This window comes from Thermoplasmata archaeon (genome assembly GCA_015063285.1).
Classification (GTDB): Archaea; Thermoplasmatota; Thermoplasmata; order Methanomassiliicoccales; family Methanomethylophilaceae; genus Methanoprimaticola.
In genome coordinates, this window is the sequence record SUST01000005.1 from 56,953 (window position 1) to 104,127 (window position 47,175).

At 53.2% G+C, this 47,175-nt stretch carries 59 protein-coding genes, 2 tRNA genes and 1 pseudogene (1 of these 62 only partly in view); 47 read left to right on the forward strand and 15 right to left on the reverse strand.

Going from position 1 to position 47,175, the window contains the following annotated elements; genetic code table 11:
- The 26 genes and pseudogenes from E7Z62_04565 to E7Z62_04690 all read left to right on the forward strand — a co-directional run.
- A protein-coding gene (locus tag E7Z62_04565) for a 50S ribosomal protein L2 (protein ID MBE6522384.1) crosses the window boundary here: on the forward strand, positions 1-644 show its 3' portion. 52 nt of this gene lie to the left of the window's left edge; the window shows 644 of its 696 coding nt (coding positions 53-696); the start codon falls outside the window, past its left edge; the stop codon is at positions 642-644.
- Positions 645-649: 5 nt separating this feature from the next.
- Positions 650-1,111, forward strand: coding sequence for a 30S ribosomal protein S19 (locus E7Z62_04570; GenBank protein ID MBE6522385.1), 462 nt, complete (start codon positions 650-652; stop codon positions 1,109-1,111).
- Between the two features lie 10 nt (positions 1,112-1,121).
- Positions 1,122-1,574, forward strand: a complete 453-nt coding sequence (locus E7Z62_04575) for a 50S ribosomal protein L22 (protein MBE6522386.1) — start codon at positions 1,122-1,124, stop codon at positions 1,572-1,574.
- Between the two features lies 1 nt (position 1,575).
- Positions 1,576-2,259 (forward strand): 30S ribosomal protein S3, encoded by a 684-nt coding sequence (locus E7Z62_04580; protein MBE6522387.1) that lies wholly within the window; start codon positions 1,576-1,578, stop codon positions 2,257-2,259.
- Between the two features lies 1 nt (position 2,260).
- Positions 2,261-2,464 (forward strand): 50S ribosomal protein L29, encoded by a 204-nt coding sequence (rpmC, locus tag E7Z62_04585; protein ID MBE6522388.1) that lies wholly within the window; start codon positions 2,261-2,263, stop codon positions 2,462-2,464.
- On the forward strand, positions 2,464-2,763 hold the full coding sequence (yciH, locus tag E7Z62_04590; GenBank protein MBE6522389.1) for a stress response translation initiation inhibitor YciH: 300 nt from the start codon (positions 2,464-2,466) through the stop codon (positions 2,761-2,763). Before rpmC ends, yciH begins: the two co-directional genes overlap by 1 nt.
- Positions 2,760-3,014, forward strand: a complete 255-nt coding sequence (locus E7Z62_04595) for a ribonuclease P protein subunit (GenBank protein ID MBE6522390.1) — start codon at positions 2,760-2,762, stop codon at positions 3,012-3,014. The genes yciH and E7Z62_04595 overlap by 4 nt, the downstream gene beginning before the upstream one ends.
- A 5-nt stretch (positions 3,015-3,019) precedes the next feature.
- On the forward strand, positions 3,020-3,352 hold the full coding sequence (locus E7Z62_04600) for a 30S ribosomal protein S17 (GenBank protein ID MBE6522391.1): 333 nt from the start codon (positions 3,020-3,022) through the stop codon (positions 3,350-3,352).
- Positions 3,353-3,357: 5 nt separating this feature from the next.
- On the forward strand, positions 3,358-3,756 hold the full coding sequence (locus E7Z62_04605; protein MBE6522392.1) for a 50S ribosomal protein L14: 399 nt from the start codon (positions 3,358-3,360) through the stop codon (positions 3,754-3,756).
- Between the two features lie 10 nt (positions 3,757-3,766).
- The gene (locus E7Z62_04610; protein MBE6522393.1) at positions 3,767-4,138 is read left to right on the forward strand and encodes a 50S ribosomal protein L24; all 372 of its coding nucleotides are present in this window, start codon (positions 3,767-3,769) and stop codon (positions 4,136-4,138) included.
- Entirely contained in the window at positions 4,135-4,839 is a 705-nt protein-coding gene (locus E7Z62_04615) for a 30S ribosomal protein S4e (GenBank protein ID MBE6522394.1), read from the forward strand. Before E7Z62_04610 ends, E7Z62_04615 begins: the two co-directional genes overlap by 4 nt.
- Positions 4,836-5,345, forward strand: a complete 510-nt coding sequence (locus E7Z62_04620; protein ID MBE6522395.1) for a 50S ribosomal protein L5 — start codon at positions 4,836-4,838, stop codon at positions 5,343-5,345. The genes E7Z62_04615 and E7Z62_04620 overlap by 4 nt, the downstream gene beginning before the upstream one ends.
- Positions 5,342-5,503, forward strand: coding sequence for a 30S ribosomal protein S14 (locus tag E7Z62_04625; GenBank protein ID MBE6522396.1), 162 nt, complete (start codon positions 5,342-5,344; stop codon positions 5,501-5,503). Before E7Z62_04620 ends, E7Z62_04625 begins: the two co-directional genes overlap by 4 nt.
- A gap of 10 nt (positions 5,504-5,513) precedes the next feature.
- Positions 5,514-5,903 carry a 30S ribosomal protein S8 gene (locus E7Z62_04630; protein ID MBE6522397.1) on the forward strand — a complete coding sequence of 130 codons (390 nt, stop codon included), beginning with the start codon at positions 5,514-5,516 and terminating at the stop codon, positions 5,901-5,903.
- A gap of 9 nt (positions 5,904-5,912) precedes the next feature.
- A complete protein-coding gene (locus E7Z62_04635) occupies positions 5,913-6,464 on the forward strand; it encodes a 50S ribosomal protein L6 (GenBank protein MBE6522398.1) in 552 nt (183 codons plus the stop codon).
- Positions 6,461-7,171 (forward strand): 50S ribosomal protein L32e, encoded by a 711-nt coding sequence (locus E7Z62_04640; protein MBE6522399.1) that lies wholly within the window; start codon positions 6,461-6,463, stop codon positions 7,169-7,171. Before E7Z62_04635 ends, E7Z62_04640 begins: the two co-directional genes overlap by 4 nt.
- Positions 7,172-7,173: 2 nt before the next feature.
- Positions 7,174-7,632: a 50S ribosomal protein L19e gene (locus tag E7Z62_04645; GenBank protein ID MBE6522400.1), complete on the forward strand. Its 459-nt coding sequence runs from the start codon at positions 7,174-7,176 to the stop codon at positions 7,630-7,632.
- Positions 7,632-8,132 carry a 50S ribosomal protein L18 gene (locus tag E7Z62_04650; protein ID MBE6522401.1) on the forward strand — a complete coding sequence of 167 codons (501 nt, stop codon included), beginning with the start codon at positions 7,632-7,634 and terminating at the stop codon, positions 8,130-8,132. Before E7Z62_04645 ends, E7Z62_04650 begins: the two co-directional genes overlap by 1 nt.
- 1 nt (position 8,133) lies before the next feature.
- On the forward strand, positions 8,134-8,814 hold the full coding sequence (locus E7Z62_04655) for a 30S ribosomal protein S5 (GenBank protein MBE6522402.1): 681 nt from the start codon (positions 8,134-8,136) through the stop codon (positions 8,812-8,814).
- Positions 8,811-9,281 (forward strand): 50S ribosomal protein L30, encoded by a 471-nt coding sequence (locus E7Z62_04660; protein MBE6522403.1) that lies wholly within the window; start codon positions 8,811-8,813, stop codon positions 9,279-9,281. The genes E7Z62_04655 and E7Z62_04660 overlap by 4 nt, the downstream gene beginning before the upstream one ends.
- Before the next feature lie 10 nt (positions 9,282-9,291).
- On the forward strand, positions 9,292-9,714 hold the full coding sequence (locus tag E7Z62_04665; GenBank protein MBE6522404.1) for a 50S ribosomal protein L15: 423 nt from the start codon (positions 9,292-9,294) through the stop codon (positions 9,712-9,714).
- Positions 9,715-9,737: 23 nt separating this feature from the next.
- Positions 9,738-11,264 carry a preprotein translocase subunit SecY gene (gene secY / locus E7Z62_04670; GenBank protein ID MBE6522405.1) on the forward strand — a complete coding sequence of 509 codons (1,527 nt, stop codon included), beginning with the start codon at positions 9,738-9,740 and terminating at the stop codon, positions 11,262-11,264.
- A 4-nt stretch (positions 11,265-11,268) separates the two neighbouring features.
- Positions 11,269-12,009, forward strand: coding sequence for a DUF106 domain-containing protein (locus E7Z62_04675; GenBank protein MBE6522406.1), 741 nt, complete (start codon positions 11,269-11,271; stop codon positions 12,007-12,009).
- Positions 12,006-13,534 (forward strand): annotated as a pseudogene (locus E7Z62_04680) (RNA-guided pseudouridylation complex pseudouridine synthase subunit Cbf5). Before E7Z62_04675 ends, E7Z62_04680 begins: the two are co-directional and overlap by 4 nt.
- 75 nt (positions 13,535-13,609) lie before the next feature.
- On the forward strand, positions 13,610-13,948 hold the full coding sequence (locus E7Z62_04685; protein ID MBE6522407.1) for a hypothetical protein: 339 nt from the start codon (positions 13,610-13,612) through the stop codon (positions 13,946-13,948).
- Positions 13,945-15,042 (forward strand): hypothetical protein, encoded by a 1,098-nt coding sequence (locus E7Z62_04690; protein ID MBE6522408.1) that lies wholly within the window; start codon positions 13,945-13,947, stop codon positions 15,040-15,042. The genes E7Z62_04685 and E7Z62_04690 overlap by 4 nt, the downstream gene beginning before the upstream one ends.
- Here E7Z62_04690 and E7Z62_04695 read toward each other — a convergent pair.
- Both E7Z62_04695 and E7Z62_04700 read right to left on the reverse strand, forming a co-directional pair.
- Entirely contained in the window at positions 15,023-15,466 is a 444-nt protein-coding gene (locus E7Z62_04695; GenBank protein MBE6522409.1) for a hypothetical protein, read from the reverse strand. The two genes, E7Z62_04690 and E7Z62_04695, sit on opposite strands and share 20 nt — an antisense overlap.
- Positions 15,467-15,496: 30 nt before the next feature.
- Complete coding sequence (locus E7Z62_04700; GenBank protein ID MBE6522410.1) at positions 15,497-16,021, reverse strand: hypothetical protein; 525 nt, start codon at positions 16,019-16,021, stop codon at positions 15,497-15,499.
- A 43-nt stretch (positions 16,022-16,064) separates the two neighbouring features.
- On the opposite strand from E7Z62_04700, the gene E7Z62_04705 reads away from it, so the two are divergent.
- The 3 genes from E7Z62_04705 to E7Z62_04715 all read left to right on the forward strand — a co-directional run bounded on the left by E7Z62_04705 (position 16,065) and on the right by E7Z62_04715 (position 19,709).
- Positions 16,065-16,934, forward strand: a complete 870-nt coding sequence (locus tag E7Z62_04705) for a hypothetical protein (protein MBE6522411.1) — start codon at positions 16,065-16,067, stop codon at positions 16,932-16,934.
- 128 nt (positions 16,935-17,062) lie between these two features.
- Positions 17,063-18,184 carry a tryptophan--tRNA ligase gene (locus E7Z62_04710; protein ID MBE6522412.1) on the forward strand — a complete coding sequence of 374 codons (1,122 nt, stop codon included), beginning with the start codon at positions 17,063-17,065 and terminating at the stop codon, positions 18,182-18,184.
- A 4-nt stretch (positions 18,185-18,188) separates the two neighbouring features.
- Entirely contained in the window at positions 18,189-19,709 is a 1,521-nt protein-coding gene (locus E7Z62_04715; GenBank protein ID MBE6522413.1) for a phenylalanine--tRNA ligase subunit alpha, read from the forward strand.
- Here E7Z62_04715 and E7Z62_04720 read toward each other — a convergent pair.
- Positions 19,671-20,897 (reverse strand): hypothetical protein, encoded by a 1,227-nt coding sequence (locus E7Z62_04720; GenBank protein ID MBE6522414.1) that lies wholly within the window; start codon positions 20,895-20,897, stop codon positions 19,671-19,673. The two genes, E7Z62_04715 and E7Z62_04720, sit on opposite strands and share 39 nt — an antisense overlap.
- Positions 20,898-21,505: 608 nt before the next feature.
- Between E7Z62_04720 and E7Z62_04725 the strand changes: the two genes are divergently transcribed.
- On the forward strand, positions 21,506-22,210 hold the full coding sequence (locus E7Z62_04725) for a hypothetical protein (GenBank protein MBE6522415.1): 705 nt from the start codon (positions 21,506-21,508) through the stop codon (positions 22,208-22,210).
- Here the strand turns inward: E7Z62_04725 and pyrH are convergent.
- Positions 22,197-22,892, reverse strand: coding sequence for a UMP kinase (gene pyrH / locus E7Z62_04730; protein MBE6522416.1), 696 nt, complete (start codon positions 22,890-22,892; stop codon positions 22,197-22,199). The genes E7Z62_04725 and pyrH overlap by 14 nt on opposite strands.
- A 120-nt stretch (positions 22,893-23,012) precedes the next feature.
- On the opposite strand from pyrH, the gene prf1 reads away from it, so the two are divergent.
- Genes prf1 through E7Z62_04745 form a run of 3 tightly spaced genes read left to right on the forward strand, consistent with a single transcriptional unit; the run spans position 23,013 to position 26,517 of the window.
- On the forward strand, positions 23,013-24,251 hold the full coding sequence (prf1, locus tag E7Z62_04735; protein MBE6522417.1) for a peptide chain release factor 1: 1,239 nt from the start codon (positions 23,013-23,015) through the stop codon (positions 24,249-24,251).
- Between the two features lie 5 nt (positions 24,252-24,256).
- Positions 24,257-26,017 (forward strand): arginine--tRNA ligase, encoded by a 1,761-nt coding sequence (locus E7Z62_04740; protein MBE6522418.1) that lies wholly within the window; start codon positions 24,257-24,259, stop codon positions 26,015-26,017.
- 17 nt (positions 26,018-26,034) lie between these two features.
- Positions 26,035-26,517: a GNAT family N-acetyltransferase gene (locus E7Z62_04745; protein ID MBE6522419.1), complete on the forward strand. Its 483-nt coding sequence runs from the start codon at positions 26,035-26,037 to the stop codon at positions 26,515-26,517.
- Between the two features lie 29 nt (positions 26,518-26,546).
- Here E7Z62_04745 and E7Z62_04750 read toward each other — a convergent pair whose 3' ends face one another.
- The 5 genes from E7Z62_04750 to E7Z62_04770 form a co-directional block, all read right to left on the reverse strand.
- Positions 26,547-27,158, reverse strand: a complete 612-nt coding sequence (locus E7Z62_04750; protein MBE6522420.1) for a hypothetical protein — start codon at positions 27,156-27,158, stop codon at positions 26,547-26,549.
- On the reverse strand, positions 27,155-28,312 hold the full coding sequence (locus tag E7Z62_04755) for a formate--phosphoribosylaminoimidazolecarboxamide ligase family protein (GenBank protein ID MBE6522421.1): 1,158 nt from the start codon (positions 28,310-28,312) through the stop codon (positions 27,155-27,157). The genes E7Z62_04750 and E7Z62_04755 overlap by 4 nt, the downstream gene beginning before the upstream one ends.
- A 109-nt stretch (positions 28,313-28,421) precedes the next feature.
- A tRNA-Gln gene (locus E7Z62_04760) sits at positions 28,422-28,494 on the reverse strand.
- Positions 28,495-28,532: 38 nt separating this feature from the next.
- A complete protein-coding gene (locus tag E7Z62_04765) occupies positions 28,533-28,805 on the reverse strand; it encodes a hypothetical protein (GenBank protein MBE6522422.1) in 273 nt (90 codons plus the stop codon).
- Positions 28,806-28,914: 109 nt separating this feature from the next.
- Positions 28,915-29,541, reverse strand: a complete 627-nt coding sequence (locus tag E7Z62_04770; protein ID MBE6522423.1) for an adenylate kinase — start codon at positions 29,539-29,541, stop codon at positions 28,915-28,917.
- Between the two features lie 134 nt (positions 29,542-29,675).
- On the opposite strand from E7Z62_04770, the gene E7Z62_04775 reads away from it, so the two are divergent.
- From E7Z62_04775 to E7Z62_04785, 3 genes are all read left to right on the forward strand, one after another.
- A complete protein-coding gene (locus E7Z62_04775; GenBank protein MBE6522424.1) occupies positions 29,676-30,836 on the forward strand; it encodes a hypothetical protein in 1,161 nt (386 codons plus the stop codon).
- A complete protein-coding gene (locus tag E7Z62_04780; protein ID MBE6522425.1) occupies positions 30,799-31,728 on the forward strand; it encodes a hypothetical protein in 930 nt (309 codons plus the stop codon). Before E7Z62_04775 ends, E7Z62_04780 begins: the two co-directional genes overlap by 38 nt.
- Before the next feature lie 75 nt (positions 31,729-31,803).
- Complete coding sequence (locus E7Z62_04785) at positions 31,804-33,234, forward strand: FAD-binding protein (protein ID MBE6522426.1); 1,431 nt, start codon at positions 31,804-31,806, stop codon at positions 33,232-33,234.
- Positions 33,235-33,297: 63 nt separating this feature from the next.
- Here the strand turns inward: E7Z62_04785 and E7Z62_04790 are convergent, their stop codons facing one another.
- Entirely contained in the window at positions 33,298-33,861 is a 564-nt protein-coding gene (locus tag E7Z62_04790) for a site-2 protease family protein (GenBank protein ID MBE6522427.1), read from the reverse strand.
- A 150-nt stretch (positions 33,862-34,011) separates the two neighbouring features.
- On the opposite strand from E7Z62_04790, the gene E7Z62_04795 reads away from it, so the two are divergent.
- The 3 genes from E7Z62_04795 to E7Z62_04805 are packed head-to-tail and all read left to right on the forward strand — an operon-like array spanning position 34,012 to position 37,568.
- Positions 34,012-34,785: an HAD family hydrolase gene (locus E7Z62_04795; GenBank protein ID MBE6522428.1), complete on the forward strand. Its 774-nt coding sequence runs from the start codon at positions 34,012-34,014 to the stop codon at positions 34,783-34,785.
- A 59-nt stretch (positions 34,786-34,844) separates the two neighbouring features.
- Positions 34,845-36,791 (forward strand): reductase, encoded by a 1,947-nt coding sequence (locus tag E7Z62_04800; protein MBE6522429.1) that lies wholly within the window; start codon positions 34,845-34,847, stop codon positions 36,789-36,791.
- Positions 36,792-36,824: 33 nt separating this feature from the next.
- Entirely contained in the window at positions 36,825-37,568 is a 744-nt protein-coding gene (locus E7Z62_04805; protein ID MBE6522430.1) for a hypothetical protein, read from the forward strand.
- Here E7Z62_04805 and E7Z62_04810 read toward each other — a convergent pair whose 3' ends face one another.
- The 3 genes from E7Z62_04810 to E7Z62_04820 form a co-directional block, all read right to left on the reverse strand.
- The gene (locus E7Z62_04810; protein ID MBE6522431.1) at positions 37,569-37,838 is read right to left on the reverse strand and encodes a hypothetical protein; all 270 of its coding nucleotides are present in this window, start codon (positions 37,836-37,838) and stop codon (positions 37,569-37,571) included.
- A gap of 184 nt (positions 37,839-38,022) precedes the next feature.
- Positions 38,023-38,496: a pyruvoyl-dependent arginine decarboxylase gene (locus E7Z62_04815; protein ID MBE6522432.1), complete on the reverse strand. Its 474-nt coding sequence runs from the start codon at positions 38,494-38,496 to the stop codon at positions 38,023-38,025.
- A 47-nt stretch (positions 38,497-38,543) separates the two neighbouring features.
- On the reverse strand, positions 38,544-39,302 hold the full coding sequence (locus E7Z62_04820; GenBank protein MBE6522433.1) for a proteasome assembly chaperone family protein: 759 nt from the start codon (positions 39,300-39,302) through the stop codon (positions 38,544-38,546).
- A gap of 8 nt (positions 39,303-39,310) precedes the next feature.
- Between E7Z62_04820 and E7Z62_04825 the strand changes: the two genes are divergently transcribed.
- Positions 39,311-40,585 (forward strand): insulinase family protein, encoded by a 1,275-nt coding sequence (locus E7Z62_04825; protein MBE6522434.1) that lies wholly within the window; start codon positions 39,311-39,313, stop codon positions 40,583-40,585.
- On the opposite strand, the gene E7Z62_04830 is transcribed toward E7Z62_04825, so the two are convergent.
- On the reverse strand, positions 40,551-41,060 hold the full coding sequence (locus E7Z62_04830; protein ID MBE6522435.1) for a hydrogenase maturation protease: 510 nt from the start codon (positions 41,058-41,060) through the stop codon (positions 40,551-40,553). The two genes, E7Z62_04825 and E7Z62_04830, sit on opposite strands and share 35 nt — an antisense overlap.
- 90 nt (positions 41,061-41,150) lie before the next feature.
- Here E7Z62_04830 and E7Z62_04835 point away from each other — a divergent pair, with 90 nt between their 5' ends.
- From E7Z62_04835 to E7Z62_04850, 4 genes are all read left to right on the forward strand, one after another.
- A complete protein-coding gene (locus E7Z62_04835; protein MBE6522436.1) occupies positions 41,151-41,954 on the forward strand; it encodes a LysR family transcriptional regulator in 804 nt (267 codons plus the stop codon).
- A gap of 83 nt (positions 41,955-42,037) precedes the next feature.
- Positions 42,038-42,523 (forward strand): CoB--CoM heterodisulfide reductase subunit C, encoded by a 486-nt coding sequence (gene hdrC / locus E7Z62_04840; GenBank protein MBE6522437.1) that lies wholly within the window; start codon positions 42,038-42,040, stop codon positions 42,521-42,523.
- A gap of 5 nt (positions 42,524-42,528) precedes the next feature.
- Positions 42,529-43,374, forward strand: coding sequence for a CoB--CoM heterodisulfide reductase subunit B (gene hdrB, locus E7Z62_04845; protein MBE6522438.1), 846 nt, complete (start codon positions 42,529-42,531; stop codon positions 43,372-43,374).
- 185 nt (positions 43,375-43,559) lie between these two features.
- Positions 43,560-44,282, forward strand: a complete 723-nt coding sequence (locus E7Z62_04850; GenBank protein ID MBE6522439.1) for a 30S ribosomal protein S3ae — start codon at positions 43,560-43,562, stop codon at positions 44,280-44,282.
- A 178-nt stretch (positions 44,283-44,460) separates the two neighbouring features.
- Here E7Z62_04850 and E7Z62_04855 read toward each other — a convergent pair whose 3' ends face one another.
- Entirely contained in the window at positions 44,461-44,793 is a 333-nt protein-coding gene (locus E7Z62_04855) for a hypothetical protein (protein ID MBE6522440.1), read from the reverse strand.
- Between the two features lie 185 nt (positions 44,794-44,978).
- On the opposite strand from E7Z62_04855, the gene E7Z62_04860 reads away from it, so the two are divergent.
- The 3 genes from E7Z62_04860 to E7Z62_04870 form a co-directional block, all read left to right on the forward strand.
- Positions 44,979-45,087 (forward strand) — tRNA-Met (locus E7Z62_04860).
- Between the two features lie 81 nt (positions 45,088-45,168).
- Positions 45,169-46,029, forward strand: a complete 861-nt coding sequence (locus tag E7Z62_04865; protein MBE6522441.1) for an EamA family transporter — start codon at positions 45,169-45,171, stop codon at positions 46,027-46,029.
- 187 nt (positions 46,030-46,216) lie between these two features.
- The coding region (locus E7Z62_04870) for a transposase (protein ID MBE6522442.1) at positions 46,217-47,175 on the forward strand (959 nt) is incomplete at its 3' end.

The window sequence follows — 47,175 nt, forward strand, 5'->3', positions numbered from 1 at the left end:
GCTCACCCAGCCACAGGCACGTTGACGACGTCAGGCTCCCCGCATTCAGCGAGGGAACCGCGGTCATCAAGGACCTGATTCAGGCACCCGGAAGGACATGCCCTCTCGCTGTCCTCGATGTGAACGGAAAGACTGACTACCAGCTGGCGGTCGAGGGAACCAAGGTCGGACAGACAATCGTCATCGGCGGAACCCAGGTCGCAGCAGGAAACATCACAGCACTCGCGAACATCCCTGAGGGAACCCCCGTGCACAACGTCGAGGCAAGGCCCGGCGACGGTGGAAAGTTCGTGAAGACCGCCGGATCCTCCGGAACAGTCGTTTCGAGGGGAGACAAGGTCATGGTCCTCATGCCCTCTGGAGCCATCAAAGAGTTCAGCCCCAACTGCCGTGCCGCAATCGGTATCGTAGCTGGTGGCGGAAGGGGAGACAAGCCCCTTGCGAAAGCAGGTAAGAACGTTCTGACACTCAGGTCCAGGTCCAAGGCACCCTTCAAGACGAAGGGAGTCGCAATGAACCCTGTCGACCACCCCCACGGAGGAGGTAGCCACGCCCACGTCGGAGGACCCAACTGTCAGAAGAGAACAGCATCGCCTGGTCAGAAGGTAGGATTCCTGCCTCCTAAGAAGAAAATAAGGATGTGATTGCAATGGGAAAGAAGATTATTGCAGGATCGGCAAAAGCCTCGAGGAGGAAGTCCAGGAAGAAGGCATCGGCAATCCAGGCACGCAGGAAGAAGGAGTTCCTGTTCCGCGGATTCACGATGGAAGAGCTTCTCGCAATGCCTTTCGATGAGGTTCTCGGACTTCTGCCCGCTAGGGCCAGAAGGACATACCTCCGCGGCCTCAACTACGAGCAGCAGCTTCTGTTCGACAACCTGAAGGATGCAACCGCACCCGTCAGGACACACCGCAGGGATTTGCCTATCATACCCCAGTTCGTGGGAAAGACCGTCAGTGTATACAACGGTCGTGAGTTCAAAGACGTAGAGATCAAGCCCGAGATGATCGGTTGTTTCATCGGAGAGTTCGTCCAGACAAGGAAACTTCCAGTGCACTCCGGACCCGGAGTCGGTGCAACCAGGTCGTCCAAGTTCATGCCGTTGAAGTGAGGTGTCAGATATGGTAAATTCAGGATATACTGCAGTAGCTGACCCCGACACGACCGCAAAGGCACTCGGAAGGGAGATGCCCGTCTCCCCCAAGTTCGCCCGCGAGGTCGCCGGAATGATACGCGGAATGAAGGTCGAGACCGCACAGCAGGCTCTCGAGGAAGTGATCGAGAAGAAGAGGCCCGTTCCCCTTAAGAGATACAATAAGAGAGTATCTCACAAGGCAGGAGTCGGACCCGGAAGATACCCCGTGAAGGCGGCAAAGGCAATCCTCGGAGTGCTCGACAGCGCAGCAGCGAACGCCGAGTACAAGGGATTGGACGTCTCCAACATGGCCATCGCGACGATATCCGTCTCCAGAGGACGCGTCATCCCCGGACACATGCCCAGGGCACACGGACGTGCAACCGAGTGGAACCAGGATACCATCAACGTGGAAGTCATCATCCAGGAGGTTGAGTGAAATGGCAGCAGAGAGAAAGATCGTTGCCGAGCACGTACGCAGGGTCCTGCTCAAGGAGTACCTCATGAAAGAGGTAAGCCGCGCAGGATTCGGAGGACTCGACGTCCAGAGGACACCCATGGGAACCCGTGTAATCCTCACGACAGAGAGGCCCGGGCTCGTCATCGGAAGGCGCGGTCAGACCATCAAGAATCTGACCCAGGTAATTGAGGAGCAGTTCGGCTTCGACAACCCTCAGATCGAGGTCCAGGAAGTCGAGAACGCAAGCCTCAACGCACAGATAATGGCTGAGAAGCTGGCCTTCTCCCTTGAGAGGGGATGGCACTTCCGCAGAGCAGGACACTCCACGGTCCGCAGGATCATGGATGCCGGAGCTCGCGGATGCTACATCATCGTGGCAGGAAAGCTCTCCGGTCAGAGGCACAGAACCGAGAAGTTCAAAGAGGGTAACATCAAGTTCTGCGGAGACACCAAGGCCCAGTTCATCGAGCACGGCTATGCCGTTGCAAAGCTGAAGATGGGAGTCATCGGAGTCACCGTCGAGATCATGGTGAAGGACGCGAAGATGCCCGCTGACATCACAGTCTTGAACAAGACTGAGGCAGCAGCGGTCCTTCCCGACCTCTTCGCCGCACCCAAGGTCGAGGCCCCTGTCGAGGCCGAGACGACCGAGGAGGTGCAGTGATATGGCAGCCCTTAAAACAGCAGACATCAGGAACATGTCCGTCGAGGAGCGCAACCAGAAACTGAAGGAGCTCCGCGACGAACTGATGCACGAGAGGGGAGTCTCCGCTATGGGAGGTGCACCCTCGAGTCCAGGAGCCATCAAGGCTCTCAGGCTCAACATCGCTCGCATCCTGACCGTCCAGAAGGAGGAGGAAAAGATCTGATGGCTGAGATTTGCTCAGTATGTGGATTGCCTAAGGAGCTGTGCATGTGCGAGGAGATCGCACGTGAGCAGCAGACTGTAAGGATCTCGGTCGACAGCCGCAGGTACGGAAAGATGGTCACAGTCATCGACGGGATCGATGAGAATGACATCGACATCGCGGACCTGGCAAAACAGCTGAAGAACAAATGCGCCGCCGGCGGAACATACAAGGACGGACGCATCGAACTCCAGGGGGATCACAAGAAAAGGGTGAAAGCCGTCCTGGAGGAAATGGGATTCCGCACAGAGGTAAGATGAGAGATAATATCTTCATGAGGACTGAATTCATCGGTCTGGACGTGGAAGTGCTGTCTACACCATACTCGGGAATAACCGGTAAGGTGGTCGACGAGACCAAAAACACGTTTACCATCGATTCGGCCGGAACTGAGAGAATGGTACCCAAGCCAGGCAATGAGTTCAGATTCACGTATGAAGGCAAAACAATCGACATCATCGGATCAAGGATAGTTTACCGACCAGAGGACAGAATCAAAAAGGTTAGGTGAATAATATGACAGCAAAAATCAAGGACATCGGAATCGACGTCGTCCCTCCAACTTCGGAGTGCAATGACCCCAACTGCCCCTTCCATGGGACACTTTCGGTCAGGGGACAGACGATCGACGGAGTAGTTGCCACGGTCAGGATGAACAAGACCGTAGTCGTAGAGCGCAACTACATGAGATACATGCACAAGTACGAGAGATACGAGAAGAAGTCCAGCAGGTACGTTGCACACGCAGCACCCTGCCTCGGACTGAAGGTCGGCGACAGGGTCACCATCGCGGAATGCAGGCCCCTGGCGAAGACAGTGTCTTTCGCAGTCATCGAGAAGAAGGAGTGATTCAAATGAAGGGAATTGCCGGAAACCAGACAAGAGGACTTCAGAACGGATCCCAGCTCGATGTCATCGACAACACGGGAGCAAAGGTAATCGAGATCATCACGGTCCCCGGTTACCACGGAACAGCAAGGAGGGTCCCCAGCGCAGGCGTCGGGGATCTCGTAATCGCATCGGTTAAGAAGGGAACACCTGCCATGAGGAGACAGATCGTATTCGCGGTCATCGTCCGTCAGAGGCGCCCCATCAGGAGACCCGATGGAACCATGGTCTTCTTCGAGGACAACGCGGCCGTCATCACGACCGACACCGGAGAAGTCAAGGGAACAGACATCAAAGGCCCTGTAGCGAGAGAGGCAGCCGAGAGGTGGCCCCGTGTGTCCGCTACCGCGAGCACTATCATCTGAGGTGTGAGAAATGGTAAGCAGCAAAGCAAGGACACAGAGGAAAGCACAGGCCAACGCGACCGCACACGTCAAGAGGAAGATGCTCTCCGCACACCTCAGCGACGACCTCCGTGAGAAATACGGAAGGCGCGCAGCAAGGGTTTGCAAGGGAGACACCGTCGTCGTCGTTCGCGGAAACGAGGATATCAGGAACATCGAGGGTAAGGTCGTCAACGTCTACACCAAGACCGGACGCGTCGCAATCGAAGGCGTCACGATCAAGCAGGCAGACGGAACCGAGACCGAGCGCCCCATCCACGCATCCAACCTGGTGATCACAAAGCTGAACACCGAGGACGCATGGAGGATGGATTCACTGTCTAAGAAGGAGGCTAAAGAATGAGCGACCACATGAAGAGATTGGCAGCGCCCAGGTCATGGCCCCTGAAGAGGAAGGCAAGCGTCTTCATCACGAAGCAGAACGCAGGAGCACACTCCGTCGAGGACTCCATGGCAGCTGTCGTCGTACTCAGGGACATGATCGAAGCATGTGACACCGCCAGAGAAGCTAAGAGGATCATCGGAAACCGCGAGTTGTTCGTGAACGGCAAGGCCGTCAAGGACCCCAAGGCACCGATCGGATTCATGGACGCGGTTTCCATCCCCAAGATGGACCTTTACTACCGCATGTTCATCACCAACAAGGGAAAGCTCACACTCGTCCCCATCTCCAAGGATGAGGCAGCGTGGGGTCTCTACAAGATCCAGGACAAGACCGTCGTCAAGGACGGAAAATTCCAGCTTAACCTCAGCGGTGGAAGGAACATCGTATTGGATAAGAACGACTACAAGTGCAACGACACCCTGAAGGTGGAGTACGAGGGACAGAAGGTCCTCGAGTGCTACCCCTTCGCAGCTGGAAGCACCGTCCTGATCAAGGAAGGAGCACAGTCCGGTAAGATCAAGACCGTCAAAGAGGTCCAGATCATCCGCGGATCCGCACCCAACGTCGTTGTATTCTCCGACGACACCCAGACAATCCTGGACAACTGCTTCATCATCGGAGCAGACAAGCCCGCGATCACACTGGAGGCATCCGAATGAGCACAATGAGAGATCTCCACGTGGAGAAAGTTGTTGTGAACATCGGAGTCGGAGAGGCAGGAGAGAGGCTCGCAAAGGCAGAGAAGGTCCTCGAGATGGTGACCAAGCAGAAGCCCGTCGAGACACTCTCCAAGACCGTCAACAGGGACCTCGGAATCCGTGAGGGAATGCCTCTCGGATGCAAGGTCACCCTCAGGGGCGACGCAGCCGTTGACTTCGTCAAGCAGGCTCTCTCCATCAGAGAGATGCGTGTACCCGAGTACTCCTTCGACAAGGAGGGCAACATGTCCTTCGGTATCTCCGATTACACTGACTTCGAGGGTATGAAATACGACCCCGAGATCGGAATCTTCGGAATGGATATCAGCGTCGTCCTCAGGAGACCCGGAAACAGGATCACCCAGAGGGCCCTCCTCAAGAGGAGGATCCCCAAGTCCCACCGCGTTGGACGCGATGAGGCGATCCAGTACATGAAAGACAACTTCCAGATTGAGGTGGTCCAGTGAAAGAGAACACACAGAAACCCAAGAAACAGTTCGGAAGATCCATTGGATGCACCCGCTGCGGACGCCGCAGAGGAATCATCAGGAGATACGGAATGCATCTGTGCCGCCAGTGCTTCAGGGACATGGCCCCAGAGCTTGGTTTCAAGAAGTATTCGTGAGGTGTCATAAATGCAGAGCGATCCACTTAATGACGCAATGTGCGTAATAAAGAACGCATCCGTCAACGGAAAGTCTGACTGTACAATCGAGCCGTCCTCCAAGCTCATCGGCCGTGTGCTGAAGGTTATGCAGGACGCAGGTTACATCAGTCAGTTCGAATACGTTGAGGATGGAAAGGCAGGCAAATTCCACGTCATGCTCGATGGAGCGATCAATGACTGTGGTGTAATCAAACCCAGGTACTCCGTCAAGGTCACCGATGTCGAGAAGGTCGAGGCAAGGTTCTTGCCCGCCCAGGACTTCGGACTCCTGATCATGACGACCACCGCAGGTGTGATCACCCAGGAGCGCGCTAAAGAGCTCGGAATCGGCGGAAAACTGTTAGCCTATGTGTATTGAGGAATATAGATGACAATAGCAGGGAAAATCGAAAGCACCATCGCTATCCCCGGTGGGGTATCCGTCACATACGACGCAGGTACCATGAAGGTCAAAGGACCTAAGGGAGAATTAAGCAGAAACTTCGCGTACCCTAACATAAGTATTGCCGTCGGAGAGGGAGAAGTCAGCGTCAGCTGCGAGTATCCGAGAGTCAAGGACAAGGCCATGGTTGGAACCTTTGTCGCTCACATCAAGAACATGATTGTGGGTGTCACAGAGGGATTCAAGTATGACCTCAAGATCGTTTTCTCTCACTTCCCGATGAAAGTTGCAGTGAAAGGCGACCGCGTTGAGATCAACAACTACATGGGAGGCCACGCACCCCGTTACGCAAACATCGTAAAGGGATGCACCGTCAAGATCTCCGGCCAGGATGTCACCGTAGAGGGAATCGACATCGAGGCCTGCGGTCAGACTGCAGCCAACATGGAGAAGGCAACACAGAGGAGAGGCTTCGATAAGAGGGTCTTCGAGGACGGTATCTACATCGTCGGCAAATCACACAAGGTGAGACAATGACCGTGAAAGATTTCAAGGATCTCCGTGGAATGACGGACGGCAACATCGAGGAGCTCAAGACCATCGGAATCAACACCGTGGACGAGCTCAAGGCAGCGGTCAACGACGATGTGAAGGTCAAGGAGGTCATCAAGACCCTGTCCGGAGTCGGACCCAAGACCGTCGCAAACTGGAAGGCAGCATTCGATGGAGAGGCTCCCGCAAAGGCAGAGCCCGCCAAGAAGGAACCCGCCAAGAAGGAACCCGTCAAGGAAGAGGAGCCCGAGACAGCAGTCGTCGAGGCAACCGAGACCGAGTACGTGGTCAAGAAGAAGGCCGAGATCGATGACGAGACCGCAGATGCACTCGCAAAGAGGGCACTGATCTCCGGAAGGAGGCCCGCATTCAAGAGGCAGGAATGGTTCAGATACGCAAAGTTCAAGGACTCGACCTGGAGGAAGCCCAAGGGAATCCACTCCAAGATGAAGAGGAGGCTCAAGAGGCGCGGACCCATCGTGGACATCGGTTTCCGTGGACCCGCATCCGTCAGGGGACTTCACCCGACTGGATTCGAAGAGGTTCTCGTCTACAACGTAGACAACCTTGACAAGATCGATCCCAAGAAGCAGGCGATCCGTATCGGCGGAACCGTCGGAACGAAGAAGAGAATGGCAATCGAGGACAGGGCCGACGAGCTCGGAATCAGGATCCTCAACAGGATGGTGTGAGCATGTCCGATCTGAAGAACCAGAGAAGAATGGCCGCAGAAATCCTGAAGTGCGGTGAGAACAGGGTCTGGATGAACCCGGACAAACTCGAGGAGATCGAGGACTGCATCACCCGCGCAGACGTCCGCACAGCTATCGCATCCGGTCTGATCAAGGCCAAGCCCAAGAATGGAACATCCAAGGGAAGGATAAGATACGTGCAGGGACAGAAGGCCAGCGGAAAGAGGAAGGGACCCGGATCCAGGAAGGGAACGGCGAACGCCCGTGTCCGCGACAAGGAGCGCTGGATGGCGACCATCAGGCCCATCCGTGACGAGCTGAAGACCCTCAGGGCTGACGGCAAGATCACACCCTCCGTGTACAGGCTCTACTACAGGAAGGCCAAGGGAGGAATGTTCAAGTCCCGCAGGCACCTTAAGCAGCACATGATTGCTGCTGGACACCTCAAGGAGGAGATCTGATGGCAACAGGACCTAGATACAAAGTTGCGTTCCGCAGAAGAAGGGAACTCCGTACCGACTACTACACCCGTAAGAAGCTCCTCACAGCGAGAGAGACCAGGGCCGTCGTAAGGAGGTCCAACAAGAACATCACCATCCAGTTCGCGGATTTCGCGATGGAGGGTGACAAGATCATCGCTTCCGCATCCACAAAGGAGCTGAAGGCAATGGGATGGGAGTACTCCTGTTCATCCATTCCTGCAGCATACCTCGTCGGATACCTCGCAGGTAAGAGAGCGGTGAAAGAAGGCATCGAGTACGCAGTGCTCGACATAGGCATGCAGCACGTCCAGCACGGCGGAGTCCTCTTCGCCACAGTTGCCGGAATGACCGATGCCGGACTCGAAGTACCCCACAGCGACGACGTTCTCCCCGAGGAGGACAGGCTGAAGGGAAAGCACATTGATGACGGAATCGAGGCTGCAATCGACAGCATCAAACAGAAGATGGAGGCTGATTAAAATGACTGACTGGGTTCCTAAAACAAGACTCGGACAGATGGTTCTCAACGGCGAGATCACCACAATGAGCGACGCCCTGGCGACCAAACTGCCTCTCCGTGAGCCCGAGATCGTGGACATTCTGCTCCCCGACCTGCAGGACGAAGTCATCGACCTGAACATGGTTCAGAGGATGACCGACTCCGGTAGGAGGGTCAGGTTCGCCGTTACCTGTATCGTCGGTAACGGTGACGGTTTCATCGGCTACGGAAGGGCCAAGGGAAAAGAGGTCGGACCTTCCATCAAGAAGGCTATCGACAATGCTAAGCTGAACATAATCGAGATCAAGAGGGGCTGCGGTTCCTGGCAGTGCGGTTGCGGAAACCCCCACAGCCTGCCTTTCGAGGTCACTGGATCCACCGGATCCGTCACCGTGACCCTGAAGCCCGCACCCCGCGGAGTGTCTCTCGCAGTAGGAGACGTCGCGAAGAGTCTGCTGACCCTCGCCGGTGTCCACGATGCATGGGGATTCGCCAGAGGCAACACGAAGACAAAGGTCAACTACGCGATGGCGACCTTTGAGGCTCTCAAGATGACATCCCGCATGAGGGTCACCGACGAGCAGGCGAAGTCGCTGAACATCGTTTCCGGACCTACTGGAATCAAGTTCGCCGAGACCGATATCGACGCAGAGGAGGAATGAAGATGACATACTGTGTTATCCGTGTCCGCGGTCAGCCCGATGTCAACTACAACATCGAGTACACCATGGGCCTCCTCGGCCTGAACAAGGTCAACAACTGTGCCGTCATCCCCGAGAACCCCTCCACAAAGGGAATGCTGCAGGTAATCAAGGATTACTGCACATGGGGAGAGATCGACGAGTCCACACTCGCCGCACTTATCCGTGCACGCGGAAAGGTCGTAGGCGACGAAGCCATCACCGACGAGTACCTCAAAGAGCACTCCGAGTTCGCTTCAGTCTACGAGTTCGCCAAGGCGATCATTGAGAACAACTACAAGATGAGGGATGTTGAGGGCGTCAAGCCCATCTTCCGTCTCCACCCTCCCGTCAAGGGATACGAGGGCAACAAGCGCTCGTTCAAGAACGGTGGAGCCCTTGGATACAGGGGAGAGAAGATCAACGAGCTCGTCAACAGGATGATCTGAGGTGTGAGAAATGCCAAGCAGAACCAAGAAATTCAGGGGATACAGGACACACGGACGTGGAAAGAAGTCCGGACGTGGAGCAGGTATCATCGGTGGACACGGTATGGCCGGATACGGCAAGACCGGGAAGATCGGTATGCTGAAGGAGGACAGGAACTACTTCGGGCGCCACGGTTTCAAGAGACCTCAGTGCACTGTCGAGGCGAACCGCACGATCAACGTCGGCGAACTGTCGGAGAAGATCGAGACCTTCGTCAGCATGGGATTCGCTTCCAAGGAGGGAGACGCCTACAAGCTCGACCTCACGGAAGCCGGCATCGATAAGCTGCTCGGAAACGGAAACATCGATTTCGCAGTCAATGTGACCGTAGATTCCGTATCCGAGAAGGCCCGCGAGAAGATCGAGGCAGCAGGCGGATCGATCGCTGAGTGAGGATATCGGGAAGGTAGAAAGAGATGGAAGAGACACAAAGTCTGCTCTATAAGATAAAACCGATTTCGGACAGGCTGCCCTCCGTCAAGAGGCCTGAAGGCCACGTGCACTTCAGGACGAAGATGATGTGGGTAGTGGTGATACTGGTCATCTACTTCGTAATGACCAACGTTTACCTATACGGGCTGGACCGCGAGTCCATGCTCGACATGTTCGCACAGTACAGGACTATCATGGCAGGAGCTTCCGGATCGCTACTGCAGCTCGGTATCGGACCGATCGTCACAGCTTCGATCATCATGCAGCTGTTCGTCGGTGCAAAAATCATCAAACTGGACCTCACGAAGCGCGATGACAAGGCTTGTTATCAGTCTGTCCTCAAGCTGCTGGTAATCGTGATGATCATCTTCGAGGCCATCCCGCAGGTCGCGGGATACCTCTCCCCCTCTGACGGACTCACGTCCGCCATTGGAGGACTCGGAGGAAGGCTCATCCTGATTCTCCAGCTGTTCGTGGGTTCGTATATCATCTTCATGATGGATGAGGTGGTGTCCAAGTGGGGTATCGGAAGCGGTATTTCGCTGTTCATCGCCGCAGGAGTCGCACAGCAGTTGTTCACAGGTACATTCAACTGGGAGACTGTCTCCATGGGAACAATGGATGTTCCCGCAGGAACCATCCCCAGAGCGTTGTATTATGCGTTCACGCTGTCCCCGGACGAGATGTCCTCATGGGGTTACGAGAGCCTCTTCTTGGGTGCTCCGAACCCGGTCATCGCGTTGGTAGGAACATTGCTGATCTTCTTCGTGGTCGCGTATCTCGAGTCCACACGTATCGAGTTGCCGTTATCGCACGGTAACGCGAGAGGTGCCCGCGGACGCTATCCGATCAAGCTGCTCTACGCAAGCAACATTCCCGTCATTCTGATGTCGGCATTGCTCGCTATCGTGAGCATGGTTGCATTGCTGCTCTATAGCAACAGCTTCCTCAGCGGAATCCCGTTCCTAGGACACAACGGAGCGATCGGTTACTTCGAGGATGGTTCGACCACTGCCGCGGCAGGATTGGCATGGTATCTGTCAGCACCGACAGGTCTGTCAAGTTGGCTGATGCCTATTGTTGATCCTTCGACTTATGGAGACGGTATACACGGACCGTTGCAGCACATAGCCCACGTTCTGGTGTACTTCACCGTGATGGTCATGGGTTCAATCCTGTTCGCTAAGTTCTGGGTGGAGACGACAAACCTCGGTCCCGAGGCAGTCGCGAAGCAGATCCAGAAGAGCGGTATGCAGATGCCCGGATTCCGTCGCGACCCGCGTGTACTGAAGCGTGTGCTCGAGAGGTATATCCCGACCATCACGATAATGTCCGGAGCAATAGTCGGGGCCCTTGCAGCCTTCGCCGATATGATCGGAACTACAGGAAATGCAAGCGGAACCGGAGTGCTTCTGACTGTCGGTATCATCATCCACTTCTACGAGGCCATGGGCCGCGAGCAGATGATGGAGATGAACCCCATGATGAGGGGATTCTTCGGCGGAGAGTGATTGAATGGCTAACCCAGGCAGTCCCGGAAACGTACAGCCACCTGCGATGAACAACTCATCAATGTCGAGGATGCTCATCACAATGCTGGTAGTCATGGCAGTGTCCATGATCACCGTGCAGTTCAGGATGGAAATCGGGGGCGCACTGGATTATGTGTTCAGGATTCTGGCGTTCACAGACAGCACGGGTACTCCCCAGTACCCGATGATCTCTATCATGCTTGTCTGTACGATCGCCATCCTGATCACCACCGTCATAAGGAGCCTCATGCAGGACCCTCTTGAGATGGCTAGGAACCAGCAGGTCCAGAGCGATTTCAACAGGGAACTCCGTCAGGCCAGGATAGAGAACAATCTCTTCAAGATGAAGAAGCTCGAAGAGATGCAGCCTCAGATGATGGAAGCATCGATGAAGCAGAGCACCGACATGATGAAGGTGCTCCCTGTCACCATGGTGATCTTCATCCCGATTATCGCTTGGGCATGGTACTTCGTCAACACCGGAACGGTCGACGACCCCGGTGCGTACTTCAGTCCCACGAACAGGCCGATCATTGAGCTCCCTTGGTGCGGGAACGTTGACCTCACGGGTTCAGTGTTCCTCGGTATGCCTCTTTGGCTGATCCTCTACATGATGGTAACATTGCCTATCGGACAGGTCGAGAACAGACTGATCAGACTCTATCTCCTCAAGAAGGAGCTTAAGAGGATGGATGCAGAAGTTCACAGAGCTGAGATCGAATGATAATAACCATAAGCGGTCCTCCCGGATCCGGGAAGACGACCGCCTGCAGCAAACTGTCGGAAAGACTCGGACTCGAAGCAGTTGTCTTCGGAAAGATCTTCCGCCAGCTTGCTGCAGAAAAAAACCTTTCTTTGGGTGAGCTCGGCGATTTGGCCGAGAAGGACCCTTCTATTGACAGTATGATAGACGGAAGGATTCTGGAGATTGCCAGGAACAACCCGGACATCATACTAGAATCAAGATTATCCGCATACATGTGTGTGCGCAACGGGATTCCCGCTTTCAAAGTGTACATCGATGCCAGCCCCGAGGTCCGTATGAGCCGGATCGGGGTGCGCGAGGGCGAAACGGTCGAAGAGGCCTGCGCCAAGACATTGGACAGGCAGAGGTCCGAGGCGAAGCGCTATAAGATGTACTATGACATCGATATCGAGGACAGGAGCGTCTACGACCTGATCATCAACACGGACGACTTGGATCCGGACCAGGTTGTGGAAATGATCATCGAAGGCGTGAAGGGATTGAATTGATCGTCAAGGATCCGAATGCGATACCCGATAAGTGGGGGAAGAAACCCTCAGATCGTTCTGTAGGGGAGTTGCTGAAAGGCGGCGTGATAATCCTTGATAAGCCTTCAGGACCCACCTCCCATCAGGCCACAGCCTGGGTCAGGGATGCGCTCAAAGCGGATAAGGTGGGACACGGAGGTACGCTCGACCCATACGTCAGCGGGGTGCTGCCGGTTACGTTGGGAAAGGCCACTCGTCTTACGGACATCGTCCTTTCCTCCGACAAGGAATACATCTGTCTGATGAGACTTCACGGCGACCGTCCGGAGGACAGGATAAGGAAGGTCTTCTCCGAATTCGTGGGGAAGATCTATCAGCTGCCGCCTGTAAGGTCATCCATCAAACGCCAGCTGAGGATACGCACCATCAAGGAGCTGGAGATCCTGGACATCAAAGGAAGGGATGTCCTGTTCAGGATGGAATGCGATGCAGGCACCTACGCCAGGACTCTCTGTGTGGATATCGGAGACGTACTAGGATGCGGAGCGAACATGGTCGAGCTCAGACGTACCCGTTCAGGCAAGATGACGGAGGCCCGCGCCCACACGCTTCACGACATCAAAGATGCATATGTATTCTGGCAGCAGAACGGCCGTGAGGATTGGCTGAGGAGCATGATAATGCCCATGGAGGTATTAGTCGAACCACTGCCCAAAGTCGTCGTCAAGGCCACGGCAGTGGATGCCGTATGCCACGGCGCCGATCTGAACATCCAGGGTATCCATATGCTCGATGAGGACATTCGCAAGAATGCCCTCGTCGCTATGATGACAGCAAGAGGGGAGCTCATAGCTATCGGTAAGATGGCGATGTCGACCTCCAAGATCATGGCGACCTCGCAGGGAAAAGCCGTGGACACCGAGAGGGTGTTCATGGACGAGGGACATTATCCCAAGATGTGGAAGTACTCCACGGACCTTGAGGAACTGAAGACCGAACCCGAGTTCCTTTACTGAGATCTTTTCTTCCGAATCAGGGCCACGCCCCAATAATTACTATATCTGACGGATGCGATTCAGAGGTCGATCGTCATGTCGTTTTTCGATAAGAGGACACAGGTCTACGGCCCGGAGACATTCGTCGTCGGGGAGTTCGATCCCACCGCGGACGGCTTGTACCGTAACGTGTACCCTGTCGAGCTGACGGTCAAACCAAACCATGTGCTGTATGTCAGCGTCAAGGCTGACAACCCCGTTGATATCGTCATAGCGAAAGAGGATGGGTCAGCGGTCCAGCACAAGGATAAGCAGAAGGAAATCGTGATGGGGCCGTTCCCCACGGAGAAGCACAGGAGCATGGGTGTGATCCTCGGTGTGTTCCGCGGCGATAAGTCCACAGTGACACTCGAAGCGTGGATGGAGAGGAAATGAAGATCACGAAGACAGAGGAGAAGAAGGTCACCTTCGACGGAGATGTCAAGAGGATAAACCTCCTCCGTAAGAACGACACGATAGTAGGGCTTCTGTTCCTGGGATTGCTAGCAGTATCATTCATTGCCTTCCTGGTGCTGGCCGGGACAGAGGAATTCACAGTTTATACCGCATTGCCGGTCATGGCCCTGCCGTTCTTCGTCATCGGAGTGATATTCTATGTCGTGAACCGCAGGTTCATAGCCGCTGGAGTGATCCTGGTATTGTCCCTCATCGCGTACCTCATAATGCCTGACAGCGTCCTGTTCATACTGTACCTGTTGGTATGTGCAGAGGGTGTGGCGATGGTAGTCGAGATCTTCCAGAGGCTGATCTTCTATGAGATCCTATCAAGGATAGAACAGGTCAATGTGAAGGAGAAGATGGACATCATCGACAAGATAATCGTATTCTTCTTCAACATCCCTGTCGATCTGGACACCCGTAATCTGAAGATAGAGGCCGATCTTTCCAGGAACAAGCTGCCGGTGAATGACATGATCTCCTGCATGATCATCTCCGTGCTCTTCTGCATGTTCCTGTGGATCTATGTGGTCCTCAATCCTCTGGTCACCTGGGATACCAAGGGCGTTCCGATCTACACCTTCACCATCATCCTGTACATCTCTGCTGCAGTCATGCCTTGGACGGTATTCAGCACCGTGAACGCCAGGATCGAGAGCGACTATCGTTCGTTCAAGCTGTACGACGGTTTCATGGAGACCTTCAAGAGGATGTTCCTGCCGGCATTTGCCGCGGTCGTGTTCCTGATCTTTGCATTGTATACAGGGCCGGAGAATCTGTTCTATATACTGATGTCCCTGGTCATGATCATAGTCATGACCATCTTCACATCTGCGATGTATTTCACCAGCAATGAGCTGGGCATGGTGAATGACATCCTTGACAAATGGGGAGAATTCCATCCCACGGAGATCTACTCCGGATTCGATTCTGTCCGCAGGAAATCATCTTACAACGATGATATCCCCGGTACACCCAGAAGGAGTCCCTCGGAGTGCTTCGCTGTCGATCTCAAATCTCGGGTCCGTTGAACTTCTGATTGAGACGGCCGGGTGAAGCCAGAGAGTTGATGATTGGTAGGAATACCTGACCGGATGACATTCCTGGGGTCTTGTTGAGACCTATGAGTTCGGGCTCATGGTAGTTGGTGATGATGACCTGATATCTCTGGACGTCCTTCTCGATCTCGACCACGGGAACCTCAAGTGCCTTGAGAATGTCCAGCGTTGTGTCGGCCATCGATTGGATCTGCTCCGGTGTGATGTCGTCGCTGAGCCTTATGAAGAATGTGTGTTCCAGCGTCTGTGCGTTGAAAAGGTATTCGACCTCGGAGGCCTGAAGGATCTCCTTGAAGAGCTTCCCTTTTTCATCATCAGGGGTCAGTTCAAGCATTCCTTTCTTCCATGTTTCGGGAATATCGATGTAAATCGCTTCTTTTCCGAGGATCTTCCACATGATTGGTGGATGATTGAGGAGGTATAAGGCTCAATCGTTTTCACGGTACTTGAAGTGATATTCATAACTATTATCGATCGGTCTGAGGAAACAAAGCCTGATCCACCATTTTATCGGGGGCAGTTCCGTCATGGGCGGTATGTAATACGACCTGACGGAAGGGATCATGAGTATGAGGATGGAGATCGCAGAGAAGAGGATAATCTCTTCAAAGGACAGGAGGTTTATGAAATCATCCCCAAGGTACTGATAGGTGAGGTTTGCCAGGACCATGAAGACTATGGATCTTATCGACGCTCTCCACGCATACCTGTCGGCGGATGGCAATCCGAACATCGTCTTGATCAGTAGGACTGAGGATATTATGGACATCGCGATCATCGTAAGGATTTGTACCTCTTCTGCCAGGTCCAATTCTGTATAGGGATCAATGATGAATGTCGCTATGGAGAAGACAATGAGATTACGCAGGATTGCGAAAGCTATGAACACCTCCACGACGAGCAGGATCGGTGGCATGCCGATCGCTTCCCTGAGTTTTCTCATCACACCCATGTTGGCGATATCAATATCTATGTATAGAAAAATTAACCGACTCATGGGCATTCCTGGCGCGGATAGGTTTTTGAACTGTGTTCTTCACCGCAGCGACAGGGATGTGGTTTTGAGCTTTGTGGTTACGATCATCGCAGTTATCGGGGTTCCTGGACTCATCGTATGGGAGTTAGCTTCGATATATTTGGAATATGAAGTTGTCCCTCATAGCATTGTCGAATTCTACATCTACACCCTTTTCATGAGTATCCTGATAGCTTTCTTTTCATTCTGGCTGGTGTTTGCGCTTCACCGCCATCATGAACGAGATGTCGAGTGGGAAGCATCCTTGACGGAGTACGCTGAGGGGCAGGGTAAGAACACCATCGCGATGGAGGCCCTCACCAAGGAGATGGACAGGATCGTGAATCCTAGAGTCTTCTGGATAGCCCTCGTTTTGTTCGTGATAATAGTCATTTCCAATCTTCTCCAGGGAATCTTCTACCTCTTCATGTCAGATGAGCTAGTTTTCATACTGGAGAGTTTTACCATTGCTTATGTGGCTTTATCAATGAGTCTGATAGACCTTTATGTTTTGGACAGGATACAAAAGATAGACTCCATACAGAGCAGATTCACTCAGTCCTTCTCGGATTCCATGGTCAACGAGGTTCCCGTTATCGGTACTATGAACGAGAGGAAGAAGCAGCATCTGTGGCCCCATGCATTACTGATGGCAGTCACCCTCGGTTTGTACGGATTATTCTTCATTATCTGGGTAGCCCACACGATGAACGATCACATTAAGAAACAGTGGACCTATGAGCGTGAAGTTGTGGAATGGATGATGGCAAAGGATAATGTGGATTCCATAGATGTAAGCATCACTCCCAGGAAACTGAATCTTCTTGAGAAAATCTACCGTTTCGTATAACTATCAACATACGCCTAGCAGGTATGTTTCTGAGGAAAATTATCTAAATACCTGACGGTCTCGGCATTAGGCATCCTCTAAGGAACACGCGCGTTATTTTATAAAGAATCACGAGATAACCCGCATTCATGCCAGAGGAATTCACCGTTACCCCATGGGAGGTCAAGGGCGAGATCGACTACGATCTTCTGATGCAGAAGTTCGGTACCAGCCCCATAGACGACGCTCTCCTGGATAGGCTGTCCGGTTATGGAGATCTGCACCCGATGCTCAAACGCGGCATCTTCTACACCCACAGGGACATGCTCTGGCTGCTCAACGAGTACGACAAGGGGAACAGGTTCACCATCTACACCGGAAGGGGACCATCCGGGAACACCCATCTCGGACACCTTATGCCCTGGATGTTCAATAAATGGATGCAGGATACATTCGGTGTCAACATGATCTTCCAGATGACGAACGATGAGAAGTTCCTGTTCAAGGACCTCACTCTGGAAGACACAACATCTATGGCCTACCAGAACGCACTCGACTTCATAGCGTTGGGATTCGATCCCAAGAAGACCAAGATCATAGTCAACACGAAGAACATAGACAAGCTGTACCCTGTGGCGCTGAGCGTGGCAAAGAAAATCACGTTCTCTACTGCGAAGGCGGTCTTCGGTTTTGACAATTCAACGAATATCGGTTCGATATTCTTCACAGCGATGCAGTCTGCACCCGCATTCCTGCCGTCGGTGGATGCCGGCAAACAGGTGCCTGTGGTCATCCCCTGCGGAATCGATCAGGACCCGCACTTCAGGGTCTGCAGGGACGTAGCTCCGGGATTGGGATTCCCCAAACCCTCCCTCATATGCTGCAAGATGATGCCGGGCCTTTCCGGAGGGGACAAGATGTCCTCATCCGACGAGAACGCCACCATTTACACCACCGACACCCCCAAGCAGGTGAAGAAGAAGGTCGGAAGGGCGTTCACCGGCGGTTGCGTCAGCGTAGAGGAGCAGAGGGAGAAGGGAGGCAATCCCGAGGTCTGCGCTGTCTTCAAGTACAATTATTTCATGTTCGAGCACAGCGACGAGGAGCTCAACGAGCTCGCTCGCAAGTGCCGCAACGGAGAGATCCTCTGCGGGGAGTGCAAGATGTGCCTCACGCAGAAGATCAACGTCTTCCTCGAGGAACATCAGGACAAGAGGGAGAAGGCGAAGGATGTCATCGCCGATATGGCGTACGATGGTTTCGAATGGTGATCTCATGGTCGACGCAGAGATTCTGGAAGGATTGAGCTATAACGAGAAGAAGCTGCTGCTTGCACTTAATGCATGCAATGGTGTCGCCTCTCCGGCGGACCTTATAACCGGCGGACAGTTCGCTCTGGAAGTGGAGATCATGAATGCGGCCTCATGGCTTGAGTCCAAGGGGCTGGCGAAGATCAATGAGGAATCTGAGAAGTTCATCATACTCACTGACGAATCCATAATCAAGTCAGGTCTGCCCGAGAGGGTCGCTATCAAAGCTATTGATGCGGCCGGCGGGAAGATAGACATGGATGCCTTGGCCGCCCAGATGACAGGCGGAATGGATAAGGTAGCAGTAGGATGGCTGAAGAGGAAGGCCTTAGCCGACATAGTTACCGAAGGGGATGTGAAATATCTCGTCCTCACCGACAAGGGAAAGGAAGCATTGGGCATCGAGATGCCTGAGGAAGCACTCCTCGCAAAGCTCTCTCAGAACCCCGTATCCGAGGAGGATGCGGACAAGAATGCGGTCAAGGATCTGAAGGGAAGGAAGGGGATAATCGGTGAGAAGGTTGTCACCACCAGGACACTTGCCCTTACGGATCTTGGAAAGGAGTACGCAGGTTCAGGCCTCGAGCTCAAACCTCAGATAACGGAGATCACTGACCGTCTCATCCAATCGGGAGAATGGAAGAATGCCGAGTTCAGGAAATATGATATCCAGACCTTCGCACCCTCGATCGTACCGGCTAAGAAGCACCCGCTGTCCAGACTCGGAGCGCAGATCAGGAGGATGTTCACCGACATGGGATTCACCGAGATGTCATCCGAATACGTCCAGCCCTCATTCTGGAATCTGGATGTGCTCTTCACGCCTCAGGACCACCCTGCAAGGGACCTTCAGGACACATTCTATCTTTCCAATCCTAAATCCATCCACATCGATGATGAGGAACTGGTCGAGAAGATCAGGAACATCCACGAGAACGGAGGGGACACGGGTTCCACCGGATGGGGAGGAAAATGGTCCAGGGAGATGGCTGAATCGGCTCTCCTGAGGACTCATAGCACATGCTCGAGCATCAGGTACATCGCAGCTCATCCGGATGCTCCGCAGAAGGCATTCTCCATCTCCAGGATATTCAGGAACGAATCCATCGATTCGACACACCTTCCTGAATTCACTCAAATCGAAGGTATCGTCATCGATGAGAATGCGGATTTCGACATGCTCATCTCCTTGATCAAGGAGTTCTACGACAAGATGGGATTCGATCAGGTTCGCATCCGTCCCGCTTACTTCCCCTATACCGAGCCTTCGCTCGAGATAGAGGTATTCTTCAACGGGAAATGGATGGAGCTCGGGGGAGCAGGTATGTTCAGGCCCGAGGTATTGGCGCCTTTCGGAGTCAAGACACCCGTTCTTGCATGGGGATTCGGATTCGAGAGACTGGCCATGCTCAAATGGGACATCAGGGACATCAGGGATCTGTACATCTCAGACCTGGATTCCTTGAAGAAGAACACTGTTTTCTGATTCGGCCCTTTCTTTCAGGGCGAGGAGGGAAGCCCTCCTCTTCATATTCCTTGTGAATGAAACCGCCGCATCGATCAGGATGCTGGCGGCACAGTATTCCCTCATACATATCTGAGCAGTCGCTTCATACATCAGCAGCTCATCGAGACGGAAGACGCAGCCTTCCGATATCATGCGCTCCTTGGTCCTTTCCAGACATTCTATCGTATCTTCGAAATGACTCGTCTCCAAAAGGCACATCCCAAGCACGAGTCCGGTGTCAACATCTCCGTTGTAATGGTATCTGGCCAACGTCAGTGCCTCTTCGGATTGGCTTCTCTTGAGAAGCAGTTCGCATCTCAGACCTCTTCCTTTCGGAGGATCTATATGCAGAAGCTTTGCAGAAAGGTTGTCTGCCATCTGCAAGTCGTCAACCTCCAAGGCGATCCTGGTCGCAGTCTCGATGATGTCCGAACGTTCGGATCTCAAGGCCAGAGCTCCTAGCGAATTAGACAGATCTTGATCGGGGTTGTCCATGAGCATATACTTTTGGTTCCTGGCGATTCTCATTGCCTCTCTGTCCCTGAACGAACTCACCAGATGATGGAGCCTTTCCTTGATGTCAGCATCGTGGTCCATGCACCAATCGGCCGCTTTGCTATGCCATCTTCTGATCTCTATAGGGGAGGCCTCGGTGATGATGATCTTCCTGATGCTGTCCTTCATTACCGCATAGCTTTGCCTGATGATCGGAACAAGCGGAGATTCCAAAGGCACATCTTCTTTTCTGACTTTTACACGCAGTACTGCCATGCACCCGAGGTCGTCCATCCTGTCCCCTGTTATTCGTCTGATGTCCTCCAATCTGTACCTGTCTATGCCCTTCACGAGGTCCTCTACATCCGTTCCGCTCTCTTTCAGTTCTTTCACTCTGGCCTTGAACAGGTTCTTCCCGCATTCGCTGAGAAGATATATCTTCCTCTTAGCGGATCTGTTTGAATCCTTGATCGAGGAGAGGCCAACGATGATCTCGTTGTTCTCTTCCATCCTTCTCAGGATGATGTTGGAATGGCCGCGGGATACCCCTATGCCCATGGCTATCCCATCTTGGGTTATCTCGAAAGGTGCATCGAATTCGATATCGGATCTGATGTAATTGTATCTGAAAAGGTGTGCAGATATCCTGTCGTGGTTGGTTATTTCCTTCATTGACCCGAATGCATTATCGTAGGTTATAATCTGTCCTCGACATTCTAAGGTTTTTAGATGTAGTGGTAATGATTAACGAATCGTCCGATGTTTTATAAACCGGGCACTCAATTTATAATTAAGGACGCAGAGTAGACCCCCGAAGGGGTCTTGGTTTATTATGGAATGAATCATCTCAGAAACTCAGACAGCGTCCGAATTACTGAGAGGACCAGAAGTGCTTTGGGAATACGCGGCTTCTGGTCCTTGCCTACATCAGGCATTTATTAACACCTCCTGTAGCTATAGGACAGAGAGACGGAAACCCATCACTTCCAGGAAATCTGTCATGTGACGGATTTCCTTCTGCGTCCAGAACCATACTATCTGAGCGTGTAAATAAGGTGTCCTCGACATTCTAAGGTTTTTAGATGTTTCATATTCTAACGGAAAGCGAATGATTTTTGTCCATGTACTATATCGGCAGGATGATGTCTAGGCTCTTGGTATGCAGTCTGCCCGATATTCCGTCGGTGAAAATGAAGGAATCCCTCCTGAAGATGCATGAGTGGGAGGATCTGGGATCCAAAGGCGAACTATCTTTCTTGTCGTTCGGAGAAACGGTCATGGTGACCATCCCGGACATGCACATCTACCATGAGGGTCTTGACAGGGAAGTGGAGGAATTCGGTGTAAAGGTGGACGAGGTGATCGTCATGTCCAAGCATTCAGCGAAGAGCGGAAGGCCGGCGTTGACTGCGCATCCCATCGGAAACTATCATGAGAACCAATACGGGGGGAAGGAAGGAGCCCTTGTGAAGGCCAATCCTCCTCTTATGACCGATGCGCTTCGTGGCATAGTGAAGATGAACGATATGCCTGAGAACCAACTGTGCTTCGAGGTCACCCATCACGGTCCGTGGCTGGATAAACCTACTTTCTACATAGAGGTCGGAAGCGTTCAGGAACAGTGGGAGAACAAGCATGCGGCGGATATATTGGCACATGTGATAGACGGATTGGATCCGCATCCCGAATATCCTACGGCTGTGGGCATGGGCGGAGGGCATTATGCTCCGAGATTCACCGAGGTGGCGCTGAATCACAAGGTCAATTTCGGCCACATGATACCCAACTATCAGATCGAAGGAAGGGACGACGAGGATATCGTCAGGATGCTCAGGTTGGCCTGCGAGGCATCGGATACAAAACTCGTGTATCTTCACAGGAAGTCCATGAAGAAGCCCGAGGAGAGGCGGATGTCCGCCTTGATAGAATCCTCCGGTTTCGAACAGATCTCCTCGGCAGATCTGGAGAAGTTCAGTGAGAATTGACGAACGTTCCGTTGATCTTCTTTCCAAGGATCGCGTTCCTCAGTTCGTCGAGGTTCCTCCCGTCAATTATGAGGATGTCCATCCTGTTCTCCTTGGCCAGTTTGACTCCGAGAGGATCAAAGACGCTGGATTTCGATGCCCCGTGCTCCTTGTAGACTATGTCTCCGAGCTCATCGATGGTCATGGACGTTATCTTCTTTGCATCAGGGTTCTTGCGGGGGTCGTCCGTGTAGACCGCGTCCACGGAGGTTCCGTTGACTATCCTGTCTGCTTTCATCGCAGCTGCCAGCATGGATGAGACGGCATCGGTGGTGTGTCCGGGGACTGTACCCCCCATAACAACGATCTTTCCAGGCGCGGACGCTCTCGCGGTCTCCTCCACATCGCCTGTGACGGTATCGGGCATATCGCCGAGGGCAAGGCTCAGGAGCTGGGCGTTCATCCTCGTGGCGGCTATCCCCAGGATATCCTGTGCGTAAGTGTCTCCTCCGAGGTCCTTAGCTATACCTGCATAATACCTCGCCGTCTTTCCGCCGCCGCAGACCACTGCGACCTGGACCTCTTTGGACACCTCCTTGAGCATGTCCGCGAGTTTGCGGATGAATTCAGCATCGTTCTCGCCGGGTACGAGGATGGAACCTCCGATTGAAACTACGACCTTGTCCATGTGATTACCGACCATCTAATGGACTGGACCAATATGAACGTGTCGCACGGACCGGATGTGGCCTTATAGAGAAACGCGCTCATACGTGCGCAATATTTATAAGAGGGGCATCAATGGAAGTCGCAGGTGGATTATATGGCAGATATCAACACTGAGAACTCTGAGGACAGAGCGAAGTACGATTTCAAGAAGGATATGCAGGAGATCATGAACTACAGGGGAAGGGGAACCGAACTCATTTCCTGTTACGTTCCCGAGAACAAACCGATCTCCGATGTCATGGCATATCTCAGGAACGAGCAGTCGCAGGCATCCAACATCAAGTCCAAGACTACGATGAAGAATGTCACCAGCGCAATCGATTCCATCGCCTCTCGACTCAAGACTTTCAAACAGGCACCGCCGAACGGTATCGTCATATTCTGCGGAGAGGTCCCGCGCGCAGGGGACCAGACCAAGATGGTTCAGTACGTCATCCACCCGCCTGAGGCCATCACCGCTTTCCTTTACAGATGCGACTCGGACTTCTTCACCGAGCCCCTAGAGTCCATGATGCTGGACAAGAAGTGTTACGGACTCATCACCATAGACAGGTCAGAAGCGACCCTAGGTCTTCTGAACGGAAGCAGGATCCAGGTGCTCAAGCACTTCGATTCGTTGGTTCCCAGTAAGCACCACCAGGGAGGTCAGTCATCCGTCCGTTTCGAGAGGCTGATCGAGATTGCGGCACATGAGTTCTTCACCAAGGTGGCGGACAACTGTACCGAATACTTCCTCAACAGACCGGAACTGCTCGGAATCCTCGTCGGGGGACCCGGCTACACCAAGGAGTTCTTCGTCAAGGAGGAATACCTGCACCACGAGCTCAGGAAGAAGGTCGTCACGCCTCTGGTAGATACTGGTTATACGGATGAATCGGGACTCAGGGAACTGGTCCAGAACTCTCAGAATATCCTCACAGGTCTGCAGCTTTCCAGAGAGAAGGTGTTCATGCAGAGGCTCTTTACGGAGATCAGGAAGGCCGACGGAGGCCTGTCCGCTTACGGAGAGGAGGAGGTCCGCAACGCCCTCGCAGCAGGAGCGGTAGACATGGTACTTCTGAGCGAGGCCATCAAGAAGAGGCGCATCACCGTTCAATGTCAGGCAGGACATGTGCACGAGCTCACTGTCCAGGATTCAGAGGGCAAGTTCCAATGTCCGGAGTGCGGTGCGAATGCCCAGGTCATAAACGATGAGGATTTCATCGACGACATATTCAACAAAGCGGAGGCATTCAGCACCCGCGTCCAGCTGATCTCTCCCGATTCGGAGGAGGGAGACATGCTCCTGAAAGCATTCGGAGGGGTAGCAGCGCTCCTCAGGTACAAGATGTGATTACGATGACAATCATGGATGATTTCCAGAACGAGATCCGCACAAAGGTCTCGGCGGCACTGAAGGATATGGGTTCGGAAGGAATCGATTTCGTGGTGGAGGCCTCCACCATGGAAGGGGTGGACATGGCCGTCCCCTGTTTCCCTCTCGCCAAGGCCCTCAGGAAAGTCCCTCAGGCCATCGCAGACGAACTGGCGACGAAGATCCAGCCCGCGGGACTGATTTCCAAGGTATCCTCTGTCAACGGATTCCTCAATTTCAACATCGACCCGGCATCCCTGATCAAGTCCACCTTGGACGAGATCATCAGGTGCGGTCCTTGCTACGGTTCCATGCCCTCATCGGGTATCAGGTACAATGTGGAGCACACCTCCACGAACCCTACCGGACCCATCCATGTCGGAAGGGCCCGCAACCCGATCATCGGAGATACTCTGGCCAGATGTCTCAAGAGGTGCGGTCACCAGGTCGAGACTGAATACTACGTCAACGATGTAGGAAAGCAGGTCGTCGTTCTGACATGGGGAGTCAACAACGTATCCGACGAGGATGCGGCAAAGAATTCCGAAGAGCACATGAAGGAGATCGGCCAGAATGAGAAGGAGAGGGACAAGACCGACCATAAGCTGGTTGCGAAATACCGTGTGGCCAACAAGAGGATGGAGTCCGATCCCGCTGTGCAGGAAGAGATCTCCGACATGATGAGGAGATTCGAGCAGGGCGACAAGGAGGTCATCGATACCGTCAGACACACTGCCGAGATCATGCTGGATGGACTCAGGGAGACACTAGGTCAGATCAATGTCGTCCTGGACAGGTACACATGGGAATCGCAGTACATCGCAGACGGTTCGGCAAAGGCCATCGTCGAGAAGCTCAAATCCTCCAAATACGCGGGTCAGACGGACGACGGTGCATGGTTCGTAGATCTGAAGGATTTCGGTGTCCAGGGAAAGAATACCAAATTCACATTCACCAGATCCGACGGTACCACGCTGTACACCACCCGTGATCTCGCATACCATCAGGACAAGTTCACTAGAGCGGATCGTCTCATCGACGTCCTCGGAGAGGACCAGAAGCTTGGTTCCAAACAGCTGTGCTCCGCGTTGGAGATAATGGGATACGACAGGCTTCCAGAACCGCTCTTCTACGCATTCGTATCACTGCCGGAAGGAAAGATGTCCACCAGGAAGGGAGTCGTCGTCTATCTGGACGATCTCATCGACGAGGCAGTCGCCCGTGCTTACGAGGAGATTAAGTCGAGGCGTGCGGAGATGCCCGAGGACAAGATGAGGGAGATCGCAAAGGTCGTCGGAGTCGCAGCCGTCAGATTCAACATAATTCGCGTCCAGCCGGAGAAGCAGTTCGTGTTCAAATGGGAGGATGCCCTCAATTTCGATGGTAACTCCGGACCTTATCTGCAGTACGTGCATGCCAGGGCCTGCACAATGCTGAAGAAGGCAGGTTCATTCGAGCACGATACCGATGCATCCAAGTTCGTCGAGCCTTCGGAGATCAATCTGATCAAGATCCTCTCGAAGTACGAGGAGGTCCTCAGGGCAGCAGGAAACGAGAAGCGCGTCCACATGCTCCCCGCATACGGACACGAGCTTGCCAGTGCATTCAACCAGTATTATGCCGCCGTATCTATCCTCAACTCCAACGACAAGAGGAATGCTAGGCTAACCCTCGTAGAATGCGCCAAGACCGTCCTGGCCGATGTCCTGGATTGTCTGGGAATGGGTGCTCCCGAGGAGATGTGAGGATGGAGATCCGTCCGCTGAAGGTCAAGGACATCCAGAGCGTCCGCGATCTGGAGATCTCCTGCATCAAGGAGTATTTCGCAGCCACTATCGAGAATAAATGGGAGGAGCTGCCGCAGGAATGGAAGGATAACCTCGGGGCGAGCAGCAAGAACCATTTCAAGGCCTATCTGGACAGCGGAGTGAGCTTCGTTGCCGTAGAGGATGATGAGGTCATAGGATTCATCTTCGCCCAGATCCTTCACCACATCTGCGATGAGGATAACCTCCTCTGGATAGAGAACATGGGTGTCCATCCTTACTTCAGGCGCAACATGATCGGATATCAGCTTCTGAGGGAATGCGTCAAGAAAGGACGCGAGATGGGATGCACTGTCGCCCACGCCATGATTCAGGAGGACAACGCTCCTTCGATCCTTCTTCACAAGAAGGTCGGTTTCTTCATGGACAGGCGTGAAGTCGCTCTCATGGATCTCAGGGATCCCAAATTGAAATTGTGAAAAAATAGGCGGGTTTCCCCGCCTTAAAATCATTTCTTCTTCTTAGAGGCCAGATATCTCTGCCTCTCGGTCTTTGCCGCTGAAGGTGCGCTCTCCTTAGCAGGAGCGGTTTTCTTTGCCTGTTTCTCGGCCTCGATCTGCTCGAAGGTGAGGGTGTTTTTCTCCTTCTTGGGCGCCATACGGGATTTGTACACGACGAACGCGATTATGAGGATCACGACTACGATGATCGCTCCGTAGAGGGCGGGGTTACTCCAGATGGAGCTCGTGTAGGAAACGTCGAAGAAGATGTCGTTGTAGCTCATTCCGTTTGAGAATGTTATCTTCATGTGAGCCTGGGATGAATCCTTGTCGTAGGAGAAAGGAATCTCCAAACTGTGCGTTCCAACGCTGAATGAATAGCGTCCCTCGGACACCAGCTTGCCGTTTCCACTGTCGTAGATGGATATCGTACATGTGTAGTTCTTCTCGACATTGTAGTCAAGGACAAGCGTTATGGTGCTGCCCCTCTCCATGGAAATCGAGTTCCCGTTTTCCAATGTTATGTAGTTGATGTCTGCACCGTCAACGTCTGCGGGTACGAACATGGCGAAGGCGAATGCGAACACCACTGCGGCCGTGAGCAATGCCTTTGCCTTCATGTGACGATCTCCTCGACACGCTCTTCATCGATTGCCCTTCTGATCTCCATCGCGAGTCTCTTTCCGGAGGACATCTCCTGTCTCCAGAGGGAGTTTCCGTAGGGGTGACCGACGGACATGTGGACGTTGGTTCCGCCTCCGATACGCGGTGCGACATCATAGATGTGGAAGTGGAGGTCCTTATCGACACAGGTCTGCAGACAGAACGGTCCGATGATTCCGGGATCGTAGAACTTCTTGGTGGCCTCGACATACTTCTCTGCGAGCTCGTATGCCTTGGGCAGGAGCGACTCCCTCAGTGTGGCGGAGTTGTGACCGCAGACGGTGTACTCGGGAATGATTCCGTCCTCTTCGAGCTCCACCTGCTGCTTTCCGGGAAGCCTGCAGTATCCGTCCAGGGAGGACTCGAATCTCCAGTCGATTCCCAGGAGCTCCAGTTTCTCGCCCTTCTCCTCCAGCGGGGAGTAGAAGAAGTCGAGGTTGAAGACGGGACCGATGATGTACTGCTCCATCCTTGCATCCTTGAGGAAGTCGGGTTCGATGACGCCCTGCTTGATGAGCTCTGTGGATTTCTCGACGAACTGGTCGTAGTCCTTGGCTGTGAAGAATCCCCTCTCCAGCTTCTTGACCTTGTGGTGGACCTTGATGATGGTGAGTCCGTCGATGTCCTCGGGCTTTTCGACCTTCTTGGGGAATGGGAGTCCCGCCTCGTTGAGGATCCAGTAGTAATCTTTGGGGTCTCCCCTCTCCTCGGATCTGAGGAGGTTCCTGCTTCCGACCATGGGGAGCTTGAAATCGTTCTCAACTGCATCGATTCCGCAGTAGGAAACGAAGGACCTGTTGGGAACGAAAAGGACATTGTTCTTCAAAAGGCTGTCCTGAACCTCGGGTTTCAGGATGCTGCTGTACTTGTCCAGAACGACGGACTCGTCGACGGTTCCCCTTCTGAGGTTGCCCTTGTCGTCGTAGATCGTCTTGTAATATCTGGTGAAAGGCGAGTCCCTTCCTTCCTGACAGATGGCGACGGTCTTGAATCCCTCGGATTTCGCTCCGTCGCATGTGTCAAGTCCCGAATGGGAGCCCACAACTCCGATCTTGGCCTCTTTGAGATTGATCTTCTCGAGATTGCCAAGAACCTCGTCTCTGCTGATCATAATCAAACGTAACGCGCGTGAAGTATTATAACCAGCGGTCGGGCGGAGGATAAGATTCGCAGTATCGTCGAAGGCACTGCACTTGAATGATGTGGGAAAAGGAAATGAGTAGCCTCGCCAAGATTCGAACTTGGGTCCGGAGATCCAGAGTCTCCAATGATTGACCACTACACTACGAGGCTATCGATTTCCCCGATTCCCTTACTGTTTATAATACTTTTCAGCGGAATGCCAGGGTTAAGCCTGTCTCAGCTATGAATAGGCTGTCAGCGATCCTGAGTCCTTCTGGAGTAAGCTTCCAAATTAGCTTGTTTTTTCTACCTGAGGATTCAGAAGTAACAAGTCCGACAGACTTGAGCCTTAATGCTGCAGTCTTGACGGAACTATACTGATTGATCTCAGACATGTTTGCGGTTGCTATCTCTTTCTTAGAGCGGAGCAGGAGTAGCAAGCCTACGACGTTCTTGTCCGATAATACGTAATGTAAAACCATTACTCCGTTGTAATCAATGGTGTATTTAACGTATCGTAAGGCACCAGATAATGGGTGCATGAAAAGGGTCATTATTGGATGTAAAAGGGGGCCGTGCCCCCAAACGGTTTCACTGAATTGCTTTCTTGACTGTCTCGAAGATGGCGTTGATGTCCCCGTCGGAGGGGATGACGGTGAGAACGCCCTTCTTCTGATAGTAGTCGATGAGGGGCTGAGTGTTCTTGTGGTAGACCTCGAGCCTGTTCTTGACGGTCTCTTCCTTGTCGTCGTCCCTCTGGTAGAGCTTTGCACCGCATTTGTCGCAGATGCCCTCTTTGGCGGGCTTCTTAGTGACGAGGTGGTAGACTGCGTTACAGTCTGGGCACGAGCGCCTCTGGGTGAGCCTGGAGATCAGGACCTCGTCGGGAACGTCGAAGTCGAGAGCGAGGTCGACATCCATGACCTTTCCGAGTGCATCCGCCTGCTCAACGGTCCTGGGGAATCCGTCGAGGAGGACTCCTCCGCTGACCTCTTTGATCTTCTCGTTCATGAGTCCGATGATCAGGTCGTTGGGGACGAGGGCTCCAGCGTCCATGTACTCCTTGGCCTTCATTCCGAGTTCAGTCTTGTTCCTGACTGCCTCACGGAGCATGTCTCCGGTCGAGAGCCTTGTGTATCCGAATTCATCTGTGAGTTTCTCTCCCTGGGTACCTTTTCCGGCTCCAGGAGGACCGAGCAGAACGATTGTCTTCTTCATGGGATTTGAGAGTACGTCACCCTATAAGTAAATGAGGTGGACGTGCGACGCCTGAGCGTATCAAGAGGCACACAAAAGGTGAACAGCCAGGCCATTTATCTAAATACATACCCGCGGATTCTCACTCGTTCAATATGTTGACTTGGGAAGACATCATAGAATCCGAAGTGCTGACCGGGCGCCACGAGTACGGCAGACTCTGTTCAGGGATAACCCTGCTGAGGCAGGGAAGGGCGATGATAGCCTTGCTGCCGCACGATGGTTTCAGGGTGCTATCGTCAGGTTTCACCAACGGAGGATATGTGGATTCCCCCTTGGCCGTGGTGAACGTCACGAGCATGGGCGGAAAGGTTGAATGGTCATGCATGGAAGGTGGCTTGGACACCTATGACAGGGTCAACTACAGATACGCAGAGAAGCTAGGTCTCGATCCGAAGAGGACCGTCTTCCACGGGACCGCGGCACATATGGACAACGCTGCGGTATCCGAAGCAGTTTCTGCAGACGGGATCAAAGTCTCTTTCATGGTCACGGCGGGGATAAGGCACAACGGAGGGCGTGCTGGGGATCCTGCGGCCTATGACGAATCCGCTTCCAGTTATGAGGAGAAGCCCGGGACGATAATCACATTCATGGCGATAGATGCCGATCTCTCCGACGGAGATATGTTCAAAGCGATGTTGATCGCGACGGAGGCCAAGAGTTGCGTGATCCAGGAGCTTCAGGCGAAGAGTCTGTACAGCACCAAGATAGCGACAGGATCGGGTACTGACCAGGTCGCCGTGATATCCAATAAGGATTCTCCGAACAAGATATCAGGTATGAAGAGGGATTCGGAACTGGCCAAGGCCATCTCACAATGCATGGCCGACACTCTGCGGAAGGCATTCGATAAACAGACGGGAATGAATCCGGAATCCCAGTGGGACCCCATGCTTCTCATGAGCAGACGGAAGGTCGATCCCATGATGATCAGGGAGGAGATCCGTTTCCCAGCATCCTACAGTGAACTGATGGGTGCGCTGAACCACTTGGTGGCAGACAACTTCAACACTGCGCTGCTGACGGCGCTTTTGAACATCGCGGACGACATAGATGCAGGTCTGATAGAGGAGAAGGACGGCGTGGACCTGGCCAGGGAGTTCTGCGAGAAGCTCATCTTGGATGACTTCGACGATCCTGTGGTCCGGCTGAGGCTGGACGATTGCGGCAATATGAACGAACTGTTATCCTATGTCTCGGCACTGAAACTTATGGATGTCGTCCGCGAAAGGAGGGGTCCGAATGGGAACTGAGGTAGTAAACAGGGATGCGGACGAATTCTCCGTCCTGTTCATGGATTCTGTACGCGACGGTATCTCAACGGATTTCGGAATGGTCCGTGGCATCAGAAAGATAACTCTGGGGCACGGGGAGACATCCTTCTCAGACGGAACGCTTTACATCCATATCGACGGCGATGCGACTAAGGTCGGCGTGTCTGAACTGTCCTTCAATTCGACATTCGTCACGGCATATGCATTCGCGGATCTGTCCGCCGGGCTAATCCGTTCCGGATGCGATGCGCAGACCGGTAAGGGAGAGATAGTCCTGATAGTCCTGATGGACTCGGATATGCCCGATTCGACGCTTGCCAGGGCAGGGATCACCGCCACGGAGGCCATAACAGCTGCCATACAGGATCTCGGTCTGGCGTACGATGGTAACCCTGCATCAGGATCGGTCAGACAGACCATCGTCACGGTCTGTTCCAAGGAATCAGGCATGTTCCTCCGGGGTGCAGGGAAGCATACCAAGCTGGGAGAGCTGATCGGAAGGTCCACAATCGAGGCTGTGAAGGCATCCTCTTCGGAGAACGGATTGACCATCGCTAACAGGGCGAGCCTGATGGAGATGATGAACGGCTACGGATACGATCAGGACAGGTTGCACACCCTGTCCGGCTCCGAGGATTATTCGTTATTCCTGGTCAAGGTGCTTGATAAGGATTCCGATCCCAGAGCTGTCACCACAGTGTCCGCCGCACTCCACATCTACAACGAGTCGAGGTGGGGACTGGTCGATAACGGCACCGCCACCGAAGCGGTGATTGGTCTGCTGAGGATAGGGCTAAGAGAACCCGTCAGATGCGACGGTATCATTGAGACGATCGCAAAGAATGTGGCCATGTATTTCGTCGACCCCTGAGTCCTCTGAAACGATGTTGGATCTGTCAGCACCTTTAAATCCCTAATAAAATAATGGGAGATGGCAGGTGAACGCATGGAACAGAAGATAATCGATGAGATAGAGAAAGTGGTCGGAAAGGACGGGTACTCCGTGGAGCCCGCTGTCCTGTACACATACGGTTTCGATGCATCGATATTCCATAACAATCCGGACATGGTCGTCCAGCCCACTTCTACCGAGCAGGTCTCGGAGATAATGAAGATCGCCAGCAAGTACAAGATCCCGGTGACTCCGAGAGGAGCAGGAACCGGACTGTGCGGTGCTGCAGTGCCCATCAAGGGAGGAATAGTCCTCGCCATGCAGAGGATGAACAAGGTCCTCAAGGTAAGTGTAGAGGATCTCTGGGTGGATGTCCAGGCAGGATGCGTTTACAACAATCTCAACGAGGAGCTCGAGAAGTACGGGTTCTTCTTCCCTCCGTCCCCCGGATCCGCTGAGGCATGTCAGGTCGGAGGGATGGTCGCCACCAACGCATCAGGTATGCGTGCTGTGAAATACGGAGCCACCAGGGACTTCGTCATGGGACTCACCTTCGTCAAGGCCGACGGTGAGATCGTCCGTTGCGGTACCAGGACCATCAAGGATGCTTCTGGGTACCAGCTCGCTCGTTTCATGTGCGGATCCGAAGGAACACTCGGAGTCATCACTGAGATCACATTCAAGATCACGACCAAGCCGAAGAAGTCGGCATACTGTCTGTGCTGTTTCAACGACGTCGTCGCCGCAGGGAAGTGCATCTCGGCGATCATCGCCAAACCCCTGATCCCGGCATCCTGCGAGCTCATGGACAGCACCAGCATCAACGCGGTCAACAAGGCCCGCGGCAACCCCATGCCCGATTGCGGAGCGCTCATAATCGTCGAGGCCGACGGTGAGAGCGACGAGATCGTCGACAGGGACATTGCTATCGTAGCGGATATCGCCAACAGTCTGGGCGCGATTTCCGTGACCCCAACCAAGGACAAGGCACTGATCAACAAGTGGACCGATGCAAGGAAGTCAGTCATGGTGTCCCTTGCCGCACTGAAGCCCGGATGCTCGTCCGTATCGCTCGCCGATGACATGGGTGTCCCGATCTCCAAGGTCCCTGATGCGGTCCAGGCATTCCAGGAGATTGCCGATAAGTACAGGGTCACCATCGCGACCTACGGTCATGCTTCCGACGGTAACCTCCACACCAAGATGGTCATAGATCCCACCGACAAGGACGAGTGGGAGAGAGGGATCAAGGCAGTCAACGAGATCTTCGATATCTGTATCGATCTCGGTGGGACCGTCACCGGTGAGCACGGGGTAGGAATCTCCAAAGCACCCAACTACCAGAAGGAGAGGGCATCGGAGCTCAACACCATCAAGGCGGTCAAGGCCGCTTTCGATCCCGACAACATCCTGAATCCCGGAAAGTCCGAGCAATGGACCGGTACGATCCTCAGGAACCTCAGATATCCCTGCAAGCTGGATTGAAAAACAGTCAATAAAGCCGACCGGGTCTCCCCGGCCGGCATTTTAGTTTTATTCACACCTTCTTCAGATGTAGTAGTAAGGCGAAGGCAGTACGAATCTCATCAGAATGAACATCGCGACCGCGATACCTATCGCCATACCCCATATGACGAGATTCCATGAGATGATCTTGGAACCGTCCAGAGGCGGCACTGGGATCAGGTTGAATATGGCCAGCCATGCGTTAAGGCTCGTCAGCATGTAGAAGAATATGACGAGGTCCGTACCGTTGGTGGCAAGCCATCCGATTATACCTATGGCGCAGAGCACCATGTTCACGGCAGGTCCGGCAATGCTGACCATACCGTTCATCTTCTTGTCCATGTTGCCTGCGATCATGACTGCACCCGGGGATGCGAACAGGAATCCGATCAGTGACGTTACCAGAGTGAGAACCAATCCCACTGGCCACATACGGAATTCAGACCAGAGGCCGTATTTCTGGGCCATGAACTTGTGACCGAACTCGTGGAACAGGAAGCTCATTATCACAAGGAGCAGGCACATACCGAACAGTCCGACATACCCCATTCCCTCGCCCAGCCTGAGCTCGAAGAAATCATGGATGGACCCGTTGCGGAAGAGCATGGTGAATGCCACGCTCAGCACCAGGATGGCGATGAGAATGTCCCTGATTTCCGTCTTGCTGAACCTCGGTTTCCCGAAGCCAGGATTGACGCGTTGGAGATTGTCGTAATAGCTGTCATCCATGCTACTTCGATATCCTTCGCATAGATAATGGTATCATCACAGCTTCCGTGGCATCCGTTATATCGTCAGGATGCATCAGTACACAACATGGATATCAGCAGCGGACTCTGTTTCATGCACGATCCAGACGTTTCGAAGAGGGCATTCGCCTTCGACATGTATGGAACGCTGGTCAGGGCCAGATTCGGCAATCATGATGACATTTACGAAGCGTTCTATAGATTGTTCCCAAATGTCGATAAGGCTGATGTCCAAAGGGAATATGAGAGGTACGTCAGCCATCATGAGAGGACGATGGGGATCCATAGGGAGATGACCATATCCATGCTCCTTGAGCACATGGATTCGGTGTTCCATACCGATAACGACAGTCTTGAGGCCGAGAATGTAATGATGCGTGCCACGCATACGTTCATCCCCGTAGAGGGGGCGGAGGAGACGCTGTCCTACTTTAAGGATCACGGATACAAGATAGGTGTCCTGAGCAACACCTCCTATCGCGGTTCGGTCGTCAAAGGTCTTCTGGAGGATGTTGGGTTCGACCATCTCATCGATGTGGTGGTCAGCAGTGCTGATGTGGGCTACAAGAAACCCCACGACTACGCATACAACGCCGTAGTTGAGGCACTAGGCGCCCGTCCGCAGGATTGTTTCTTCGCCGGGGACAGCGAGGACAAGGATTTCCTCGGGCCCAGAAGGTTCGGTATGGGGGGTTCGTTCCTGATAGATCCGAGCAGGCCTTCCAGGGAATGCGGTATAGTGTCGTCCATATCGGAGATCCCTTCGTTCTTCCGCGATTGACCTGAAGGGGAATTATAAACACATCCACGGCCTTTCGGGAATCGGAGCGAACTGACCCTATGGCCCAGAAGAACATTGCCCACGGAAAGGAGATCCGCAGATGGTGCGACAGCTGCGGCACGCTCTTGCTGGGGGAGTCTTGTTCCAAATGCGGTTCTGAGGGCAGGGAGTTCGAGATCAACAGCCCCGGGGACATCAGGCCGTGCATGGGTGACAGTATATCGCTGGTCCTTTCGCTTTTCAGGGACGCATTCGGAACGGCGGAGCCACTTGAAGGCAAGGCTCTGTTCTTCAACAAGGTCCCAGGAGAGGACCGCACCGATGAGATAATCGCTCAGGGATCGGTACTGGGCATACTCAGGTTTGACATGAGGTCAGACCGTATAGTTCTGGAGATAAGGCAGCCTGGAGCGGATATGTTTGCTTCCGTGGCGAAGAAGAACGTGGTGACGTTCGGTGGTATGTATGGCCATCTCAAAGGTAAAAGCGTTCCTGGTGAGAACATAATCGAAGTTATCGGTGAATTCAAGGCTGGAGACACGGTCATCCTCAGAAAAGGCCAGAAGATCGGACCGGGCATCGCTCTGGCAGACAGCGGTTCCCTGAAGGGTGCTGAGAAGGCCGTGAAGATACGCGATCTCAACGCGCCATCCGATACACCCGTTTCCCCGAAGGCGGATCTGAAGACATTCGTCGAGGCAAACAAGGATTACATAAAGAGGATCAGCAGGCATGCGGTCAGGGAGATCAAGAGGTTCCTGGATGAGAAGAATCAGAAGGGCCTTCCGATAACGGTCTCATTCTCCGGAGGTAAGGATTCCCTTGTGGCCTACGGTCTGGCCTCCCAGGTCTCGAAGGATATAGACCTGATGTACATCGACACGGGACTGGAGTTCCCGGAGACGGTGAACTATGTCAAGGCATTCGCCCTCGAGCATGGGAACAGGCTGCATCTTGCTGAAGGTAAGGATGGTTTCTGGGAGAATGTGGATACATTCGGCCCTCCTGCCAAGGACTTCAGATGGTGCTGCAAGGTGTGCAAGCTTGGCCCTACCACCGAGATGATCTCCAACGATTTCCCGAAGGGCACCATTACGGTGGAGGGCAACCGTTGGCTGGAGTCATATGCCCGTTCAACGATAGGTTTCGTCACCAAGAACCCGTTCGTCCCGAATCAGATTAACCTCAATCCGATCCGTTCCTGGTGTGCTGCGGAGGTGTGGTGTTACATACTCACCTTCGGGCTAGAGTACAACCCGCTGTACGACAGGGATTTCGAGAGGATAGGCTGCTATCTCTGTCCCTCATGTCTTTCAAGCGAGTGGAGGAACACCGGAAGGATCCATCCGGACCTGTACGGGAGATGGGAGGAATACCTCCACAGCTACGCCGAGGACAGAGGTCTGCCGAAGGAATACGCCGATATAGGCTTCTGGAGATGGAAGGTCCTCCCGCCGAAGATGATCCAACTGTCCGAGGAGATGCAGATATCTCTGAAACCCACCAAGGCCGCGGGCCCCAGCATGAGGATGCTGAAGGGAGCCTCGTCCTGTGCCGCAGGCGGTTATTCCATGGAAGCGATCGTCAATGTCCAGCACTCCAGGGACTTTTCCTATGTAGAGGATGCCCTCAGGACAGTGGGGGATGTGAAGTATTCCTCCGAGTTCGAGATCGCATTGCTGAAGATGCCGATAGGAAGGGCAAAGCTGTTCGGCGGAGGACAGGTCTCTATCACCGCCCCGGATGCTAAGAATTCCAAGAAGGTGTTCGAGAAGGCCGTCAAGGCATTGATCAGGGCCGAGCTGTGTACGGAATGCGGGATATGTGCGAAGAAGTGTCCCCGTCATGCCATAACGATAAAGGGCGGAATGAGGGTCGATCCCAACAGATGCAATTCCTGTGGCAGATGCGAGAGCTCCTGCATGGTCGTTCATTATTACGACAAGCTCATGGAGTCGGCCGGAGAAGGCCCTTCAGTTTGCCGTTCTTCTGTATCCCGTTCATAAATCCTTATATAAGGAACCCCGTTAGTCCGAACCATGGATTGGACATTCGGCATAGCCCTCCTCGTGGGATTCGCACCCATGTTCCTGCTTATGGACCGTGTGATGAAGAATTATACCTACCCGAGGGTCGAGACCCCGTTCTTCAAGGATTCGACGTTCTTCATAATGATGACCGTCGGTATCTTCGAAGGAGTGTTCATTTACTTCGCGATCAGCATGTTGCATCTGTTGGGAAGTCCGATCTCCATCCTTTACATGGTCGTCGTGGCGCTCATAGAGTTGATGGCGATGGTCGTCGTGATGAACCTCAAGAGGTTCCGCGGAAAGTCCGATTCGATATTCTACGGATACGGTCTCGGATTGGGAATGGCAGCAGGTATGGCATCAGGTTTCGCATACGTCCTGTGCATGGCGGCTCAGAATCCGGATACGCCTCTGGTCGACCCCATACCCGTTGCGATCGAGGTCATATGTCTGTCGATATCCCTGAACCTCATCCTCAGTTCATGCGGTACCAACGTCGGAGAGGGGATCGCAAGGCACCTTCCAATGCAGTTCATGCTTCAGGGGGCCATCCCGCTGGTGGCGTACAACATGCTTTTGGCGGTGGTGTTCTACACCGACAACATGTTCATGATGTACATCGTCCTGATCGTGATGGTCCTTCTGGGAGCGTTCTACTTCCACAAGTGTCTGTTCAGAAATCTCCCGGCAATCATCAGGGAGGTCCTGAAGATGAACGGTGAGAAGCGCGATGACATCCCGAAATCGAGATGATCACGAGGATTTGTACTGGCCAGGCCTGACCTCTGCGATGTAGCAGCGGTCCATCATGGCTGCGATGTATTTCTCGGCGTTCTTCTCGCCGACTATCTCCTGGATGTCCTCCAGGGTGAATGTCCCCTTTGATTTGGTCAGTCCCTTGGCGAGGATCTCCATCTTTTCGTCCAGATCCGTAGCGTGCTCGTACTTGTAGATCATGGTTGAGTAGGGATCGGCTTTCTCGATCTTCCGTTTCTTTGCCTTTTCCTCTTTGGGATCGGGCATCTCGAAACCTGCCGCTTGGCCCAAGGCCTATCTGACGTTATCTTGGTCCCTGTGCTTGTACACGACGACCATCTTGTCGGTCTTCTCGGGGTTCCCGCAGTACGGGCAGGATGAGCTCTTGGAAGAAAGATCGATGACACGGGCTCTGCCGCACATGCTGCAGATGACGATCCCATACATCGGGTCACCTGTATTCGGTGAACACGAGGGCAGCGACGCAGCAGCCGTAATTGTCCATAGGGATCTTGAGTTCCTCAATGGCGAAATGGATCTCTTCGAACTCCAGGTTCCTGATCTCCGCCATCTCTTCCATCTTGCAGGACAGTATTTCTCTGAGGGATTCGCCCGAACCGTGGATGTGCCCCTCTGCGACATATCCTCCCTTGCCGTCCTTGCGGCGTGCGTATGCGATTCCGGCGGCGATGGTCTCGCCTTCAGTACCCCTCATCTGGGCCAGTACGCAGTGTGTGACCGCCCCCATCGACATCTCGCAGGGTTCGACTTCCTCGGCACCGATCGGGATGACAGAGGATACCGATACGAGGTTCTGTTCCCCTATTCCGGCTTTGATCAGGGCCTTGTCGAAGGCGTTGAGATCCGATGTCTTGCTCACAGCGGAGCTGTGTGTGACGAAGAATTTACTGGGCACTAGTTCCATGGCGACCTCGAAGTAGTATCATTATCTAATAGTATCGTTCGGACCTTTCACCCGATGTACTGAGAGGTCTCTCCAAGGTTCTTAGTTGCCATCTCCATCTGCTGCTGGATGATCTCAGCCTCTTTCAGCAGCTCATTCGGTTTCGTCTTGAATCCGGGTATGAGCTTGGAGATCGGTTCTATGAATGATGCGGATGAACCTGGATCGGGTACCCCCGATGTTGCGGGGACCATGATCGTGATGACATCCATGCCTCTGCTGGGAGCTTCGTACATCACTACACCGGTGAAACCTCTGATTATCCCTTCGTACATGGCCTCCAATCCGCTCTTCTTTAGAAGCTTCTCTCCGTTCTCACCGGATGCGATGGCCATGATCTTAGCGCCCTCGAATTTCGGTGTGCCTTCCATGCATACGATGGTCTTCACACCCTTGGACTTGAGATACTGGAGAACTTTGACCGCAGTGTTGTAGCAGTCCTCGGGTTTCGGAGCGTATTCCGTCATGCAGAGGATCACATCGTGTCCGTTCTTCCTCTTGTTCTTGTAGCCGAAGAATCTGAGAGGAGGGAGGACCCTCTTGCTGTTGACTATACAGTATGGAGGCATGTTGGCGGATGCCATACCTGCAATGGGTGTCATATCCAAGCTCTTGGCGTACATGTTGGCCATGATCGAACTGGTAAGCCCCACACTTGGGAATCCTATGACCGCGATAGGGTCTTTCAGATTCATCTCTTCATACTGTATGGTCTCTATGTTCATGTGGAGGATAATACCGTTAGACTTTTTAAGAAGTTCTATCATATTCGATTATGAGCGGTCATACCATCAAGGTCTCAGAGACTTCGGGAGGCGTTCCTGTCGTCGTCGAGAACATACCTGATAGCCAGAGTGCAGCTTACATGATCGGTGTCGCTACCGGTTCCAGGGATGAGACCAGCGATATCTTCGGTCTTTCCCATCTTCTCGAGCACACAGTGTTCAGGGAGACGAAGACCATGGACTCGTATCAGATGGCCAAGGAGATCGAGGGGGCCGGAGGAGAGCTGAATGCTTTCACCGGAAGGGAGATGACCGCGTTCTACGGCATCACGATCAAGGAGACCGCTGATGTCGCCAGGAAGATCGTGGGCGACATCGTCGCCAATCCTCTGATCAATGAGAAATCCACAGAGCTCGAGAAGAAGATCGTACTCCAAGAGCTCAGTATGATAAAGAACGAGCCTGACAGATACATACATGACCTGTTCAGCATGGTCCTTTGGAGAGGACATGAGCTGGAACAGGACGAGGGCGGAGACGAGAAACTCGTTGAAAAGATGACCTCGGAGGACCTCAGGGCTTACTACGAGGAGAAATACCGCATCCCCAACTTGTCCGTTTATGCGGTCGGTTCAATTGACATGAAGGAGACCGTAGCTTGGGCCGAGGACACTCTGGACGGCATGTCCGGAGGTAAGAGGAACATCAGAAAGGAACCTCCGATGCCCAAAGGGAAATACGAATTCGTCGCCAACGATTCGGACCATTATCAGGTCGCCATGGGATTCCCAGCCTACGGCTCGTCCCATCCCGACCGTACCGCGGTCTCCATGCTGTCCGCAGTCCTGGGATCAGGAACAAGCTCTAGGCTTTTCCAGGATGTCAGGGAGAAGAAGGCACTTGTCTATTCGATATTCACCAATGTGTCTCAGAACAGCGATGCCAGCTCATTGACGGCATTCATGTCCTGTACCAAGGAGAACGTTGGAGAGGCTATGGAGACGACATCTAAGGTCATCGGCAACCTCTTGAAGGAAGGGCTGGAGAAGGGCGAACTGGACAGGGCCAAGAGACTGGTCAAGGGCGCGAACGTCAGGGCCATGGAATCCACCGACAACAGGCTTTACAGGCTAGGCGTCAACCATATGCTGAACGGAAGCATCGAGACTCTGGAGGAAAGGCTCAAGAGGATAGAATCCGTGACGGAAGAGGATGTCATGAGGGTCGCCGAGGATCTCCTGAGATCAGAGCGTATGAACACTGTCGTCCTCGGAAAGAACAGCCGTAAGTTCAAGAACTATGATGTGACGAAGATCGCTTTCTGAACTCGTCTATCAGATGAAGGACCGCATTGCATGCGCTGGGCACAGCAGCTTCCACCTCAGGGGTCATCGTCTCGGTCATCGTCTTGATGTCCTGGACCTCGATAGCGATATACATGATCCTCTCAGGCATGATGTCGGGATCCATCTGTCTCCCTATCTTTATCGCCGTGGGAAGGTTCACGTCATGGGATGCCGCCTCGGATATCTTCTCGTCGAAGTCCTTCTCCGAGAAGATCAGGATCGTTCCGGGCCCGTACTCCCCGGTCATGATCGCATCGACGATGATCGCCATCCTGTAACCGTGGATGACAGGGAGTATGTCCAATCCGCCGACCGCCTCCTCATGGCAGTCGACGCTCTCGATATGCATGTCGTTTATTGCGCGGGAAACACGCAGACCTACGGCATCATCGCACATTATCGGGCTGCCGAGCCCCACCACTGCGATCTCAGATTCCCTGTCAGTCAGACCCATCGTATCACGAGGTCATCTGTGAGATGGTTTATTATGATTATTTCTTCGGAAACCGACAGTATTATCTTTTAAGGTAACACTCTGCCAGTCATGGATATCGCAGTCCAGAGTTCGCAGATCATCAACGGGAAGCAGGTCACGACGCGTCAGTTGGAGGCGTTAATGGCGGTACAGGAGACCAGCAGTCAGACCGCTGCGGCGAGGAAACTCGGGATATCCGTTCCTGTCCTTCACAAGTACATCTCGATAATCGAGGAGGCAGCAGGAGAACCTGTTCTGATCACCACGCCTGCGGGATCCGTACTAACGAGCGCCGGTAAGGAGATAACCTCCATAGCACGCTCGATGGAGCATCGCTGCGTGATAGACAGGGGCTTCACCGTCTGCTGTTCCCCGGTCACAGAGGACATCATGATGTCTGTGGTTTCATCCTTGAAGATTCCCGACATACACATGATCGTGTCCGACGACGATTACAATATCCGTATGCTGAGGGAGAACAGGGCAGATCTCGTCATCATCGACGATCCACTCTATCTGTTCGATGCGGAGGAATACCTCATGGACGAGATCGGCTACATGGGGATGGTGTTCGTGGACCGCGGCCCGTCCTTCATCCGTTACAAGTACGGGGCCCAAAGGGTGGCGTTCATGTATCTCGATTCGCTGCACAGGAAGTACACGGTGGAGTCGGAGACCTTCTCCCTCCCCGAACTGCTGGGGTCCAACAAGAGCTTCTTCATCGACGAGTTCATGCTCACAAGGAGGAACCTCAGGCTCAAGAGCGCAGTGGATCCGAGGAACCTCAGGCATGCGGTCACGGCCATCTACAGGGAAGAGGATCCGCGCATTTTGAAGATAGTACGTGCGGTTAAGGCCAGAAATATCGCTTAAAGGTATTATCCTTTTCAATAATACCACTATCCATTCATCTCTCTTCATTATATACGATGGGAGCATCGAAGGGTACGATTATCATGGTTACACCCAACGCAGAGATCTCGAAGGAGATCGCAGACGCAGCAAAGATGTGTTTCCAGTGCGGTACCTGCACAGCAGGCTGCCCTTCCGGTAGGAGGACCTCCTACAGGACCAGGAAAATCATCAGAATGGCACAGCTTGGAATGAAGGAAGAGATCCTCTCCTCCGACGAGCTCTGGGAGTGCAGCACTTGCTACACATGTGTAGAGAGGTGCCCCCGTGAGGTCCCCATCGTCGACATCATCATCGACCTGAGGAACCTGGCAGTCGCAGAGGGACACATCAGGGAGCAGCACAAGGGAACCGCAAGCAACCTGATGAAGTACGGACACACTGTCAAGGTCCTCGACATCATCACAGAGCTGAGAGAGAACCTCGGACTCGATCCGACACCCCCGACCGTTCTCGCAAACGAGAAGGCAAAGGCAGACCTGGACAAGATCCTCGTCGCAACCGGATTCGACAAGATTGTAGGAGAGTGATTAGGATGGCAAAGTACGCATTTTTCCTCGGATGTATCGCACCCCTCAGATACCCTGGTATCGAGAAGGCAACAAGAGAAGTCTGCGCAGCACTCGGAGTCGAGCTCGTCGACCTCGAGGACGCAAGCTGCTGTCCCGCACCTGGAGTAATCAGGGCTTTCAACAAGAAGACCTGGCTCGCAGCAGCGGCAAGGAACCTCGCTCTCGCAGAGAAGCAGGGTCTCCCGATTATCACCATCTGTAACGGATGCTACGGATCACTCTTCGACGCAGCTTACGAGCTCGCAGAGGACCCCGAACTCCTCGCAGAGGTCAACAAGATCCTCAAGGAGATCGGAATGGAGTACAAGGGAACCACAAAGGTCTACCACTTCGCAGAGGTCCTCTACAAGGAGGTCGGAGTCGAGAAGATCAGGAACTCCGTCAAGAACCCCCTGAGCTACCAGGTCGCAGCATTCTACGGATGCCACTTCCTCAAGCCCAGCGCAATCAAGCAGGTCGACAACCCCGAGAACCCCCACATCCTCGACGATCTCATCGAGGCAACCGGAGCCAAGTCCATGCCCAGGAAGCAGAAGATGCTCTGCTGTGGAGCAGGAGGAGGACTCAAGGCCGCATTCGGAGATGTCGCAAAGAAGTTCACAGAGACCAACCTCGAGAACATGAAGGAGTCCGGAGCACAGTTCATCATCGATGTCTGTCCCTTCTGCCACCTGCAGTTCGACGGAATCCAGAAGGACACGGAATACAATATCCCCGTCCTCCACCTGTCTCAGCTCCTCGGTCTCGCACTGGGAATGGATGAGAAGCAGCTCGCTTTCTCCACCCACGTCACCCCTGTGAAACTCTGAGTTCAAAATCATTTAGGGAGGGAGACCTCCCCTTTCTTATCTGATTATCTTAGAATCGATGGATCTGTCCGGTTTTCCTGACATATCTAAGTAATTTTGAGTTAATTTTAAATATATGTGGTACACACATCAACATATCTTTTAATACAACGATATAATCCGCACCTTCAGTAAAGGTGTCTATTATGGCAAGACAGCAAGCAGCACGTAAGGTGAAGGACAAGTGGAAGGCGAAGGAATGGTACAAGATCCACGCCCCCAAGATGTTCAATGAGGCAGAAATCGGAGACACACCCTCGGCAGACCCCGAGTTCGTCATCGGACGTACCGTAGAGGTCACCGTCCAGGATCTGACCGGAGACTTCTCCAAGATGCACATCAAACTAAAGTTCAAGGTCAGCGAGACCGAGGGAATGGACGCGAAGACAGTCTTCGTCGGACACGACCTCACCAGCGACTACGTAAGGAGGCTCACCCGCCGTAGAAAGACCAAGACCGACCACGTCGTGGACTTCTACACAAAGGACGGCTTCAAGTACAGGATCAAGACAATGTCCATCGCGGACAGGCGTATCCAGTCCTCACAGGAAGAGGGAATGAGAGCAATCATCACCGAGACACTCACCAACATGGGAAAGGAGATGACTCTCTCCGAGATCGTCAAGGCGATCATCAACGGAAGCCTCTCCAGGGATCTGGCCAAAGCATGTCACGTCGTCATCCCCATCAAGAGAATCGAGGTCAGGAAGTCCGAGGTCCTCGAGTTCGGAGAGGGCGAGCCCGAGGCAGTCTTCACTCCTGAAGAGATGGTCTCCAACGAGCCCGAGGAAGCCGCACCCGCAGAAGAGTCGGCTGAGGAAGCACCTGCAGAGACCGAAGAGGCTCCTGCAGAGGAAGCATCCGAGTGATTCTCAATCGTCCCGGTTCGCCGGGACTCAAACTCTTTCCTTCGATTCTATACAATTCTTTGGAATCTGGCATTTTGTTCTTGGTGTTTCAGCGACCTCTTGAAAATAGATGAGGGGGAAGTGAATGAAAGTGTTTGATGGCTGTCAATTCAAAATTTATTCTTCTATGACAGCATATTCAGCCTTGGTTAGGGCCGGCCGTGTCGGAGTATCCCATCAGACCTATGAGACCGATTGTTCCTCCTACTGCGGCGGCAGTAGCGAACCCCCCAAGTGTTGCAGTAGCTGCTCCTAAGGCTAAGGCTCCTATGCCTCCAACGCCTGCAACGACTGCAATAGCGAAACCGGCTATCATAACTCCTTTCCAGAATTTGTTCCAGCTGAAACTACCGGCGTATGCCATATCCGCTGCCGTCATATCCACATAATTAGTTGGCATGACCATCTCGTTTGTAGCGTTCTCCATCATGAAACCTCCTAGGGTGAACCCTATGATTATGGCATCTTTCATTTTTCAATAATAAATGTTGCTATCCTATTCTCAATATGTGTGAAACAGTCTCATGATGCCACTATACTGTGATTCAAATCTATTATCAGATATTATTGGGTGTATCTGAGCTGCTATTCGGGAAGAAATCCAAGGCATCTCCATATAGCAACGTTTATAATGAGCAACCCAATGTCCGATTCAAGGCCGGGGTGGCTCAGCCTGGTGGAGCGTCGGACTCATAGGGTTCTGGTCAATTAGACCTCTTCCAGGGAAATCCGAAGGTCATGGGTTCGAACCCCATTCCCGGCACCATATTTATTCCAAAATTCAGTGATTTCACCTTCTGTAAAACTTATAATTGCGTAGCAGTTACCGAGCTTAAGGCTCGGTCCCATGTGGTTGATCTTCGCAATATGTTCAGCTGTATTCGCAGGACTCACCTCCATACTGGCCAAATGCGGTCTTCAGGAAGTGGATTCGACTGTGGCCACGGCCTTCCGCACCGTCGTCGCTATGGTTTTTGCTTGGATCATAGTTCTGATCAGCGGTTCTTATGCCCAGATAGATTCCATAGATGCCGATACGTGGATATTCCTGATTCTGTCAGGTCTGGCCACAGGAGCATCGTGGCTTTGCTACTTCAAAGCGCTCCAATTGGGCGATGTGAACAAAGTTGTCCCCGTGGATAAGTCCAGTACAGTCATGGCCATAATGCTAGCGATCATCTTCCTCGGAGAGACTCTAAGCATCCCGGGCATCTTCGGTGTCGTCCTGATCCTCGTCGGGACAATCCTGATGATCGAGAAGAAGGATGTGAAAGGGATGGAGAGCAAAGGCTCCAGCTGGTTGCTATTTGCCATCGGTTCTGCCGTGTTTGCTGCACTCACATCCATCCTGGGAAAGATAGGGATGGAAGGGATAGATTCCAACCTCGGTACTGCAATACGTACGATAGTAGTACTGGGGATGTCGTGGATAATGATCTACGTTTCCCATAAGCAGAGCAAGATTCACGGCATCAAGCGTAGGGATATGGCATTCATAATCCTGTCAGGTCTGGCCACGGGAGCATCCTGGATGTTCTTCTTCGGAGCCCTTCAGATGGGTCCGGCCAGTGTAATCATACCGATCGATAAGCTGAGCATTCTGGTGACTATCGCATTCTCATACATCGTATTCAGGGAGAAGCTGACGAAGAAGAGTGCGATAGGTCTCGCCGGTGTGGTAGCTGGAACGCTTTTGCTGTTGCTATGATAAGCATTGAGGAAACCCTCGGTCTAGCGTCAGAATTAATGATTCAACAGAATTATCTAGGAACCTTAGACACCGAACCGAAAGTGGAAAGGGGATGTCTGGATAGGTAGTTTTTCGATTGCACTTTCGGAGGCCCCCGTCTTAACTTCTTATAGTAATCCCTCGGTGTATTCCATGGAGGCATTCCATGGACAGGACGATGAGGACCTTGGTCGTTAGAATGTACCCGAACAGGGAGCAGGAGCGCCAGCTCAACGACTGCCTGTTCGTTTGCCATGATCTGTATAACAGCCTTCTCGAATACTGTATCGAGATGCATAAGGAAGGCGGGAAGCACCCTTCAGCATACGATCTGGAGAAACTTCTGCCTGACATGAAGAAGGCAGATCCGAAGCTGAAGATGGTGTACTCCCAGGTATCATACGATGTCTGTGTCCGTCTGAGCAGGGCGTTCGACGGATTCTTCAGGCGTGTGAAGGAGGATCCCGAGCATGCGGGCTTCCCCAGATTCAGGTCCTGGAAGAGATATGATTCGTTCACCTATCCACAGAAAGGGTTCAAGCTGTCTCCTAATCATATCAGGCTGAGCCCTTGGAAGACGGATGTGAGGATCAGGGGATGCCGCAAGATCGGCGGCACCGTGAAGACGTGCACCGTCATCAGAAAAGGTGCGGGACCCAGATACCGCTGGGAGGCTGCGCTGACGTTCGAGATGGATTCTAAAGATGGCGGAACGGCCGTACAGACCCTCATCGAACCGACCAGGCCCATAGGCATAGACCTCGGCCTGAGGAACATGGTGGTGACATCGGATGGTGCAACCTATCCCAACAGGAAGAACTACATACAAGCGGAAAGACAGGTATCGAAGATCCTCAGGAAGATGTCCAAATACGAGAAAGGATCCAAAGAGAGGGAGAGATACCGCCAGAGGCTGTTCCATGCCTTCGAGAGACTGAATAACGTCAACAAGGGATATATCCACGATATAGTGAACAGCCTTCTGGAGAATCACGATATGATAGTGACGGAGGACATCCGCATCAAGGACCTTGCCAACAAGAGCGGGTCCAAAGGGATGAGGAAGTCCTTCAGGGATGCGAACTGGGGGAAGTTCATCTTCACACTTGGATACAAAGCGGCAGA

What these genes read in the sequence shown, in the direction of transcription:
- E7Z62_04570 (MBE6522385.1), top strand. Translation starts at nt 650, where the DNA reads ATGGGAAAGAAGATTATTGCAGGATCGGCAAAAGCCTCGAGGAGGAAG.
- E7Z62_04575 (MBE6522386.1), top strand. Translation starts at nt 1,122, where the DNA reads ATGGTAAATTCAGGATATACTGCAGTAGCTGACCCCGACACGACCGCA.
- E7Z62_04580 (MBE6522387.1), top strand. Translation starts at nt 1,576, where the DNA reads ATGGCAGCAGAGAGAAAGATCGTTGCCGAGCACGTACGCAGGGTCCTG.
- rpmC (MBE6522388.1), top strand. Translation starts at nt 2,261, where the DNA reads ATGGCAGCCCTTAAAACAGCAGACATCAGGAACATGTCCGTCGAGGAG.
- yciH (MBE6522389.1), top strand. Translation starts at nt 2,464, where the DNA reads ATGGCTGAGATTTGCTCAGTATGTGGATTGCCTAAGGAGCTGTGCATG.
- E7Z62_04595 (MBE6522390.1), top strand. Translation starts at nt 2,760, where the DNA reads ATGAGAGATAATATCTTCATGAGGACTGAATTCATCGGTCTGGACGTG.
- E7Z62_04600 (MBE6522391.1), top strand. Translation starts at nt 3,020, where the DNA reads ATGACAGCAAAAATCAAGGACATCGGAATCGACGTCGTCCCTCCAACT.
- E7Z62_04605 (MBE6522392.1), top strand. Translation starts at nt 3,358, where the DNA reads ATGAAGGGAATTGCCGGAAACCAGACAAGAGGACTTCAGAACGGATCC.
- E7Z62_04610 (MBE6522393.1), top strand. Translation starts at nt 3,767, where the DNA reads ATGGTAAGCAGCAAAGCAAGGACACAGAGGAAAGCACAGGCCAACGCG.
- E7Z62_04615 (MBE6522394.1), top strand. Translation starts at nt 4,135, where the DNA reads ATGAGCGACCACATGAAGAGATTGGCAGCGCCCAGGTCATGGCCCCTG.
- E7Z62_04620 (MBE6522395.1), top strand. Translation starts at nt 4,836, where the DNA reads ATGAGCACAATGAGAGATCTCCACGTGGAGAAAGTTGTTGTGAACATC.
- E7Z62_04630 (MBE6522397.1), top strand. Translation starts at nt 5,514, where the DNA reads ATGCAGAGCGATCCACTTAATGACGCAATGTGCGTAATAAAGAACGCA.
- E7Z62_04635 (MBE6522398.1), top strand. Translation starts at nt 5,913, where the DNA reads ATGACAATAGCAGGGAAAATCGAAAGCACCATCGCTATCCCCGGTGGG.
- E7Z62_04640 (MBE6522399.1), top strand. Translation starts at nt 6,461, where the DNA reads ATGACCGTGAAAGATTTCAAGGATCTCCGTGGAATGACGGACGGCAAC.
- E7Z62_04645 (MBE6522400.1), top strand. Translation starts at nt 7,174, where the DNA reads ATGTCCGATCTGAAGAACCAGAGAAGAATGGCCGCAGAAATCCTGAAG.
- E7Z62_04650 (MBE6522401.1), top strand. Translation starts at nt 7,632, where the DNA reads ATGGCAACAGGACCTAGATACAAAGTTGCGTTCCGCAGAAGAAGGGAA.
- E7Z62_04655 (MBE6522402.1), top strand. Translation starts at nt 8,134, where the DNA reads ATGACTGACTGGGTTCCTAAAACAAGACTCGGACAGATGGTTCTCAAC.
- E7Z62_04660 (MBE6522403.1), top strand. Translation starts at nt 8,811, where the DNA reads ATGAAGATGACATACTGTGTTATCCGTGTCCGCGGTCAGCCCGATGTC.
- E7Z62_04665 (MBE6522404.1), top strand. Translation starts at nt 9,292, where the DNA reads ATGCCAAGCAGAACCAAGAAATTCAGGGGATACAGGACACACGGACGT.
- secY (MBE6522405.1), top strand. Translation starts at nt 9,738, where the DNA reads ATGGAAGAGACACAAAGTCTGCTCTATAAGATAAAACCGATTTCGGAC.
- E7Z62_04675 (MBE6522406.1), top strand. Translation starts at nt 11,269, where the DNA reads ATGGCTAACCCAGGCAGTCCCGGAAACGTACAGCCACCTGCGATGAAC.
- E7Z62_04685 (MBE6522407.1), top strand. Translation starts at nt 13,610, where the DNA reads ATGTCGTTTTTCGATAAGAGGACACAGGTCTACGGCCCGGAGACATTC.
- E7Z62_04690 (MBE6522408.1), top strand. Translation starts at nt 13,945, where the DNA reads ATGAAGATCACGAAGACAGAGGAGAAGAAGGTCACCTTCGACGGAGAT.
- E7Z62_04695 (MBE6522409.1), bottom strand. Translation starts at nt 15,466, where the DNA reads ATGTGGAAGATCCTCGGAAAAGAAGCGATTTACATCGATATTCCCGAA.
- E7Z62_04700 (MBE6522410.1), bottom strand. Translation starts at nt 16,021, where the DNA reads ATGGGTGTGATGAGAAAACTCAGGGAAGCGATCGGCATGCCACCGATC.
- E7Z62_04705 (MBE6522411.1), top strand. Translation starts at nt 16,065, where the DNA reads ATGGGCATTCCTGGCGCGGATAGGTTTTTGAACTGTGTTCTTCACCGC.
- E7Z62_04710 (MBE6522412.1), top strand. Translation starts at nt 17,063, where the DNA reads ATGCCAGAGGAATTCACCGTTACCCCATGGGAGGTCAAGGGCGAGATC.
- E7Z62_04715 (MBE6522413.1), top strand. Translation starts at nt 18,189, where the DNA reads ATGGTCGACGCAGAGATTCTGGAAGGATTGAGCTATAACGAGAAGAAG.
- E7Z62_04720 (MBE6522414.1), bottom strand. Translation starts at nt 20,897, where the DNA reads ATGAAGGAAATAACCAACCACGACAGGATATCTGCACACCTTTTCAGA.
- pyrH (MBE6522416.1), bottom strand. Translation starts at nt 22,892, where the DNA reads ATGGTCGGTAATCACATGGACAAGGTCGTAGTTTCAATCGGAGGTTCC.
- prf1 (MBE6522417.1), top strand. Translation starts at nt 23,013, where the DNA reads ATGGCAGATATCAACACTGAGAACTCTGAGGACAGAGCGAAGTACGAT.
- E7Z62_04740 (MBE6522418.1), top strand. Translation starts at nt 24,257, where the DNA reads ATGACAATCATGGATGATTTCCAGAACGAGATCCGCACAAAGGTCTCG.
- E7Z62_04750 (MBE6522420.1), bottom strand. Translation starts at nt 27,158, where the DNA reads ATGAAGGCAAAGGCATTGCTCACGGCCGCAGTGGTGTTCGCATTCGCC.
- E7Z62_04755 (MBE6522421.1), bottom strand. Translation starts at nt 28,312, where the DNA reads ATGATCAGCAGAGACGAGGTTCTTGGCAATCTCGAGAAGATCAATCTC.
- E7Z62_04765 (MBE6522422.1), bottom strand. Translation starts at nt 28,805, where the DNA reads ATGGTTTTACATTACGTATTATCGGACAAGAACGTCGTAGGCTTGCTA.
- E7Z62_04770 (MBE6522423.1), bottom strand. Translation starts at nt 29,541, where the DNA reads ATGAAGAAGACAATCGTTCTGCTCGGTCCTCCTGGAGCCGGAAAAGGT.
- E7Z62_04775 (MBE6522424.1), top strand. Translation starts at nt 29,676, where the DNA reads ATGTTGACTTGGGAAGACATCATAGAATCCGAAGTGCTGACCGGGCGC.
- E7Z62_04780 (MBE6522425.1), top strand. Translation starts at nt 30,799, where the DNA reads ATGTCGTCCGCGAAAGGAGGGGTCCGAATGGGAACTGAGGTAGTAAAC.
- E7Z62_04785 (MBE6522426.1), top strand. Translation starts at nt 31,804, where the DNA reads ATGGAACAGAAGATAATCGATGAGATAGAGAAAGTGGTCGGAAAGGAC.
- E7Z62_04790 (MBE6522427.1), bottom strand. Translation starts at nt 33,861, where the DNA reads ATGCTCTTCCGCAACGGGTCCATCCATGATTTCTTCGAGCTCAGGCTG.
- E7Z62_04795 (MBE6522428.1), top strand. Translation starts at nt 34,012, where the DNA reads ATGGTATCATCACAGCTTCCGTGGCATCCGTTATATCGTCAGGATGCA.
- E7Z62_04800 (MBE6522429.1), top strand. Translation starts at nt 34,845, where the DNA reads ATGGCCCAGAAGAACATTGCCCACGGAAAGGAGATCCGCAGATGGTGC.
- E7Z62_04805 (MBE6522430.1), top strand. Translation starts at nt 36,825, where the DNA reads ATGGATTGGACATTCGGCATAGCCCTCCTCGTGGGATTCGCACCCATG.
- E7Z62_04810 (MBE6522431.1), bottom strand. Translation starts at nt 37,838, where the DNA reads ATGCCCGATCCCAAAGAGGAAAAGGCAAAGAAACGGAAGATCGAGAAA.
- E7Z62_04815 (MBE6522432.1), bottom strand. Translation starts at nt 38,496, where the DNA reads ATGGAACTAGTGCCCAGTAAATTCTTCGTCACACACAGCTCCGCTGTG.
- E7Z62_04820 (MBE6522433.1), bottom strand. Translation starts at nt 39,302, where the DNA reads ATGATAGAACTTCTTAAAAAGTCTAACGGTATTATCCTCCACATGAAC.
- E7Z62_04825 (MBE6522434.1), top strand. Translation starts at nt 39,311, where the DNA reads ATGAGCGGTCATACCATCAAGGTCTCAGAGACTTCGGGAGGCGTTCCT.
- E7Z62_04830 (MBE6522435.1), bottom strand. Translation starts at nt 41,060, where the DNA reads ATGGGTCTGACTGACAGGGAATCTGAGATCGCAGTGGTGGGGCTCGGC.
- E7Z62_04835 (MBE6522436.1), top strand. Translation starts at nt 41,151, where the DNA reads ATGGATATCGCAGTCCAGAGTTCGCAGATCATCAACGGGAAGCAGGTC.
- hdrC (MBE6522437.1), top strand. Translation starts at nt 42,038, where the DNA reads ATGGTTACACCCAACGCAGAGATCTCGAAGGAGATCGCAGACGCAGCA.
- hdrB (MBE6522438.1), top strand. Translation starts at nt 42,529, where the DNA reads ATGGCAAAGTACGCATTTTTCCTCGGATGTATCGCACCCCTCAGATAC.
- E7Z62_04850 (MBE6522439.1), top strand. Translation starts at nt 43,560, where the DNA reads ATGGCAAGACAGCAAGCAGCACGTAAGGTGAAGGACAAGTGGAAGGCG.
- E7Z62_04855 (MBE6522440.1), bottom strand. Translation starts at nt 44,793, where the DNA reads ATGAAAGATGCCATAATCATAGGGTTCACCCTAGGAGGTTTCATGATG.
- E7Z62_04865 (MBE6522441.1), top strand. Translation starts at nt 45,169, where the DNA reads ATGTGGTTGATCTTCGCAATATGTTCAGCTGTATTCGCAGGACTCACC.